Below are 57,671 nucleotides of genomic sequence, written 5' to 3' on the forward strand. Positions count from 1 at the left end.
GGGGCGCGGTGGGGCCGGGGCCGGCCCCTCCGGCCCCCCCCCCCCTCGCGGGGCCCGGGGGGCGGGGGGCGCGCCCCCACGGAACTTCCAGTGGAACGGCCTCGTCCGCTTCGCCGGAGGGTGGTTCCAGAGCACCGACCTCCCGCGCACCTACGCGCCGACCTGGTTCCTCGCCACGCTGCCGGAGAGCTGGTTCGCCATCGCCATCGCCGGCGCGATCGCCGCCGTCGTCGCCTGGCAGCGTGACCGCATCCGACCCACGCTCGAGGCGGGCTGGCTCGATCCGGCGCTCGTCGCCGCGGCCGGGCTCGCGCCGATCGCCGCCGCCGCGATCCTGCGGCCGGTGCTCTACGACGGCGTTCGACATCTGCTGTTCGTGCTGCCCGCGCTCGCGGCGACGGCCGGTTGGGCGCTCTCGGCGGCGCTCGATCGGCTGCCGCGGCTCGTCGGACGCGCTGCGCTGGGCCTGACCGCCGCGCTCGCGGCTCTCGCCGTCGCGGACGCCGTCCGCCTTCACCCGTACCAGTACCTCTACTTCAACCGGAGCGTCGCCGGCGGCCTCGCCGGCGCCAGCCGGGATTACGAGCTCGACTACTGGGGCGCGACCGGGCGCGAGGCGATGGCCTGGGTCACCCGGAACGTCCCCCCGCGCGCCGGCGGACCGCTGTCCGTCGCGACGACGGCCGACCCCTGGGTCGCGTCGCACTGGATCGAGGGCGATCCCGCCCTGCGCTCGCGGTTCGTCTTCGAGCTCGGCGGGCCGCCGGACCTGCGGCTCGCCACGACCCGCTGGTTCGAGCACCGCTCGACCGGCAAGGTGCTCCACGTCGTGGAGCGGATGGGGGTCCCGCTCCTCTACGTCATCGAGACCGCGCCGGAGGGCGCCCCGCTCGTCCTCGAGGGCGGCGACCTCGCGGTGGCGCTGCCGCCGGCGCCCGGCTGGGGGGGAATGGCTCGCGTCGAGCCGGGGCTCGATCGCGCGGGGTATGCGCTCCGTCGACTCCGCGGAGCTCCGGCGCAGGCCGAGGCGTGGATCCTGACGCCGCGGAGCGGCGGCGTCCCGAGCCTCGAGGAGCTCAGAGGCGAGGTCGCCGGCGTCGCCGCGACGCTCCTCGGCGGCTCGCCCGGCGACTTCGACGCGCAGCCCGTGGTGGGGCCCGGTGCCAGCGGGTGGGTGGTGACGAGCGCCTTCGCGGCATCGCCGGGGGCCCCGTTCGTCGCGATCGCCGCGGCGCGGGTCGGTGGGGCGGCGCTGCTGCTCGTCGCTCGATACGAGGACGACCCCGAGGCCTCCTCGCGCGAGGTACTGGGTTGGCTGCGCGGGGCCCGGCTGGCCGACGCCGCGGAGCGGCGGCGCCCGTGACCGCCGCAGGGCTGCGGCGGTCCTTCTGATAGGATGGGCTCCGGCTTACCCCGATGACACCTCGCCTCCGCGGAAATCGTCTCGCCGGCCTCGTCTGGCTGTGCCTCGCCGCCTGCTCGACGAGAGACTCCGGGGCGCCGCGCGCTCCGGCCTCGGTGGCCGCCGCGGCCTCGGGCACGTCCCTCGTGCTCGCCACGATGCCGGAGAAGGCCACCGCCTCGGCGCCGGCGCCTTCGTCGCCCCCGGGGCTCGGGCTGCACTCGGCTCTTCCGCCCGGTCCTCCCGAGATCGTCTTCGCCGAGCGGAGCGGCGGCGTCGCCTACGTCGTGGACAAAGGGGACCGGTTCCAGGTCGTCCACGACGGCCGCGCGGGCAAGCCCTACCCGGTGGTCGGGGAGATCGCGCTCAGCGCGGACGGCCGGCGCTGCGCCCACGGGGCGATCGTCGACGGCAAGTGGCGGATGGTGGTGGACGGCGTGGAAGGGCGCCCGTTCGACACCGTCAGGTCGCCGGTGTTCAGCCCGGACGGCTCGCACGTCGCGTACCAGGCGATGTCCGGCGAGCGCTGGCACCTCGTCGTGGACTCGACCGTGAACCGCGGGACCCGCACCCGGTACCTGAACCATGAGTTCGGCGCCGACTCTGCCCGGCTCGCCTTCGTGGACGACGTCGACGATCGGGACCAGGGGCGGCTCGTGATCGGCGACCTGGGATCCAGGAAGCAGACGGTGGTGGCGTCCGGCGTCTCCGCCATGCTCCTCGACGCCGGGAGGTCACGGGTCGCGGCGGTCGTCACGACGGAGGGACGGCAGCGGGTCCTGACGCTCGCGCTCGACAGGCCCGATCGCGTCCTGAAGGGCCCGACCTACGACGCGGTTTCCGAGCTCGCGTTCGGGCCGGACGGCGAGTCGATCGCGTACGTGGCGGAGCGATCCGGTGAGCGGCGCGTGGTGCTCGACGACCGCGAGGCGTCCCTCGGCGCCGGCCACCTCGTCGGCCCGCCCGTGGTCATCCCGGGCAGGAAGGCGGTCGGGGTCCTCCTCGCGTCGCCGGACGGCTCGGTCGCCCTGCAGGAGCTCTTCGCGGAGCGCGGGCGCGGGGAGGCGCCGTACGACGAGGCCGAAGGGTTGGTCTACGCCGCGGACGGCCGGCTCCACGCTTACGCCGCGCGCCGTGGCGCGAGCTGGTTCGCCGTGCTGGACGGGAAGGAGGGGCCGCCGTTCGATCGCGTGGTGACCCCGGTGTTCAGCCCGGACGGACGTCTCCTGGCCTACCGCGCGCGGAAGGACGGCGCGCGGTTCGTGGTCGTCGCGGAGACCGGCGGAGGGGCGGTCAGACTTCATCCGGCGTATGAGCAGGTGTTTCCGGTCCGGTTCACGGCGGACGGGAGCTCCATCGCGTACGGCGTCAAGGACGGGCGGCAGCTCGTCTGGAAGGTGGAGCCGCCGTGATCCCGCTCCTCGTCCTCGTGGTGCTCGCGGCCGGGCCGAGCGGGCACGAGCTCGACGCCGGGAGGCTTCCGGTGTGCAGCAACCGGCTGGTCGGCTCCGTCGTCAGGCGCACCGGCTGCATGGTCGGCGACGGGAGGTGCTGGATCCGGAGCGGCGGCTTCTGCACCCATCACGTCGAGCGGCGGCTGGGCGCGAGCGGCCCCCTCGATGGGATGCGGCTCGAGCGCGTCGGCCCGGAGGACGTCAGGGCGGGAGACATCGCCGTGTTCAGCTCGCGAGCGCACTACGCCTACGTCGAGGCGGTCGTGAAGGACGGGAGGGGCAGGCCGATCGCGGTGGACGTCTCCGAGTACAACTTCGGCACCTGCTGGGTCGACAAGGAGTTCATGGTCACCGATCGGTACAAGCTCCTGCACCGGCGCAGGGGCATCGCCATGCGCGACGTGGACGGTGGGTTCCTGAGGGCTCGCCGCGGCGCCCGGTGATCCTCCGTGACGGGCGTCGAGGCTCCCACGCGAAGCCGCCGGCTGCGCGCGCTGGTCACCCGGGCCGGCGCGCCGGCGATCGTCGCGTGCGCCGTGCTGGCCCCGCTGGCCGTCCACTGGCTGGCGGGCAGGACCCTCGCCTGGTTCGACACCCAGCGGCTGTACGCCCCCCAGCGCTGGCTCGTGGACGAGGCCCTCCGCGCCTTCCGCCTGCCGCTCTGGAACCCGTTCATGGGCGGCGGGATGCCGTTCCTCGCGGACGCCATCCACGGCGTGCTGCACCCGGTGTCCGTCCTGACGGCATGGGTCGCGACCGCTCGGAGCGCCGACGTCCTGATCGGCGGGCACGTGGCCTGCGCCGGGCTCGGCGCCGCGCTGCTCGCGCGGGCGCTGGGGGCGTCCCGCGCCGGCGCGGCGGTCGCCGCCTTCGCGTTCGGCCTGTCGGGGTTCGTGCTCTCGATGGCCGGGAACCTCGTCTTCCTGGCCGGCGCCGGCAGCTTGCCGTTCTGCGTGGCCGGGCTGCGCCGCTTCGCGGTCGATCCCCGACCGTCGACGCTCGCCTTCGGCGCGGGGGGCGCGGCGGTGCTCGCCCTCTCCGGGGAAGCCCAGTCGCTGATGGTCGGCGGCGTCCTGGCCCTCGTCCTCGCGTGGGAGGGCGGGGGCTGGCGTGGCGCGGCGCGCGCGGTCGCCGCCGGGAGCGTCGGCCTCCTCCTCGCCGGCGTGCAGCTCGTCCCGTCGGCGGTCCACCTCCCGCGTAGCTTGAGGGCGGCCGAGACGTGGACGCCGGCGCCGGCGGTGTGGGCCTTCGAGCCGTGGCGCGCCCCGGAGCTCGTGCTGCCCGGGCTGCTCCACGGCCCCGACCCGTACGCGGATCCCGTCTACGAGGCTCTCGCCGGCCCCGGCCGTTCGCCGGCGACAGCCTTCCCCATGCCGTTCGCCGCCAGCGTGTTCGTGGGGCTCCTCCCGCTGGTGCTCGCGGCCATCGGCGTCCGCGAGGGACGGCGAGGGTGGGTTTTGGGGATCGTCGCGCTGGTGCTCCTCTGGATCGCGCTCGGCCCTGCGCTCGGAGCGAGCGCGATCCTCGGGCACGTGCCGCTCTGGAGGGCGTTCCAGTCCTCCGAGAAGCTGGTCGGTCCCCTGACGCTCGTGCTCGCGGCGCTCGCGGCGCTCGGCTTCGACCGCGTGCTCGAGCGGCGGGCGGGGACCTGGCAGGTGCTCGCCACCGCCGCCGTCCTCGGGATGGCGTCCATCGGCGCCTGCCACCTGGACGCGGCGGGGCTCGCGTCGCGCGTCGCGTCGGTCGCGGACGAGCGCATCGCCCGCGGGACGTGGCATGTGCTCGGCGCGGCGGGGGCGCTCGGGGGGTGGCTCCTCCTCCGCGACCGGCTCGGCGTCGCGGGCGCGAGGGCGGCGCTCGCCGCGCTCGCCTGGCTCGGGATGGCCGCGGCCTCCCCCACGGCCCTCCGCCCAGGGGATCCGGACACGCGGCTCCGTGCGCCGGCGGCGGCGCTCGCGGCGGAGCCCCCCGGTCCCCGGATCGCGACCCCGTACTTCCACACCGTGTACTCCGCGGATCCGGGGGCGGACCTCGCGGACGCCGCCGCGCGCGAGCACGCGTGGCTCGGGTACCCCGCGTACAACGTGCGCGCGAGGATCGAGTCGCTGAACGAGTACTCCGCGATGCCACCGCGGCGGCTCGCGGTGCTGGCCGCCGGCGACTGGAGGCACTGGCCGGCGGCGCCGAGGCGGTACGCGATCACCCACGTCGTCGTCGATCCGCCCCTCACGATGGCGGAGCGGGAGCTGTACGAGGCCGTGACGAGCGGGGGCAGGCGCGTCGAGTCCGTCCCCGGGCGGTACGAGGTCTGGGCCGTGCCGCATCGCGGGTGGGCCACGTTCCCGCGCGCGCTCCGCGCCGTCCCCGACGAGCGCGCCGCGCTCTCGCAGGCCGCCGCGGCCCTCGTCGGCGAGGACGCGCCCGTCGTGGTGGAGGCCTGGGGCCGGTTCGCGGCGGCGCCGGGGCGCGTGCTCTCGATCGCGCGCGGGCTCGAGTCCCTGCGCGTCGAGGCGGAGGCGGACGCCGACGCCACCCTCGTCGTCGCCGACGCGTGGTGGCCGGGGTGGGAGGCGACCGTGGACGGCGTCGCCGTGCCCATCTTCCGCGCGGACGCGCTCGTCCGCGCGGTCCGGTGGCCGGCGGGCCGGCACGTCCTCGAGATGCGTTACCGCCCGCCCGAGGTGCGGTGGGGGCTCGGTGTGACCGCGCTCGGCGTCGCGCTGACGGCGGCCTGGATGACGTTCCTCCGCCGGCGAGGCGCTGCGAATGCACCTCTGGAGCACGGATGAAGCTCGAGCGCGCCGACGGGGCGGGATGGCGGCTCTGGCCGGGCGCACGGGCCTGCTGCGCGCGCGCGGCTGCGCCCGCGATCGTGGCGTGCGCCGTGCTGGCGCCGCTGGCGGTACACTGGCTCGCGGGCCGGACGCTCGTCTGGTTCGACACCCAGCGGCTCTACGCGCCGGAGCGCTGGCTGGTGGACGAGGCGCTCCGCGGGTTCCGGCTGCCGCTCTGGAACCCGTTCATGAGCGGAGGGACGCCGCTCTTCGCCGACGGGATCCACGGAGTGCTGCACCCCGTCTCGGTCCTGACGGCGTGGCTCGGGACAGGGTGGAGCGCGGACCTCCTCGTCGGCGGGTACGTGATCTGCGCCGGGCTCGGCGCCGCGCTCCTCGCGCGCGACCTGGGGGCCTCTCGCGCCGGCGCGGCGGTCGCCGCGTTCGCGTTCGCGATGTCGGGGTTCGTCCAGTCGATGGCCGGGAACCTCGTCTTCCTGGCCGGCGCCGGCAGCCTGCCGTTCTGCGTGGCCGGGCTGCGCCGCTTCGCGGTCGAGCCGCGGCCGGCCCAGCTCGCCGCCGGGGCGGGGGGCGCGCTGCTGCTCGCGCTCTCCGGCGACTTCGAGTCGCTGATCGTCGGGGGCGGGCTGGCGCTCGTGCTGGCGTGGGAGGTCGGCGGCTGGCGTGGCGCCGCCCGCGCGGTCGCCGCCGGGAGCGTCGGCCTCCTCCTGGCGGCCGTGCAGCTCGTCCCGACCGCGGTGCACCTCTCGCGGTCCGAGCGCGCGGTGGAGACGTGGAACCGGATGCCGGCGGTCTGGGCGCTCGAGCCCTGGCGCGTCGCGGAGCTGGTCCTGCCCGGGCTCCTCTGGGGCCCGGATCCCCTGATGGACGTCGTGTACGCGGAGCTGGCGGGCCCCGGTCGCTGGATGGACGGGGGGCTCCCGCTCCCGTTCGTGGCGAGCGTGTTCGTCGGGGTAGTGCCGGTGGCGCTCGCCGTCGCCGGCGTTCGCGGAGGCCGCCGCGGAAGGCTCCTCGGCCTCGTCGCGCTGGTCCTTCTCTGGATTGCGCTCGGCCCGGCCCTCGGCGCCGACGCGCTCCTCTCGCACGTGCCCATCTGGCGATCGTTCCGATACGCGGAGAAGCTCGTCGGGCCGCTGACCCTCGTCGTCGCCGCGCTCGCGGGGCTCGGCGCGGACGAGGTCGTCGCGCGCCGCGTGACGGGGAGGTGGCTCTTCGCCGTCGCCGTCGCGATCGGGCTCGTGTCCGTCGGCGCCAGCTTCGTGGCGGGCTCGAGGCTGACGCCCGACGTCGCGGCGATGGCGAGGGACCGCGTCCTGCGGGGCGCGTGGCACGTGCTCTGCGCGGCGGGCGCGCTGGGGGGCTGGATCCTCGCCGGACGCCGGCTCGGCACGACCGGACGCGAGGTGGCGCTGGCCGCCGTCGTGTGGGGCGCGATGGCGGCGGCCTCCCCGGCGGCGCTCCGCCCCGGCGATCCCGCCGCTCGCCTCCGGTCACCGGGGCCGGCGCTGGCGGCGACGCCCCCGGGGCCGCGGATCGTGACGCCGTACACGTACGAGCCCCTCTCCGCCGGGCCAGCAGGGGACTGGATCGATCAGGCCGCGCGCGAGCACGCCTCGCTCGGGATGGTCGCCCACAACGTGCGCTCCAGGATCGACGCGTTCGACGACTACGGGGCCATGCTCCCGAGGCGGCCGGCGCTCCTCCAGGCGGCCTTCGGGCCGCGGTGGCCCGCGGCGGCGCGGCGCTACGGGGTGACGCACGTGGTGGTGTACCCGCCGCGATCGGAGCCGCACCGGGCGCTGCACGCGCTCGCGACGAGCGGCGGTACGCGGGTGCACTCCGGAGCGGGCCCCGGGGAGGTCTGGTCCGTCCCCCACCGGGAGTGGGCCAGCTTCCCGCCCGAGGTCCGCGTCGTCGAGGGTGAGCGGGCGGCCGTGCGGGGGACCGCGGCGTCGTTCATCGAGGGCAGCCCGGCGGTCGTCATCGAGGCCCCGAGCCGGTTCAGCGCCGCGGCCGGGCGCGTGCTCTCGATCGCGCGCGGGCTCGAGTCCGTACGGATCGAGGCAGGCTCCGAGGCCGACGCCACGCTCGTGGTCGCCGACGCGTGGTGGCCGGGCTGGGAGGCGACCCTCGACGGCCTCCCCGTGCCGATCTTCCGCGCAGACGTGCTCGTCCGGGCGGTGCGGTGGCCCGCCGGCCGGCACGTCCTCGAGATGCGTTACCGCCCGCCGGAGGTGCGGACGGGGATCATGGTGTCGGTGTTGGGGATCGCCGTGCTGGCGGGCTGGATCACGATCTCGCGCCGCGCGCCTTCACGCTGACACCCAGCCCTGCGCCAACTTGGCGCGGTCCGAGCTCGAGAGGGCTCGGGTATAGGTCCCGGGTCGCCGTAGGCGAGGCGCTCGCGTCTTGGCGAGCGGTTCTCCACGGACTGGAGCCCGGCATGAAGGTCACGTTGATCTCCCCCGAGTTCCCCTTCTCCGGGCGCGTGCCGATGGTGCCGCCCATCCTTGAGTACCTCGGGGCCCTCACCCTCCGCGAGGATCCGGAGGTCGAGCTCCAGCTCGTGGACGCGAACCAGACGCGCTTCACGCCCGAAGACGTCCGCGGCGAGCTCGTGGGGCTGAGCGTCTGGACGGCGACCGCGCCGTGGGTCTACCGGTTCGCCGACGCCTGCCGGGCGCGCGGGCTCCGGGTGGTGCTCGGCGGCATCCACGCGTCGGCGCTCCCGGACGAGGCGGCGCTGCACGCCGACGCGGTGGTCGTGGGCGAGGCGGAGTCGGCCTGGGGGGAGGTGCTGCGCGACGCGGCGTCGGGGCGGCTCCGCGCGCGGTACGACGGCGTGCGGCTGCCGCTCGCCGGGCTGCCGACGCCCATCGACGCGAAGCTCCGCGGGCAATACCACTTCCGCGCCTTCTTCACGATGCGCGGCTGCCCGTACCGGTGCTCGTTCTGCACCGTGCGCCGGTTCTTCGGCGACGACGTCCGTTACCGGCCGGTGGACGAGGTCGCCGCGGAGGTCGAGGCGCGGGCGGGATCGGTCTGGTTCAACGGGGACGACAACATCTGGGGCGCCGACCCGGACCGCGCGGTCGCGCTCTTCGACGCCATCGCGGCGGGCAGGCGACGCTCCTGGTACGGCTTCGGCGATCTGCGCAGCGTGCAGGGGCCGGAGGGGGAGCGCGTCCTGAAGGCGGCGCGGCGGAGCGGGCTGTACTCGGTCTGGGCGGGCTGGGAGACCGACTCCGCCGCGACCCTCGCTGGCTTCCGCGCGGAGGGGAAGCAGGGGAAGGACCGCGTCGAGGCGGTGAAGCGCATCCAGGGCGAGGGGATCGAGGTCGTCCTCTTCACGATGCTCGGCGCGCGGGAGGACGGGCTCGACGCGTTCCAGCGCACGCTGGAGCTGGCGGACCGGCTCCGCGTGGGGATCCACCCCGTGCTGGCGACGCCGCTCCCGGGGACGGAGCTGTACGAGGCGTACCGCCCGTACCTCGTCCCCGGCCTCGGCTGGGAGGCCTTCACCGGGGTCCGCGCCGTGTTCGAGCACCCGGATCCCGCCGCGAACCCGGAGCGGCGCGAGCGCGAGTACCACGAGCTGGTCCGCGAGCTCTTCCGGGCCTCGCGCATCGTCGATCGCCTGCGCGCCATCCCGCGGGCCGGGTTCCCACGGACGCACCTGCTCTCGCTCATGGCGGCGATCCCGATGAAGGTCGCCCTCGGGAAGGCACGGGCGGAGTGGCAGGCGACGCACGCGGCGGCCGCCGCGGAGCCTCCGCCGCCGCGTGCGTGAAGGCGCCCGGGGGCCCCGGCTCAGCGGGAGCCGGAGGAGGCCTTCGTCGCGGCCTTCGCGTCCTGCTCCGACTGCAGCCCCGCCGGGTGGTCCGCCAGCTTCTGCGTCCGGGCCTGCTCCTCGAACCACTCGAGGGGGCGCTCCGTCTGGTCCCGGAACGCCGCCAGCGACGCGTCCCGGAGGCTCGCCGCGTCGGCGTCGGCCTGGGAGACCAGGATCTCGTCCACCACCTGCGGGCAGGAGGCGACCGAGCCCGGGCGCGCCTCGATCTCCTCGCGGACGCTCGGCGCGGCCTTCGGATCCTTGGCCGCGAGCATCTTCAGCTCGATCGAGAAGTTCACGTACCGCTCGAGCATCCGGAACACGGCCGTGTCGCCCATCGCGCCCATCGGCTTCTCGTCCGGGAGCTTCGAGACCTTGCCGTTCTCCAGCTTGGCCCGGCCCACCATCTCGCAGGCGCGCCCGCCGTCGGTCGTGTAGCCGAGGTTGTCGGTGAGGACCGCGAGCACGGTCGGGACGTTGGCGAGGTCCCAGTGCGCGAGCAGCCCCACCTCGCCGTCGGGGAGCGGCCGGAGCGTGGCGACATCCATCGCGAGCACGCGCGACCACGGCGGCACCGGGCGCGTGCGCTGGCGGGGTGGCAGCCCCTTCACCTGCCGGCGGAGCGCGTCGTCGAAGAGGTTGGTCGCCGTCTCGGCCTCGCCGAGCACGTTCACGCAGTGGGTCGCCGGGACGCCGAGGATCTCCTCGACCATGGCGTAGTAGTCGTCGCGGGTCACGACGCCGAAGCGGCCGCGGTACCCGCCGCCGTCGCAGACGCGGCTGCCCGGCGGCAGCCTGAAGCGGAGCTTCTTCCTGCGGCAGGCCTGGAAGAAGTAGACGTAGGCCGACGTCGCGCCGATGAGCGCCACCGGGACGCCGCTCGCCTCTGATTCCCGGAGCGCCTTCAGCAGCCCGCTCACGTCGACGCCGGTCCGCCCGAGGAGGAACTGGCTGTCCGGCGTCCCGAAGGCGCGCCGCGTCTGGTCCATCCCGATGGCCATCCCCATCGACGGGGCCAGCTCCGGGCTCGGCGCCAGGATGAGGATCCGGCACCGCTTTTCGGCCTCGAGGTCCGGGAAGAGGTAGGTCCCCGTCATCGCCCGGTTCGCCGCGAAGACGAGGCGCTTGCCGTCCTCGTCGCGGAAGATCCGCCCGCGCTGCGTGAGGCTCGTCGTCCCGCCCGTCAGGCAGCCCATGACCGCCTGCTCCAACGGGAAGGACGCGACGAGGTGGGTCTTGAAGACGTCGTTGTAGACCGTCGGGACGTCCTGCCACCGCTCGACGTCGCCCACGCGGACCTTCTTCGCGTCGCAGAACTCGCGGAAGATCGCGTTGGTCTCGTACTGGAGCGCGAACAGGCGCAGGGCGTACGCGTCGAAGTCGAACCGCTCGACCTCGACGCCCGCCTGGATGAAGCCGAGGACGTCCTCCGTGATCCGGCGGCGCTCCTCGACGGCGCGAGCTGAAGCGGCAGGGGGAAGCGTCATCTGGATGTCCTCCTTCATCACCGCGACCGGGGGCGGGGGCGAGGTGCGGATCTCCGTATCACCCTGCGTCCGCGGCGGTCAAATTGGCCTGGAATTGCGCGAGCCTGCGAGGCGAGCACCTGCACGGTCCGCGGGCAGGCGAAGACGGCGCGAGCCGCTCGACGCGAACGAGCGTTCACGGTGAAGCCGCCGACTCGATCGGCGCGATCGCGGAGGCGAGAGAGAGGGCGACGGGATCACCCGTAGACCAGCGCCACCTGCCACGCCGTCCCCGCCGCGAAGACGACCCCAAGCAGCGCGTGCTTGATCTTGAGGAGCCGGATCCGGTCGCGCTCGACGTCGCCGGTCCAGCCGAACGCCTTCCAGGAGAGCATCCGGAAGACGCCGGTCAGGGCGATGGTGGCGAGGCTCGCCCACGTGAGGAGGAGGAACTTCCGCTCCAGCCCCGGGACGAGCGCACCGGCGAGGAGCCACTCGGGCTTTCGCGCCTCGGCGTGCAGCACGGTGAGCAGGACCAGCGTCCCGATCCAGGTGCCGGTGGCCACGTCATGAAGGAAGGCATTGAAGATGGTGAGCTTGTCCCTCATCGGGGTGCACGGTAGCACGCCCCTCGACGTTGACGGACGCGCAGCTATTCACGCGGCGTGCCGAGGGGTGCGCGATTTGACGCAGGCTGCGGCAAAACGCCCAAGGCGCCAAGCCTCAACGCGAGAACCTCGATCGAGGTACATCAGCGAAAACGAGTAATTCCGTGAGGATGTACCCGGTGCCGCAACTGAAATGTCACAGTTCACGGGTGCGGCATGGTGTCGCAGTTGCAGGCGGCCACGGATATGAAGACCAGGGCCGCTCTGGCGACACCTCTGGCGTTGGCGTCGGCGTTCGCGCTCCTCCCTGCCCGGACCGCGGCGATGGGGCTGAGCTGGGGGGGGACCCCGCCGACCGTCAGCCCGCCGTCGGTGACCTCGCCCGTCGCGGCGAACGGCGCCGCGACGATCAGCTGCGCGGCGCAGGACTCGAGCCTCGTCACCGGCCTCTCGGTCACGGTGAGCGGCGGGGCGCTCGACGGCGGCGGCACGACCGAGGCGCTGTCGATCGCCCCGGCCGGCGCGGTCACCGGGACGGCGACCTGGGTCGCCCCCGCGGCGGGACCGGCGACGATCACGTGCTCAGCGACGAACTCGAGCAACCTGTCTGCCTCGTCGTCGCTCGCGGTGACCGTCGCGGCGCCCACGCCCTCGGTCGTGATCGACGCGCTGACCGGTCCCACCGCGCCGGTGCTGGTCGGCGCCGCGGTGCCCCTCCAGGCCTCCGCCCACGATCCGTCCGGCGGGACCCTGAGCTACGCGTGGTCCGCCTCGGCGGGGACGATCCAGTCCTCCGGGGCGTCGGCCACCCTGACCGCACCGCAGGCGGCGGGGACCGTCACCGTGACCCTCACGGTGAGCAGCACGAGCGGGAGCGCCGCCGCGACGGGCACCTCGAGCTTCTCCGTCATCCTGGCCGCGAGCCAGGGGACGCTCGGCGACGCGCTCCTCGGGCCTCACCGGCTGGCGCGCGGGCCGGAGGGCTACCTCTATGTCGTGGACGGGCAGGGCGGGCTCCACGTCCTGACGGCGAAGGGCGAGCCCATGGGGACGGTGCCGCTCCCGGACCGCGCCCTCGCGGTCGCCGCGACGGCGGGCACGGCGTTCGTGTCCACGGTCGGCGGGAAGATCCTGCGCGTCGATCCCGTGGCGGCGCGGGTCGTCGGGGCGCTGGACGTCGGCTATGCGCTCGGGCCCATGGGGCTCGCCTTCGACCCGACGACCCAGCTGCTCTGGCTCGCCGAGCGGGACGCGGGGCAGCTCCGGGCGATCCGGCTCGACGGGACGACCGTGATGGTGGCGAACCGCGCGGGCGGGACCCCGCTCGCCGGCGTGAGCGACGTCGCGATCGACGCGGCTTCCGGCCTGGTCTGGGTCGCGCTCGACTACAACCCCGGCGGCGCGATGGCGCACGCGTTCAAGCTGAGCGACGCCAGCTACGCGAGATCCATCCTCGGCGGCGGGACGGCGGCGAACCAGGTCACGCGGGCGGGCGGCATCGCGGTGGACGCGACGGGCCGGGTCCTCGTCTCCGACGTGTACGCGGGGAACGTGCAGGTGACGAGCGGCGCGGGCGTCTATCTCGGCGCCCTCGGCAGCTTCGGCGCCGGCCCGGGGGAGCTGCGCCAGCCGGCCGGAGTGCTCGCGCTCCCGACCGGCGACGTCCTCGTCGCCAACTCCGACGACGGCAGGCTGGAGCGGTACGGGACGGGCGCGTCGCTCCCGGCCTGCCTGGCCGACGGATGGGTCGACTCAGACTGCGACGGGATGCCGGACGCGTGGGAGCTGGCGTACGGCCTGAACCCGTACTGGGCGGGGGACGCGCTCCTCGACCACGACGGCGACGGGCTCACGAACCTCCAGGAGTTCCAGGCGCACACGAACCCGCGGCTCGCGGACACGGACGGCGACGGGTACCCGGACGGTTGGGAGCTCGCGAACGGGTTCGACCCGACCAATTCCAACGACCATCGCCCGGTGGTGAGCGTGTCGGGTCCGAGCGAGGTGAACCCGGGCTTCGTCCGCCTGTCGGCGGTGGCGTCCGGGACCGGGACCTGCGGGGTCGCCTGGAAGCAGGTGAGCGGCCCGAAGCTCGCGCTCGGGATCTCGAACGGCTCGGCCACGTTCGTCGCGCGCCAGGCCGCGACGTACGCGTTCCAGGCGGTGGCGACGTGCTCCGGGATCGCGAGCGCGCCGGCGCGCCTCGCGGTGGTGGTGCGGGACGTGCCGCCGGTCGCCGAGCCGGGGCGGATCCAGGTGCTGCGGCCGGGCGGTCGGATCGGGCTCGACGCGCGCTGGTCGAGCGACGCGAACGGCGGCGCGCTGACCTTCCTGTGGGACCAGACGCTCGGGACCCCGGTGCTCGCCTCGCAGCCGGGCGGCTTCGTGACGGCGCCGGAGCGCGGGGTGGGACTGTACGGCTTCCAGGTGACGGTCACCGATCCCGCGGGCAACGCGTCCGCGGCGGAGGTCCCGGTGCTGGTGACCGGCGGCCCGGCGCCGACGGCGATCGCGGTGGCGATCCCGGCGGAGGGAGAGGTGGGGAGCACGGTCGCGCTCGACGCGAGTGCGAGCTTCTTCGGGACGGTCGTCCGGTGGAGCCAGGTGTCCGGGCCGGTGGCGGAGCTCGGCGGCGCCGACACGCCGGTGGCGTGGTTCGTCCCCTCGGCCGCGGGCCGGTACGTCTTCGAGGTCCAGGTGGCGAACGACGAGCTCCGGTCGCCCCCGGCGCGGGTCGAGGTGTTCGTGGCGGAGGCGGGGCAGGGGCTGCCGACGGTCACGGCAGCCGCGTCGTCGGTGGTCGGGGTGGGGACGCCGGTCTCGCTGGAGGCGACGGCGAGCGGCGGGGCCGTCGAGTACGCCTGGAAGCAGGTCGCGGGCCAGGCGGCGGGGCTGAACGACGCGGACCGGGCGACGGCAACGGCGGTGGCGTTCGCGCCGGGGTTCTACGTGTTCGAGGTCTCGGTGAAGGAGGGGGCGGCGGAGAGCCGACCGGCGCGGGTGGCCTTCGAGGCGCGCACGGCGGGCCACGCGATCCCGCGGGCGCGGGCGACGAGCCCGACGCCGGCGCCGGCGATGGTGGGGCAGCTCGTGCTGCTCGACGGGCGCGGGAGCGTGGGGGCGAGCCGCTACCGGTGGACCCAGGTCGCGGGGCCGTGGGTGGTGCTGCAGGCGCCGGCGGAAGCGGTGACGGCGTTCCGGCCGCACGCCCCGGGCCGGTACGCGTTCGAGCTCGAGGTGGACGACGGGACGGCGCGCAGCGCGCCGGCGCGCGTCGAGGTCGTCGTCACGAAGGGTGAGGTGAAGTGATGCGCGCGCTCCGACTTTTCGCGGCCCTCGTCGCGCTAGCGGGCCCGCTCGTCGCACGGGCGACGGACGCGCCGCACGCGGCGTCCGTGATCCAGAACTCGACCGGCTGCGAGGACTGCCACATGCTGCACTTCGCGGTCGGGCCCACCTTGACGAAGCAGGCGGACAACTTCACCGTCTGCACGAGCTGCCACAACAACCTGGCCGCGAGCTTCACCTTCGGCGGCAAGTGGTACTCGTCCGACCAGGGGACGCCCGGGGCCGGCGGCCACTCGCACCACTGGAACACGAGCACGACGAACGCCACGTACGGCGCCACGCCGCCGACGAGCAGCGCGCTCTCGAGCTACACGCCGGGCAACGTCCTCCAGTGCTCCACCTGCCACGATCCGCACCCGGCGAGCGCCGCCAACGCGCCGGCGAACGTGCACGTCTCGGTGGCGACGGGCACCGCGCTCGCGCAGAGCGGCGGCGCCACCTCCGGCGCGACGATGACGCTCGCGGTGGGGGCGACGCCCGTCCCGAACGGCTACCGGATCCAGATCGGCCCGGCGGCGAACCAGTTCCAGGTGTCGCACAACGCCCGGTACCAGAGCACGACCTCGGTGACCTGGACCTCGACCTACACCATCACCGCGGCCAACACGGCAATCCCGCTCTCGGCGGCGGGGGACGACCCGGCGCTCAGCGTGACCTTCAGCACGATGCCGACCGCGACCGGCGGCTACTGGGACTTCTACGTGTCCTATCCCTTCCTGCGGATGGCGGCCGGCGAGGGCGAACTCTGCGTGAGCTGCCATGCGGCCCGGAACCAGACGCACACGGACGTCGAGTCCTCCACGACGTACGGCTGGGGATCCGGCAAGCCCTTCAGCCACCCGGTGGGCGAGGCGCCCAACGCGAACGGGGGAGGGTACGACCTCTCGACGCCGCTCGACGTGAACGGCGCGGTCCAGGGGGCGGCGGGGAAGGACGCGAACGCGACGAACGATCTCCTCCTGTCGCCGACCGGCAAGGTCACGTGCGTGAGCTGCCACGCGGCCCACAACGCGGACTCGAACTCGCAGACGGTGGATGCGCGCTGACGCGGGCCCACGGACCAGGACGAGCGGAACCATGAGCGATCGGGCGGTGGACATGCGTGGCAATCGGGCGGGCTTCGGCAGGGCGGCGGCGGTGGCGCTCGTCGCAATGGCCGGCGCGTGGGCGGGGCGGGCGGACGCGGCGGTGGCGTACGTCTCGGGGTTCGGGAACACGCCGCTCGCCAACGCCAACCCTAATGCCGTCAATTGGAGCTCCGGGAACATCAGCGTCACCCCGGGCGCCGGGACGAATCGGGTCCTCGTCGTGGTCGTGTCGGCGACCGAGGGGAGCAACATCACCTCCTTCTCGGCCAGCGCCACCTACAACGGGGCGACCGCGACGCAGGCGGTCGTGTCCTCGGCGAACAGCCGCAATCAGCTCTGGATCGGCTACTTCAAGGAGGCCAACCTTCCCGCGGGCGCGGCCAACCTGGCGGTGACCGTCACCTCGGACCAGAGCTTCAGCGGCGTGTCCGTGTTCGCCGGCACGTACCAGGGGGTCGATCAGACGACCCCCATCACCGGAAGCGGAAGCGTCACGACGACGGGATCCCAGACCATCACGCTCGCGTCCGCGGTGACCTCCAACGCCGGCGGCGCCTACGTCGCCGCCGTGTCGCACTCCAGCTCACAGACCCTCTCGTCCATCACCCCCGCGACGTACACCGCGCGCGTCACGAACGACACCGGGCCCAACGTCGGCAGCAACGTCGAGGACAAGCTGACCGCGAGCGCCTCGAGCGAAACGACGTCTTCCACGCTCACCGCGTCGAGCCGTCAGACCCTCGCGGTGGTCTCGCTGAACCCGGCCTCGAGCACCATCACCATCGGCAACGGCAGCGCCGAGCCGGCGAACAGCTCGAAGACGTCGGGGCAGGTGGGGGCGATCGACGCCTTCTCGGTGCAGACGAGCAGCGGCACGGCGACGATCACGGGGGTCACCGTGAACCTCACGGCCGGCAACACGGCGCTCTCCAACCTCTTCATCAACAGCAGCTCGGCGTGCACGGGCACGACCTACGGGACGCTGGCGAGCCCGGCGTCGGGCAACAACACGATCAGCCTGACGACGAACATCAGCGCGACCACCAGCTCGGGCTCGACCAACCTCTACGTCTGCGGCACCGCGGCGACGGTCGCTTCGAGCACCTCCGTCACCGGGAACGTGTCGGGCGTGACGGCGACCGGCTACGGGTACACCGACAGCGACACCAACAACGCGACGCTCACGGTGCTGCCGGTGATCACCATCGGGAACGGCAGCGCGGAGCCGGCCAGCAGCACGATCGCCTCGGGGCAGGTGGGGGCGATCGGCGCTTTCTCGCTGCAGACGAGCGGCGGCACGGCGACGGTCACGGCGGTGTCGGTGAGCCTGACGTTCTCCTCGGGGAGCCCGCTCACCAACGTCTTCGTGAACAGCAGCTCGGCGTGCACCGGCACGACCTACGGGACGCTGACGAGCCCGGTCTCGGGCAACAACACGATCAACCTGACGACGAGCCTCGGCGCGACCACGACGTCGGGGACGACCGATCTCTTCGTCTGCGGCACGGCCGCGACCGTGACCGCCTCCGCTACGGTGACCGGCACGGTGGCCTCGGTGACGGCGAGCGGGTACGGCGCGACCGACACCGACACGACGAGCGCCACGCTCACGGTGTCGCCCGCGCTCACCATCGGGAACGGCAGCTCCGAGCCGGCGAACAGCTCGAAGACCTCGGGGCAGGTGGGGGCGATCGACGCGTTCTCGGTGCAGACGAGCAGCGGCACGGCGACGATCACGGCGGTGACGGCGACCCTGACCTTCTCCACGGGCAGCCCGCTCACCAACGTCTTCGTGAACAGCAACTCGGCGTGCACCGGGACGACCTACGGGACGCTGGCGAGCCCGGTCTCGGGCAGCAACGCCATCGCCCTGACGACGAACATCAGCGCGACCACGACGTCGAGCTCGACCAGCCTCTACCTGTGCGGCACGGCCGCGACGGTGACCACGTCGGCGACCGTCACCGGCACGGTGGCCTCGGTGACGGCGAGCGGGTACGGGTCAACCGACAACGACACCACGAGCGCGACGCTCACGGTGACGGTGCCACCGTCGATCACCATCGGCAACGGCAGCGCGGAGCCGGCGAGCAGCTCGAAGTCTTCGGGGCAGGTGGGGGCGATCGACGCGTTCTCGGTGCAGACGAGCAGCGGCACGGCGACCATCACGTCGGTGGCGGTGACCCTGACGTTCTCCACGGGCAGCCCGCTCACCAACGTGTTCGTGAACAGCAGCTCGGCGTGCACCGGGACGACCTACGGGACGCTGGCGAGCCCGGTCTCCGGCAGCAACACGATCAGCCTGACGACAAACATCAGCGCGACCACGACGTCGAGCTCGACCAACCTCTACCTGTGCGGTACGGCGGCCACCGTCTCGGCGAACGCCACCGTCACCGGCACGGTGGCCTCGGTGACGGCGAGCGGCTACGGCTTCGTCGACAACGACACCACCAGCGCGACCCTCACCGTGACACCGCCGCCGGTCCCCGGGACGACGACGGGAGCCATCAACGCGACCGTCAACTCGTGCACCCAGGTGACCGCGACCGCGAGCTACACCGGTGACACCGACGGCGACAACACCGTCACCTTCAGCCGCTCCACCGACGGGACGACCTTCACCGCGCTCGCCGCCTGCACGAACCTCGGCGGCGGGACGAACCCGCGCGCCTGCACGGACGGCACGGCCGCGGCGAGCACGAGTTATTGGTACCGGGCGCAGTTCACCGACACGACCGGCGGCGTGGCCGGGACGAACCCGATCACCACCTCCTCCAGCATCAACACCGGGGTCTGCGCGGCGAACCTGGTCGTCGGGGATCCCGGGATCGCCAGCCAGCCCGCGGCGGGGACGCTCACCGTCGGCGCCACGGCCTGGACGTACGTCGGCCAGTTCACCCTGGCGGCAACCTCCGGAACCGTGTCGCTCGGCGCGCTCGCGGTCTCGAACGCCGCCGCGGCGCCGCTCGCCACCGCTGGCGACCTCCAGCTCAACCTCGTGAACGCGACCGGGACCGGCGTGTACGCGACCGGGAGCTGGGACGGGGCGAAGTGGGTCTTCGGCACGATCAACGACCCGTCCACCGGCCTGCCGGTGTCGATCGGCACGACCGCGGTCACCTTCCGGATCTACGCGACGGCCAACTACGGCGCCGCCCCGGCCGAGAACTTCAAGATGCAGCTCGCGCCCGCCAACGTGGCCGGGCTCTCGCCGGCGACCGCGACCACCGGCGCGACCGTCACCGCAAACAACTATTCGACCGCGGCGCCCGCGGCCGTGAACGAGGGGTCGGTCTCCTCCACCACCGGCCCGATGGTGTCGATCGTGAACCCCGACAAGGGGAAGGCGGTGAGCGGCAACTTCCTGGTGCAGATCTACGTCAACAGCGCGAACGGCAGCGCCGTCAGCGCGATGGGGCTCACCACCGACGGCTCGACGCCCTCCTGCGCCACGAACGACGCCACCATCACCAAGGACTCGCACACCTACTCGAGCGCGAGCGCGGCGATGTACTCCAAGGTGGTGAGCGGCCTCGCGGCGGGGACGCACACGCTCAAGGCCTGCGCGACCAACACCGCGGCGACCGTGGTGTCGGCGCCGGTGACCGTCACGGTCCGCGCCGCGGGGTCGGGCGACGGCAACATGCTGGTCCGCGACAACGCGAGCCAGCTCTGCAGCGATTGCCACAGCCAGGGCAAGCTCCAGCCGCACGACAGCCAGTCCACCCGGAGCAAGTACGGCTCCTGGTCCACGACCTGCCGCGACTGTCACACGCCGCACAGCACGCGGAACCTGTACCTCGTGAAGGAGCAGATCGTCCCGCCGGCGGTGAACGGGTATCAGCCCGCGCGCAACGTCTACCTCGCCAAGACGACGGGCGACTCGAACGTCAGCGGCGCCACGACGCCGGCCAGCTCCTCCTTCGCCAACTCGGACTCGAGCGGCGTGTGCCAGGCGTGCCACACCCGCACCATGAACGCGTCGCGGACCTACTCGAACGGGAGCTTCACCAACGGCAGCACCACCGTGACGAGCGGCTCGGCCGTCTTCGTGAGCGGGACGACGCCGACCGGCGACGTCGGAAACTACGTCCTCGCGCCCGACGGGAGGTCGTACCAGATCTCCGCCGTCGTCTCGGCGACGCAGGCGACGCTCGCCACGGCTTACCAGGGCCCCACCGTCTCCGGGACGGCGAGCCTCTACGTGGGGCCGCCGCGCTGGCGGAACACCGGCAACGGGGACACCCACTACACGGCGGCGGTCGGGACGCAGGCGTGCACGGGGTGCCACTCGCACCAGAGCGGGTTCGCGGCGGGTGAGAGCAGCGGCGGCGCCAGCTGCTCCGGCTGCCACAAGAGCATCTGGAACGCGATGAACGGCACCACCACCGGGCTGGCCGCCAAGCACACCCTCGGCGCCGCGGTGGGGACGAACGACAGCTTCAAGGACGACGCGACGGTCGACTGGGGCACGCAGACGTCGCTCGCGAACGTCCTGGCGACGCAGCGCTCCTGCGTGAACATGTGCCACGACGATCACGTCCACGACCTGAGCCCGGCGACGACGCACGAGCAGAACGGCTACGCCGACGCCCGCAGCGCGACGTCGCGCGCCATGACCCGGGACGGGAGCAACAACGTCACCGTCGGCTCCCCGGCCAAGGTGGACTTCTCCTACAACGCGACGACGCAGGCCTGGGGCGGCATGTGCACGTCCTGTCACCAGACCCAGGTGGACTCGAGCCGGCCCGCCGTCGCGGCGGCGAGCTTCAGCGGCGGCGGCCACGACGGCGTCACCACCTCCGACGGGACCACGACGTACAACTGGAACTACACCCTCCACGACGGGAGCAGCTTCAACCGGAACTGCACCAAGTGCCACGCCTCGCGGGCGGAGGGCACGACGCCGACCTCCTCGGCGACGGGCTCGGGCGCGACGGCCGTGCACGGGACGACGGACCCGTCGCTGCTCGCGGGCTCGAAGACGCCCGCCGGCACGGCGGCCGGGTACGTCTGCTACAACTGCCACGGGTCCACCGCGACGCCCGCCAGCGGCGTGCAGGGCAACCGCTCCAAGAAGAACATCCAGTCCGAGATCGCGAAGGCCGGCAGCGGGCACCGGACCGACTCGGACACCGTCCACGCGACCGTGACGGAGGCGAGCAACGCGGCGTTCGGCAACACGCTGGGGGTGACCGAGCGTCACGTGAACTGCCTCGATTGCCACGACTCGCACCAGGCCAAGGCGGGCCTGCGGACCATCGGCGGCGCCAGCGGGAACACCATCGGCGGCGCGCTCGCCGGGACGTGGGGGGCGAAGCTCTCGACCAACCCGGCGTTCTGGACGGCCGGGGCGTCCACGAACTTCACGAAGGCCACCCTGACGACGGGGACCCCGGGCGCCGCCCAGGACAACCTCGAGGCGACGCTCTGCTTCAAGTGCCACTCGAGCTTCTACGGCACGCTGCCGACCGCGCCGTCGTCGGTCGGCCTGCCGTCGCCCATCGCGGCCGGCGGGTTCACCGAGACCGACACGGCGATGGAGTTCAACCCGGCCAACGCCGGGAACTGGAAGACCTCGGGCACGGCGAACACCTATGACGGCGGCGAGACCGCCGGCTCCTTCCACCCGGTGCTCGCCGACAGCTCGAACAACCTCGGGCAGATCACGCTCACCAACCTCGTCACGACCAACTTCGCGTGGAGCACGACCACGCGGAACCGGATGCGCTGCTCGGACTGCCACGCCTCCGACACGAACACCGACCCAGCCGGCCCGCACGGCTCGGCGGCCAAGTTCGTGCTCCGAGGCCCGAACACGGCCTGGAACGCATCTCTCAACAGTGTGGCGACGACCGGGATCTTCTGCTGGAACTGCCACTCCATCAACTCGACCAACTCGCGCTACAGCGCTCACGGCACCCACAACGGGAAGGCGGCCTGCTTCACCTGTCACTCGGCGATCCCGCACGGCTCGATGCGGCCAGGGCTCCTCAGCGCGGGCAACGGCGGCTGCGGCGTGAACGGCGGGACCACCTGCGGGCAGACCTCGATGAACATCAACGTCGGCGGTCCGGTGGTGGCCTGCCAGAACGGCAACGGCGCGGGGACGAACTGCCTCGCCACCGACAACCCGCCCTACAATCAGGCTCCCTCGACCTACAACAAGCTCCGGCTCGCGTACTATCCGTCGAACGCGACCACGAACTGGGGCACGACCACCGCGTACTGCGGCTGCGGCAACGTCATCGGCGGGCAGGGACACTGATGGCCGGTCGCTGGCCAGGGCGGGCCTCCGGGCCCGCCCCGGAGGTGTCCGACTGCGGGGCGCGCTCGCCATGAAGCTCGTGCGGATCGTCAGATCGCCGTCGTTCGCCCTCGCGGTCATCGGCTTCGTCGCGGTCTACTCGGCGGTGGGCGCCTGGCTTCCCTGGTCCTCGCCAGGCGGGCGCCCGGCGCCGGCGTGGGCCGCGGCGCTCCGGCTTGACCATCCGTTCTCGGCGCCGCCGTTCCTCGTCGCGGTCGCGGCGCTCCTCGCGAGCGTCCTCGCCTGCACCTGGGGCAAGCGCGGCCGGATCCTCCGGCTCGGGCGCGGTGAGCTCCCTCCAACGGCGATGTGCCTGCCGCCGCGCCCCGGCGCGGATCCCGGCGCGTTCCTCCGGGACCAGGGCTTCCGGCGACGCGGCGAGATCTGGACCCGGTGTCGCGCCGGGCTCTGGGGCGGCTGGGTCCTGCACGTCGGCCTCCTCGCGCTCATCGCGGGCGTCCTCGTCCAGCAGAGCCTCTTCGACACCGGCCTCTTCGAGCTCACCGAGGGGGAGACCGCGAAGCTCGACGCGCCCGGCGCGCTCCTCTGGCGGAGCCGGGGCGTCCTCGCGCGCGCCACCCCCCCGGACGTCGAGGTCACGCTCCACTGGTTCGATCCCTACGCGAGCCAGGAGGGCTACGCGCGGGATCGGCTGAGCCAGCTCGGCGTCGTGCGGCGAGGGCACGACCCGGTGACGGCGTTCCTCGATCGCTCCGCGGGGATCCGCGCCGGCGGCTTGCAGTTCTTCCAGGCCATCCCGACCGGCTACGCCGTAAACCTCGACGTCCCCGGCCTCGGGCGCCGGAGCGTCCACCTCCGACCCGAGATGGCGCACCTCGCGTCGATCCGGCTCGACGATCCTTCCGGCCGGCCGGCCCGGTTCCTGCTGACCGCGGCGGGCTCGCTCGACGATCCGATGGGGACGGGACCGATCCGGGTGGAGCTCGAGCAGGACGGGGTGCGGCGGGCCCTCCAGCGCGGCGCCGCCTTCCGCTTCGGCGATCGCGACGCGACGCTCCTCTCGGTGGGGCGGTGGGGCCAGTACACCTACGCGCGCGCGCCGGGGATGTCGGCCGTCTTCGCGGGCTTCGCCCTCGTCCTCGCCGGCTGCGCGCTCCTGCTCCTCCCCGCCGGCGTGGCGCGGGTGGAGGACGGGGCGATCCGCGCCTACCTGGTGCGCGGCGGCGCGGCGCTCGCGGCGGACTGGACGCACGATCCTCCGCCGGGCGCCGAGGACCGGCGTCTTCGTACCGAGGGCCCATGACCGAGAGCATCCTCTTCTGGACCGCGACGACGTGCTACGCGGCGGGGACGGTCGCCGCCGTCCTCTGGCTCGCCTTTCGCAGCGATCGCGCCGGATGGGCGGCGAGGGCCCTCGCCGGCCTCGGCCTCGCGGCGCACGCGGGGGCCCTCGGCCTCCGCTGGGCGGCGGTCGGGCACGGGCCGTACGCGACGCGCTACGAGGTCGTGTCGGCGGACACCTTCGTTCTCGTGGCGGTCTGGCTCGCGGCGACGCTGCGCGTCCGCGCCCTGCGGAGCCTCGCGCCCATCGTGCTGCCGCTCGCCTTCCTCGGGATGGGGTGGGCGCTGACGAGCTTCGACGTCCGGTACACGCTCCCCATCATCTTCCGCTCCTACTGGCTCTACCTCCACATCGGGTTCGCGAAGCTCTTCGCCGCGACCATCCTCCTCTCGGCCGCGTGCGCTGCGGCGTACCTCGTGAAGCTCCGCGACCCGACGCGCTTCCCTGCGCTGCCGCCCCCCGAGCGACTCGACCTGTACGCGCACCAGCTCATGCTCGCGTCGTTCCTCTTCCTCGGCGTCATGATCGTCGCCGGCTCGCTGTGGGCGGCGCAGGGCTGGGGCCGGTACTGGGGCTGGGATCCCATCGAGACGAGCGCGCTCGTCACGTGGATCGTCCTCGGGATCATCCTGCACCTTCGCGTGCTGCACGGGTGGAGCGGGAGGCGGATGGCGTACCTCACCTTCGTGGGGCTCGCCTGCGCGCTCGCGACACTGTTCGTCGTGGCGCTGCTCGTGCCCACCATCCACAACTCCTACCTGGTGGGGCGCGGATGAGGCGGTTGCTCCTCGTCGTCGCGGCGCTCGTCGCGCTCTCCGGCTGCAAGCGCACCGCGACCGACGCTGCGCGGGCCGTGCGCGCTTACGACGACGAGCTGGTCCGCGCGTTCCGGATGAGCGACTCCTCGCGCGTCCCGGAGGTCGCGACGCGCCAGGAGGCCGACCGGGTCCTCGTCCTCGTGGATCTCAAGGCCTCGAACCGGCTGGTCCTGGACTCGACGCTGGAGCGCTTCGAGGTCCTCTCGGCGCGCGCCGCGCCCGACGGGAAGACCGCGGAGGTCGACACGGCGGAGCGCTGGCGGTACTTCGATCGCCCCCTCGATCCGGGGCGAACGGCCGGCGCGGTCATCCTCAGCGAGATGCGGATGCGCTACGCGCTGGTCCGGGAGGGCGGGCGCTGGAAGGTCGCCGACGTGACGACGCTCGGCAACGAGATCCTCTCGGGCCGGCCACGGCAGGCAGCGGACTCCTCGCGCGAGGCCGGTTCGCCCCGGTGACGTCCCGGACGCTCGAGTGACCGCCGGAGCCGTGGATGGCTGCCCGACGTCACCCGGTGGCATGATGCACGACCGATGGTCCTCCGGATCCTCCGCGGCGCGGTCCGCCTTCACCCGATGCGGCTCGCCCTCGTGGTCCTCTCCACCGCGATGGGCGCGGGCATCGCCTCGGCGCTCGGCTTCGTCGCCCTCCAGGCGGAGGACCGGATCGCGCGCGAGCTGCGGAGCTTCGGCGCGAACATCGTGGTCGAGCCGGTCGGCGCGACCGCCCCGGGCGGCGCCGCGGCCGGCGGGGCGTCGCTCCAGGAGGCGGATCTCGCCCGCGTCCTCACCATCTTCTGGCGGCACAACGTGGTCGGCCTCGCCCCCTCGCTCACCGCCCCGGCCACCGTGGCGGGCCCGGGCGGCGCCGAGCGCGCCCTGGTCGCGGGGGTCTGGTTCGAGAGGCGTCTCCCGCGCGCGGAGGGCGGGGAGGATCTCGTCGCGGGGGTCGTCCCGCTCTTCCCGCACTGGACGGTGGACGGCCGCTGGCCGGCGCCGGGCGAGCGGGGCGCGGCGGTGGTGGGGAGGGCGGTCGCGACCCGCCTCGGCGTCCGGCCGGGCGCCCGCCTCGCGGTGGACGTCGGCAAGGGACCGGCGACCTACACCGTCGCCGGGCTCCTCGCGACCGGCGGCCTCGAGGAGGACGAGGTCCTGATCGACCTCTCCGACGCGCAGGCGCTCCTCGGGCGCCCCGGCGAGATCTCTCGCGCGCTCGTCTCGGCGGTGACCGTCCCGCTCGACGCGTTCGGCCGGCGCCCGCCGTCCGGCATGACGCGGCTCGAGTACGAGAAGTGGTTCTGCACGCCGTACGTGACGAGCGTCGCCCGGCAGGTGGAGGAGGCGATCCGCGGGAGCCGGGCCCGGCCGGTCTGGAGCATCGCCGAGGCGGAGGCGCGGGTCCTCTCGCGGCTCGGCGTGCTCATGGCGATCCTCGCCGCGCTGTCGCTCGCGGCCGCCGCCCTCGCGGTCGCCTCCACCTTCGCCGCGCGGGTGATGGGCCGGCGCGCGGAGATCGCCCTCATGCGCGCGTGCGGCGCGTCGGCGTGGCAGGTCGTGCTGCTCCTCGGCGCGGAGATCCTCGCCCTCGGAGCGCTCGGCGGCGTCCTCGGCGCCGCGCTGGCGGCGGTCCTCGTCCGCGTGCTCGGGGCGGTGGTCTTCGGCGCGCCCCTCCAGCCCGGCGCCGCGCTCGCGCCGCTCGCCGTCCTCGCCGCGCTGCTCGTGGCGGCGGCGGGCGCGGTGTGGCCCCTCCGGCGCGCGCTCGCCCTCGAGCCCGCCCCCGAGCTGAAGGAGGCGGCGTGACCCCGGGGCCGGCGCGGCCCGGCGGGACCGGGTTCTTCGGCCGGTGGCTGCGGCGCTCGCTCCGGCGAAGCCTCGCCGCGAGCGCCGTCGCGACCGCCTCGCTCGCGCTCTCGTCCGCGCTCGTCTTCTGCCTCGTGGCGGTGTCGGGCGGGGTGGAGCGGCAGCTCGGGAAGGAGCTGTCGGTGTACGGCGCGAACCTCCTCGTCCTGCCCCGCTCCGCGCCGCTGCGGTTCGGCCTCGGCGCCCTCGAGCTCGGGCCCGTCGAGGAGGAGCGGCACCTCCCGGAGGCCGCGCTCCTCCGCCTCCCGGTGGCGGTGCCCGGCGTCGAGGCCGTCGCGCCCGCGCTCCTCGCCCGCGTGAGCGTGAACGGCGCGGCCGCCGGCGCGGTCGGCTACCGGTGGGAGGCGCTGCGCGCCCTGAACCCGCTCTGGCGCGTCACGCCGCGCTGGCCGGGCGAAGGGGAGGCGATGGCGGGCGCCTCGGTCGCCGCGCGGCTCGGGCTCGCCGCCGGCCGCGAGCTCGAGGTCGCCGCCGGCGACCGCCGCGCGCGGCTCCGGCTCGCCGCGATCGTCGAGACCGGCGGCCGCGAGGACGACGATCTGTTCCTGCCGCTCCCGCTCGCCCAGGCGCTGGCCGCGCGGCCGGGCGAGGCCTCGCTCGCGCTGGTGCGGGCGGACCTGGCGTCGCGGACGCCGGAGGCGACCGCGCGGGCCATCGAGGGCGCGGTGCCGGGCGCGGAGGCGCGCACCATCGCCCAGGTCGCGGGGGCCGAGACCGCGCTCCTCGACAAGGTCCGGCGGCTCCTCGGGGCGGTGACCCTCGCGCTCGGCGCGGCCACGGCGTTCACCGTCTCCGGGACGCTCGGCGTGCTCCTCCTCGCGCGCCGCCGCGAGCTCGGGCTCTACCTCGCCCTCGGGGCCGAGGCGCGGACGGTGCGGCGGCTCCTCCTCACCGAGGCCGCGGCGAGCGGGCTCGTGGGCGGGCTCGCCGGGTGCGTCCTCGGCGCGGTCGCGGCCGAGGCGGTCGCCGCGAGCGTCTTCGGCGCGCTCGTGCCGCCGGGCTGGGCCGCCGCGCCCCTCGCGATCGTCACCTCGTTCGCGCTCGCGCTCGGCGCCGCCACCTGGCCGGTGGCGCGTGCGCTCGCGGTCTCTCCGTGCGATAGTCTCCGGGCGCCTTGATCCGGCGCCCCAGCGTCCCCCTCGCATGCCCGGATACCCGATCCGCATCGACAAGGTGGCGCGCCGCTACGGCGACGTGGAGGCGCTCCGGGAGCTCGCGTGCGACCTCGACGCGGGTCGGTGGGTGTCGCTCGTCGGACCGTCCGGCTCCGGCAAGTCCACGCTCCTCCACCTCCTCGGCGCGATGGACGCGCCGAGCGCCGGCCGGATCCTCGTCGGCGACATCGACCTCTCCACGCTCGACCAGGCCTCGGCGGCGCGCTTCCGCCGGGAGCGGGTGGGCTTCGTCTTCCAGCAGCACCACATGGTGCCGTACCTCTCGGCGGTGGAGAACGTCATGCTCGCGCAGTGGTTCCACAGCCTCGCGGACGAGGCGGAGGCCGAGGCGGCCCTCGCGCGCGTGGGGCTCGCGCACCGCGCGCGGCACCTGCCCTCGCAGCTCTCTGGCGGCGAGCGGCAGCGCGCCTGCATCGCGCGGGCGCTGGTGAACGAGCCGGGGCTCCTCCTCCTCGACGAGCCGACCGGGAGCCTGGACTGGGCGAACGCCCTTCAAGTCCTGGACCTCCTCGCGCGGCTGCACGCCGAGGCGGGGTTCACGATCGTCTGCGCCACCCACAACCCCGCGGTGGCCCGCTGGGGCGATCGGGTCCTCACGATGCGCGACGGGGCGTTGGTCTCGGACGAGCGGATCGTCCCCGAGCGGCCGCGCGCCGACGTCGCGCTCGTCGCGGAGGGCGCATGACGCGCCGCCGCGCCGTCGCGCTGGGCGCCGCCGCCGCGGCGGTCCTCGGGATCTTCGCCGCCGTCCAGGCGCTGCGCACGCCCTCGGTGCAGGTCGCCTCGGCGGCGCAGGGGAGGGCGGCGCCCGGCCCCGACGGCATCCAGACCGTGGAGCTGGTGGGCGCGGCGGGCGAGTACCGGCCGAACGTGATCCACGCCCGGGCCGGCCAGCCCCTCCGGCTCCGGGTGACGCTGCACGACGCGCACGCCTGCGAGACGCGCCTCCTCGCGCCGGATCTCGGGGTGGACCTCCCGCTGCGGCCGGGCGGCAGCACCGAGGTGGTGCTCCCGCCGGCGCCGGCCGGCTCGTACCTCTTCACCTGCGAGATGAAGATGGTGAAGGGCGTGCTCGTGTACGAGTGAGCGGATGGCCGACGCGTTCCTCGCCGCGTTGCGCGTCGGCGCCGACGGGGCCCTCGCCGCCGCGCTCGGCTTCGTGCTCCTCCGCGCGTCCGCCCTCCGACGCATCGCCGCGCCGGCGGCCGTCGCGGTCGCCGCCGGGCTCGCGGTCGGCGTCGCCGCCGCGCTCCGCGCCCAGGCACGCGGCCTCGCCCCCGCCGATTTCCTGCCGGCGCTCCAGCGCGGCGACGCCCTCTTCGCGCTCGCGCTCGCCGCCCTCGCGCTCCTCGCGCGCGGCCGGAGCGCGGACGCGCTCGCCATCGGGTGGCGCCGCCCCGTCGCCGAGGTCGCGGGGCTCGCGATCGGGCTCCTCGTGCTCGCGCCGGAGGGGGTGCTCCTCGCCGAGCACCTCTCCGACCTCGCGCTGCTGGGGGGCGCGGCCGCGCCGGTCTGGGGGGCCGCCTTCGCCGGCCTCGCGGTCGCCGGCGCGCTCGGCGCCGGGGCCGCGGCGCTCTGGCTCCGGGCCGGCGCCGCGAGGCACCTCACGCCCGCGGCCGTGCTGTCGCTGCTCCTCGCCCTCGAGCTGGCCGGGATCGGCACCTCCGCCGTGGGCGCGCACGTGCTCCCGCGGCTCGTCACCGCCGCGATCTCCCGCGCGATCCACGACTCCGTCCACCTCCTGTTCGTCGTCCTCCAGGTGCCGGATCACGCCTACCTCGAGGACTGGGCCTATCAGCTCATCCTCCGCTTCCTCGAGCCGGCGGTGCACGCCGCGGTCGGAGCCGCCGTGGTCGCGGCGCCCATCCTCGCCGCCTGGCGCGCGTTCGTCCGGCGGCCCGCGCCGGCCATCGCCGAGGGCACGCACGCGCCGGCGCGACGGCTCGAGCGGGCCCGGTTCCTCCGCGAGACGCGGCTCGGCTCCATCGCCTTCGCCGTCGCCGCTGCCCTCTCGATCGCGGCGATCTGGTCGGCGCGGGCGGGCAGCGAGGACCTGTACGATCCGCTCCCCGAGCCGGTGGTGGACGACGGGGCAGGGAAGGTGGTCGTGCCGCTGGGCGGGCCGCTCGCCGGACAGGATGACCGGATGCGCAAGTTCGTCTACTCCGTCCCCGGCGGACGCGCGGTGACCTTCTTCACCGTCCGCCGGCCCGACGGCTCGCGCGCCGTCGCCCTCGACCTCTGCGAGATCTGCCAGCCCAAGGGATACGCGCAGCTCGGGGCCGGCTACGTCTTCTGCAAGTACTGCAAGACGCCCATCCCGGTGACCACGGTGGGGCAGCCGGGCGGCTGCAACCCCATCCCCGTGCCCGGCGCGGAGGTGAGCGGCTCGACGCTCCTCGTGCCGCGCGACGCGCTCGTGTCCGCCTGGACGCGGGCGATGGAGCGGAAGTGATGGCGCCACCCGCTTGCGTTGAGCGTCGCGAGGCACACGATGCCGTCGCCGAGCGTGGGCACACGACGACCGAGCAGCGCAGGCGTGCCTGTTGGCACGTCGAGCAGCACAGGGAGGAGTCTGCCCCGCGCAGGCAGGCAGCGTGCGCCGCAGCAGCTCAATGCGGGTGGGTGTCGCCATGAGGCCTCCGCTCGCCACCTGGTCCTCGCGGCTCGCGGGGCTCGCCGCGCGGCTCCTGATCGCGTTCGCGTTCTACGCCGCCGCCCTCGAGCTCGGCGGCTCGATCGGGCTCGTCGGGGCGGTGGGCTCACCCATCGGGCTCGCGCTGCTGGGCGCGAGCGGGCTCCTGTTCCTCGGCGCCGCGGTGTGCGCCGGGCTCGCCGCCGGGCCGCGGGGGCTGCGCGCCGCGCGCGCGCTAGTCCTCTCCGGCCTCGGGCTCTCGGTCGCGGCCCTCCCGGCGAGCCTCGCGTTCCGGACCGGCGGCACGGTCGCGGTGGGGGAGGGCCAGACGCTCGAGCCGGACGCGCTCCAGGGGCTGCCCGCCCTCCGGTTCGGATCGGTCGCGCTCGCGCCGCGCGGCCCCCACGTGCTCTCGAAGACGGTGGAGATCGAGGCGGAGCCGGAGGGCGGCGAGCCTGTCCGGATCGGCCTCTTCCCGCCGACGGCGGTCGCCGGCTGGCGGCTCTCGGTGTTCCGCTTCGGGTACGCGGTGGCCGTCGGGTGGGCGCAGCGCTCGCCGGCGCCGCTCGTGGACGGCTACGTGATGCTCGGGACGTTCCCGCACACCGCGGAGGAGGCCGCGCTCGTCACCTGGACCCCCGAGCCGAACGTGATGATGGGGGCGGGGACGTTCCCGCCGAAGCTCGAGGATCTCCTAACGCCTCCACGCAGCGGGGCGCACCTGTTCCTCCGGCTCGAGGAGGCCACCATCGGCGGGAAGCGGCGCGACCTGCGCGACCCCGACGCGTACCGCTGGCTGGTGGACGGGCGGCTCGAGGGCGCGGTGTTCCACGTCGAGGCGCTGCAGGGCAAGGAGAAGCTGTTCGAGGGGCGGCTCCGGGCCGGAGAGTCCGCGACCTATCCCGGGGGCGCGATCACCCTCGGCCCCGACGTGCTCCTGTGGGTGGACCTGCTCGGCACGCGGGACCCGTGGCTCGCCGTGCTCGGCGCCGGGCTGGCGCTGCTCGCCGGCGGGGTCGCGTTGCGTTCCGTGCTCGCCGTGGTCGGCCTCGTTCGGCGCCAGGCCGCTCGCCGGACCTGATGACGATCCCTGCTTGCGTCGAGACTGCGCGTGCCTCCACGGCGCGGACGACTCGGCTCTGCTCGCCCTTCGACTCCGGCGCGGAAGGCGCGCCTACGCTTGTATGACTCAGGGCGAGCGGTTCCGCACGGTTGCTGCGACGAGGGCCCGCTTGCCCTGAGCAACCACCCGTTCGCCCTGAACGACCGCCAGAGGGTCGCTTGCCCTGAGCGTAGCGCCAACGACCCGTTTACGACCCGTTCGCCCTGAGCGTAGCGCTGCCGAAGGCAGCGCGGAGTCGAAGGGCGCGGGTTCGAAGGCGATGGCCGCTGCGTACCGACCAGCGCTTTCCGCGCGGGCCTCCGACGGGATATGGTCGGCTAACGACGGGCCCGATCGGTTCGCGGCTGGTGAGCGATCGCGACGGGTGCCGCAGGAGCGCGAAGAGCGATGACCATGCGACTTCCCCATACCGTCCTCCTCGCCGGCGCGCTCGCGCTCGCCTGCGCGCGCGCCCCCGTCACGGACACCTCCGCGCCGAAGCAGGCGCTCTTCGTGCCGGATCCCTCCCCGGAGGCGGCCGCCGCGCGCGACCCCCACGACTTCAAGGGCAAAGCCCTCTGCCAGCGGTGCCACTTCCCCGACGGGAAGCTCACCGCCGGCCCGAACGCCGTCTGCACCGCGTGCCACCGCTTCGGCCACGGCAACCACCCCGTGGACGTGGTCCAGAAGGCCGACGCCCACGGGCTGCCCCTCCTCGCCGACCGCAAGGTGGCCTGCCACACCTGCCACGACCCGCACTCGAAGAAGAGCGTGCTCCGCAAGCCCTTCAACGAGCTGTGCACGTCGTGCCACGGGAAGCACTGAACGTTCTCTCGTCCTCCGATCAGTTCGAGCGCAGCGGCCGCTGATTCCCGGTGCGGCCTGAACGTAGCGGCCGCTGATTCTCGGTCAGCCTGAGCGTAGTGGCCGCAATAGCGGCCGCGGAGTCGAAGGCCGACCGCCCGCCATCGAGGGCAGACAGGAGGACTCGAGCGACGCACGGTCACTCTCTGTGCGGTCTCGTGTCGCGCCCCCGAACGCGCTATTCACCTTTGATCCTCGCCGTGGCATGGGCATGTCAACCCGGACAGGGAGTACGACAGCCATGCGCCTCGCCACCGCCGCCACCTCGCGCCGCACTGCCTCCCGTTCCGCCGCCGATCGCCCCTCGCTGGGCAACCTCGCCGCCTGCATCGCGGACGCGCGCGCCGCCGCGCTCGAGCGCGACGACGGGCCGGCGGATCCCGCCGACTACCGGTCGCTCCTCGCCCGCCTCGAGAAGGCCCGCGCGAAGCTGCCGCCGTTGTACCGCCAAGCCACGGGCGATCCGTTCGTCGCGACGCTCGAGAAGCTCGGCGCGCGCGGGTTCAAGGACGTGCTCGGGCAGGACCCGGACCGGCAGGGCATCGCGCGGCTGATGCTCGACCTCGCCCAGGCGGTCCTGCAGAACGGGGAGGGGTACCAGGAGCTCGCCACCGACGCGTTCCAGGAGGTCGTGAGCGACCTCTACGACGGTTTCGTCTCCGCCGAGGACCGGCGGGGCGTGAAGCCGCCGGACCGCGGCGTGGTCCCGCCGCTCGTGAAGTGGGGGAGCGCCGCCGACGGCCCCTACACCTGGCCCGTGGCCGCGACGGCGAGCTTCCAGGTCCAGGCGCCGATCGTCTCGCTCCCCGCGCCGAACGCCCGCGCCGGCCTCCTCGCCTGGTCCACCGTCGCGCACGAGACCGCCGGGCACGATCTGCTCGCCGCGGACGACGGGCTCCACGACGAGCTCGCGAAGGCCGTCCGCGAGGAGGTCGCCGCCGCCAAGCTCGGCCGCGCCATCGCCGACTACTGGGCCGACCGGCTCGACGAGACCGCCTCCGACGTGATGGGCGTCCTGAACATGGGCCCCGCCGCGGCGGCCGGGCTCATCGGCTACTTCCGCGCGCTGAACGGCGCGTACGCGGGGCGTGAGGTGCTGCGGAACGTCGGGCCCGAGGACGACCCGCACCCCGCAGACATCGCGCGCGGCTGGCTCGGCGCCGAGACCGTGCGCCTGCTGTCGTTCTCCGCCGCGAAGCCGTGGGCCGACGCCCTCGCCGCCGAGACCGACCGGGACCTCGGCCAGGTGCGCCTCGGCCGTACCCCGGTCACCGCCGCCGTGGCGAAGGAATCCGCCGCGGTCGTGGCGAGGACCGTCGTCCGGCGGAAGCTCGAGTCCCTCGAGCGCCACGCCCTCGGCGACATCCAGGACTGGCGCGACGCCGACGAGGCCATCGTGCGCGACCTGCGTCAGGCGCTGCGCGCCGCGAAGCCCGTCCCCGCCCGCTTCGCTCCCGGCACCTACGCCGCCCACGCCGTGGCCGCCGCGGTGACCGAGGCGCTCTCCCCGAAGGCGGACGTGCCCGGGCTGACCAAGCAAATGATCCGCGCGCTGAAAGTGATGCACGACGCCAACCCGTCGTGGGGGCCGCTGTACGTCGCGCACCCCGGGGATCTGGTGGCGTCGAGGGTGAGGGGAAGGACGAACCGGGAGGCCGCCGCTTAACGCGAGCGAGCCCCGACGGTCCAATTTCCGAGAGAGTCGCGTCGGCCAGCGCCTGCAGGTCCGGGGGGCTTGCCCACCTCGACGTGGCGTGCGAGCCTCGTTCGAGGATGGAGAGACTGGTCGACGAGCATGCGCGAGTAGGGCGGACGACGAGGGCCAACCCAGGCGAACGCCGGAGGGGTTGCTCGTGACTCCGGGTGTTCCAATTGCGGAGGCGGTGGGATCGGGCGCGATGATCGGTACGGCGCTCGCGAATCGGACGACGATTCGCCGCGCAGCATCATGGATGATGTGCGGTCAGGCGGCCCTCTCGGCATGCAACTGGCTCCAGTTCGTCCTGGTCGCGCGCCTCTCGTCGATGACTGCAACCGGGCGGTTCGCCCTTGCGGCAGCCGTCGCGACACCGCTCGTACTGATTGCTGGGATGAATCTCCGCGCCGTCCAGGTGTCGGACGTCAGGGGTGAGTACGCCTTCCGGGACTACTTCCGTTTTCGCGCTCTGACGGTCGCTGCCGCGGTCGTGGCCGCCCCCATTCTGGTGGTTCTCGCCTTCGATGCGCGACTGCTGTTGCCCGTGCTCCTGCTGACCGCGGTTCGAGCGCTGGAAGCGGTGTCGGACATCATCTACGGTCAGTGGCAAGTCGAAGAGCGCTGGAACCTCATCGGAGTATCGATGATCGCCCGCGGAGCGCTCGGGTCCAGTGGGCTCGCAGGTGTGCTCCTGTTTACGCATGATCTGAATGCAGCGCTGGTGGGTCTGTTAGCAGGAACCGCTGTCGTCGTGGTGGGATTCGATGTTCCGCTCTCGACAGGTGCTCTGAGGAGCCATCACGGTCGACTCGATGACCAGCGCTCATCGGCATCGAGGCGGCTGATAGGGCTCGCAGCGACCGCGTTTCCGCTCGCGTCTGCGTATGTGCTTGCCGCACTCGTCGATGGGCTCCCCAGGTACGTGCTCGAGCACGCTCGCGGTCCGGAGGATGTCGCGTCGTTCTCGGCGGCGCTCCAGTTGGTGCTGGTGGCGGGGGTCCTCGTCAACACCGTCGTGCAAAGTGCGGGCCGTCATCTCGCTCAGTCGTTCGCACGCGAGGACTGGCGGCGTTTCTCCCGTGTGATCATCGCGCTCGGCATTGGGGCTGCGGGTGCGGGACTTTGCCTGATCATCACGTGCGCCGTTGCCGGGAACGGCCTTCTCGGGATGCTGTTCGGCTCAGCGTATGCGCGGAACGCGCCTCTGGTTGTCGTCGTTTCCATCGGAGGCGCTCTCTCGTACCTGAGTGCCGTCGCGGGTGCGGCCGTGACGGCGACGCGTCGCTTTCGGCAGGTACTGTATGCGTACGTCCTCGTATTCTGGATAGCCGTCGCGTCCGCCGCCGTGCTCGTCCCGACATACGGGCTGTTGGGCGCGGCTTGGACGTTCGTCGTGTCGGCCGCCGCTTCCCTGTTGCTCCCTCCGTTGGCTGTCTGGTGGGGCGCCCGTTCGACGTGATAGCGTGCCGGCGCCACGATCGCCCGATCATGTTTCAACGAGGCTGAGACGCGTGAGCTTGAACCTGTTTGCCGCCATCCGTAACCGAATCCTGTACCATCCTACGTGGCGAGACGCCGACGACTTCGACGAGATCTGGAAGCAAAGAATCGAGCTGCTGGCAAGCTTCATCTCCCAGCGTGGTGTCGTAGCTGACTTTGGATGCGGGATGATGTGGCTAGAGCGCTATCTCCCTCCAGCTTGCACCTATCTTCCGCTCGACCTTCACAGGCGCGACGACCGGACGGTCATCTTCGACGCAAATCGGGACGCGATTCCGGATAGGCCGTTTGCCATCGCGTTCTTGTCCGGCATGCTGGAGTACGTGGCGAGCCCTGAGGGCTTCTTCGGACAGCTCATCGAACGGCGGCCTTCTCAAATCGTGATGTCGTACGTGTCCACGGACTTGCTGCCGGGGCGTGCTCATCGACGGTCACTTCACTGGCAATCTCATCTTTCCACGAGAGAGATCCTGTCGCGCCTCGTCGGTCCGTACCGACTGAGCCGCTACCAGGAACTCCGAGGAAATCAATTGTTCAGCTTCGAAGTGGCGCAGGAGCGGCACGTATGAGCGTCATTGGGCTTCTCAGCCCCGCACTGGACCCCGCAGGGCCGAGGGGACGAAGCGAGAACGTTGGCGATCTCATCATCGACGTCGCTGTGAGACAGCAGCTGGACGAGTGCTGTCCCGGTTCGGAGATCGTCGCGGTGTCGACTCACGCAGCACCGAGCTTCCGTGAGTGCCGTCTGCTGCGAAAAGCAGACTACGTGTTCGTCGGGGGCAGCAACCTTCTCGGTTTCCACCCGGTACTCCCGCGTGCTTGGCGGATCGGGCTGCCTGGAATTGCTCTTCTTCGTGGGCTGGTCCTGCTCGGTGCAGGCTGGAGCAGCTACGCCTTGGAACTCAACCTGTACGGACGAAGAGTTCTTCGCCATTTGCTGCATCCCGGCCTTCTGCACTCGGTCAGGGATCGGTTTACGGAACAAATTCTCCGAAGTGCGGGCTTCTCGCGTATCATTTACACTGGTTGTCCGACCATGTGGGATCTCGGGTGGCCTGCGACGCGCGACGTGCCAGTCGAAAAGGCAGAGAGCGCCCTGTTGATGTTGACGGATTATTCTCGGAACCCTCCGTCGGATCGTGCACTCATCGATCTGTTGCGACGGCGCTATGCGTCGGTGTCCTTCTGGCCGCAAGGCGATCACGACCTGCAATACCTGCGGCAGCTTGGTTGTGAGTGCAACGTCGTCGCCCCGGGCCTGGACGCACTTGGCGAGTTCCTCGCGAGTCGGAGAGGAAAGATCGATTACATCGGCACGCGCCTGCATGGCGGGATCTTCTGTATCCATAAGGGCATTCGGTCGTTGGTCCTGAGCATTGACAACCGCGCGGCGGAGATTTCGAAGGACACCGGACTTCCGTGTGCCTCGCGGGACGACCTGGCCGGTGTGGAGCGCTGGATCGACGCTCGAGCTCCCACGAGGCTCTCGATGCCGACGGAGAATATCGCAGCGTGGCGCAGCCAGTTCGTCGCGAGGTGTGCGCCTTGAAGTCGGCAGCTCCAGCGCGGGTCATCCGCGTCGCCGAGATCGTCGGGGGCCTCGATCGCGGAGGGGCAGAGACGTGGCTGGTCAACGTGCTCCGGGCCCTCGATCGATCGCGCTTTTCCGTAGATTTCGTTGTCCACGAGGAACGCTCGTATCCGTACGAGCCCGAAATCGTGGCTCACGGGGGACGAGTCCTTCGTTGCCTTCGCCCGGATCGGCCGATTTCGTACTTCCGTCGACTCCGCGCCCTGCTTCTGGAGCATGGACCGTACGATATCGTTCACTCGCATATTCATCATTATAGCGGTTGGGTGTTGGCTGCTGCTGCGGCTGCTGGAGTGAAGCGCCGGGTCGTTCACGGGCATCTTGGGGCGCGGAAATCGGACCTTTCGCTCGGCCGTCGGCTCTTCACGGGCGCGATGACTACGCTGATCAGCCGTTACGCGACCGGAGGGCTCGCGGTCGCTCGTGAGGCTGCACCGGTCCTTTTCGGCGCTCGATGGGAAAGTGATCCGAGGTGGCGCCTGCTGTACTGCGGGATCGATCTCGCGCCGTTCTCGTCTCGGACGCCCGAGCGCGTGCGTGCTGCACTCCACCTTTCACGAGAGTGCTTCGTGATGGGACACGTCGGGCGGTTCGATCCGCAGAAGAATCACGAGGGACTGCTCGCGGTTGCACAGGAAGTATTCCGAAGGCGCCCCGAAAGCCATCTCCTGCTCGTCGGGACGGGGCCGCTCCGTGGCGCAATCGAGGGGCGGGTCGCAGAGATGGGCCTCTCGGATCGAGTGAGCTTCCTAGGGGCCCGGTCGGATGTTCCAGAACTGCTCGGCGCGATGGATGTGTTCGTGTTTCCCTCGCTGTACGAGGGGCTTCCGCTCGCCGTTCTCGAAGCGCAGGCTGCGGGGGTTTCGTCGGTGCTCTCGACGGCGGTGACCGAGGAGGTATTGGTCGCGCCGGAACTGGTACAGCGAGTGTCGCTCTCGGCGGGCCCATCGGGGTGGGCTGACGCCATCCTTGGCGCGCCGCGACCGACCGCCGAGTCACGAGCTCGCGCGCTTGCTGCCTTCGAGGGGAGCCGCTTCGACGTGAGGATGTCGGCGCGTGCGCTCGCCGACTATTACGCCGCGGGTTAACGAAAGAATGCCAGTCTCGATTGGTATCCCGTTCCTCAACCCCGGCTCTGTCTTCGAGAAGGCGATCCGTTCGGTCTTCGCGCAGACGTACTCCGACTGGGAGCTGATCCTCGTCAACGACGGCTCGACCGACGGGAGCCTTGAGCGCGCCCGCGCCATCGCCGACCCGCGCGTCACGGTCGTGTCCGACGGCGAGAACCGGGGCCTCTGCGCGCGCCTCAACCAGATCGCGGCGCTCGCACGACACGAGCTGCTCTGCCGGATGGACGCGGACGACGTCATGCACCCGGAGCGGCTGCGGCGTCAGGTCGATTGGATGCTCGCCCACCCGGAGGTGGACGTACTCGGCTCGCGCGCGGTGGGGGTCGATGAGGATGACGCTCCCACCTGCATGCTCGGACGTCCGTTCGACGAGGGCGGCGAGGAGCGGGCCGCCCTTGTCCGCACGCTGTTCGTGCACACCTCGGTCATCGGGCGGCGCGCGTGGTTCCGCGCGAACCCGTACGATGCCGCGTTCGTGCGAGCGGAAGATCACGAGCTCTGGCTTCGAGCCGCCCCCACGAGCCGGTACGCGCTCCTCGACGAGCCGCTCGTGTTCTATCGGCAGCCCGATCGGCTGAACCTCCGGGCCTACGTGGCCACCTGCAGGACCGATCGCGAGGTCTACCGCCGGTATGGAGCCCGCGCCGGCGGCGCCGCGGTGACGGCGGCCCTGCTCGCGCGCTCGTACGCGTTCGAGGCCATCCACCGCACCGCGGCCGCGCTCCACCTCACGGCGCCGCTCATGCGTCTTCGAGGCGCCGGGCTCCCGGCGGACTCCGTCGCTCGTCACCAGGCCGCGATCGCGCGGGCGTTGCGCGCCAAGGTCCCCGGATGGCCCCAGGCGACCACCAGCGTGGCGCGTGTGGAGCCTACGGCCGTGTGCGGCTGAACGGCGACCCGGGCCGGGTGAGGCTCGGCGGTCAGCGCTCGCGGTCGTGCTCGCCGGGGGCAGGCAGATCGCGCCGGCTCGCCTGGAGGATCGCCAGCTCCTGCGTCAGTCGCCGGACCTGCACCGTCAGGCGCGACAGGACCGTGGTGAAGTGCACGCTGATGAGCAAGAGGAAGAGGAGGGCGAACAGGAACAGCGTCGTGGTGACCGTCACGGCGCCGATGAGCCGGGTGATGCCCTCGATGAGGCCGTACCAGGACGAGAGGACGATCATCACGGCCCCGGTGACGACCCACAGGAACGCGTACTCCTCGCGCAGCTTGCGCCGCCGGATGAGCTCGATGATCACCGCGAAGGTGACGAGGCTCGCCGCGACGGCGAAGATGCGCTGGGTCGGGGTCACGGCCTCTCCCTCCTGAGCGGCACGAGTGCGAGGGCGAGCGACATCCGGAAGATGTAGTAGAGCGGCTTCAGGACGCCGGAGTGCATGCTCTTGCCGTCCGGGGACTCGAGCATCCGAACCGGGACCTCGACGAGCCGCAGGCCGTGGCGGGCGACCATCGAGAGCACGTCGGCGTCGGGGTAGTCCGGCGGGTAGCGGTCGTGATCGTAGAACGCGAGCGCGCGAGCCGAGAGCGCCTGGTAGCCGCTCGTCGGATCGGTGAGCTTCATGCCGGCGTAGTAGCTGGCGATCCGGCCGAAGATCGCCATCCCGATGCGCCGCAGGAGCGGAGGACGGTAGGAGCCGCCGTGCAGGAAGCGTGACCCGACCACCACGTCCGCGCCGGCGTCGAGCGCGTCCAGCAGCGCGCAGATCGAGGCGGGATCGTGCTGGCCGTCCGCGTCCATCTGGAGGACGCTGGCGAACCCGTGGCGCAGCGCGAAGCGGTACCCGGTCTGCAGCGCGGCGCCGTAGCCCAGGTTCACCGGGTGCGTCGCCACCGTCGCGCCGGCGGCGCGGGCCTCCTCCGAGGTGCAGTCGCTCGAGCCGTCGTCCACGACGAGGACGCCTGCCGCCCGCGCCGCGAGCTGGGAGCGGACCTTCCGTACGACGCTCCCGATCCGGTTGGCCTCGTTGTACGCGGGGATCACGACGAGGAGGCGCGAGGGCGCCACAGGAGCTACGGGAGCGGCGGACTCCTGCGCCTTCGCGAGAGCGCCTTGGGTCATGAGTCCGCCTCGTGGCATGCGTCGCTCATCAGGGCCAGCTCCGCTGCGGCCGTCCGATCCCAGTCGAACCCCTCCACCCAGCGCCGGGCCCGCTCCGCCCGCGCCTCCGTCGCTACCGGATCCCGGATGGCCTCCGAGAGCGCCTGGGCGAGATCGTCGGGATCATCAGGATCGTACAGCCGAGCGACCGAGCGGTCCAGCAGGGTGGTCGCCCAGGGGCGCGCCGCCACGACGAGGCCGAGCTGGGAGGCCGCCGCCTCGAGGAGCGCCAGCGGCAGCCCCTCGGAGCTCGAGGCCAGGACGAACAGGTCGTACTCCGGAAGCGCCCGGAGGAGCTCCGACCGCGGGAGCGCCGGGAGGATGCGCGCGTGGTCGCCGAGCTTCGCGGCGGAGATCGCCGAGCGGAGCGCGGTCTCCTGTGGCCCCGCGCCGATGAACGTGAGCTCGAACGCGACGCCCCGGTCGCGCAGCTCGGCGCAGGCGCTCACGACGTCCTGGAGCCGCTTGTGCACCGAGAACCGGCCGAAGCTCACGATGCGCTCGATCTTGCCGCGCGGCGGCCTGCGCGAGAAAGACGGGAGATCGATGCCGTTCGGGATCGCCTCGACGCGTGCGGCACGCGCGCCGCGCTCGCGCAGGTACTCCGCAACCCAAGGCGCCGCGGTCGCGATCGCCCGGTAGCGCAGCAGCCCGCGGACGAGGAGCCACTCGCCGAGCGCGCCCGCCAGCGCGAAGGGAGCCGGATAGAAGCGCCGCCACCCGCCGAGTCCGCCGAACAGGTTGTGCACCACGACGATCGCGCGCCGACCCAGGACGGGCGCCAGGACCGAGAGCCCCGGGAACGGTGACATGTCGTCACGGACCACGTCGATGCGCCAGCGGCGCACGCACTGGAGCACCACCGGTGGAGCGAAGACGAAGAAGAGCGCCTGGGGTAGGTAGCTCGGGACCGGGAACCGGCGCAGCAGCCAGTCCGGCATCACCGAGACGCGCCGGAGGAGCACGCCGTCGATCCGCTCCTCGCGGGCTTCACCGGGCGAGGTCTTCGCGCACACCATGAAGACCTCGTGCCCCATGCGCGCGAGGCGCGGCGCGACGGCGCGGATCCGCGTCTCGGCGCCGCCGGGGTAGGCGAGGGAGGCCTTGTTGACGAAGAGGATGCGCAGCATGCCGACGGCCAGGGGAGCGAAATTCGTGATGCGTCCGGTAGATCAGTGAGCGGAAAGAACGCCGCCAGCGCCTGCGGTGCGCAGCGCGTCGGCCGCGCGCGTCGCCACGGATTCGAGCACGTCGCGCTCCGGGCCGAAGGCGCGCGAGATGGCCGGAGCGACCACGCGCGCCGCCTCTTCGGGGGTTCCGGTCGCGAGCGCGAGCTCGCCGAGAAAATATCGGCACCGGAAGCAATCGGGCGCCTCGCGTACGCTCCGGCGATAGTCGGCGAGCTCTCCGGCTGGGTCGAGCGGCGGTAACGCGAGCAGCGGTGAAGCGGGAGTGATGCTGCGGAACTCGTCTCGCGCCGCGGCCTCGGCGTATTTGCCGTCGCGCCGGAGGTAGAGGAGGCCGGCGTCGTCGAACGCGACGAGTGACCACGTCGATCGGTCCGGCTCGAACACGCCGAACCTCGCGCCGGACGCGGGATCGCCCGCGGGGTACGACACGAGGAGCGCGTCGAAATGGTATCGCGAGTCGAGCATCATGAAGGAGGGCCACACCGTGGGCCCAGACAATGCGGCCGCTGCGTCTTCGGGCTTGATGGCCCCGCGGCCGTCCTGGAACGGCGGCCCGACTTCGCGCCACTCGAGGTAACCGCCGAAATGCAACGTGTTGAAGAGCGCCCCGTCGAACCGAAGCGCCTGGAGATAGTCGACGCCGCGCACGGGGAAGACACCTCGAGAAACGCCCGCGCCGAAGCGGATGTGCGGCGCCTGCGCGCCGAGGGGGGTGCTCGCGACCGCAGCGAGGGCGAGCCCGACCGCGGCGCAGGTCCTCGCTGGTACGCTCCCGAGCCGGTCGGGGAGGGCGGCCGTGGCCTCACCCAGGTTCCGGGCGGCTATGGGCGCAGCGACGATGGCGAAGAAGATCGCGAACCGGACCGCGACGAATGGGAGCACGGCGAAGGCGACCACGGTGATCAGCTCGCGGAAGCGAATGGAGCGCGGTCGGAGGAGGAACGAGAGCGCGCTGAGCGCGATGAGCGCACCGACGGGAGTCCCCCACAGCGCATAGCCTCCGCCGCGCATTTCCTGGATGTTCGCGAGGAAAGCAATGGACTCGCTCGAGGTCGCTCCGGCGCTTCCACCGATCCGAATCGCGGCGGACACGAACCGCATCGCCTCGACGATCGGGTTCGCTCGAGCGGGGGTCAGCGCGCTCGCGATCGCCACAGCGGTGAGCACGGCGGCCGCGACGCCGATCTCGCGCCATCGCGGCGCTCCGGGGGCAGCGCGGCCGGTGACGCGCCGGATAAGCGCGAGCGTGACACCGCAGCAGACCAGAATGGCCAGCGGGGCGAGCGAGACGGCGACCCCAGGGTGGAGATTCGTCCACAGGACGGCGACGATAGGCAGGGCAAGCAGCGGCCGGACTAGCCCGTCCTCGAAGCGGCGGATCGCCCACATGGTCACGGCGAGCAGCAGGGCCGAGAAGATCTCGGTGCGCGCGACGGCGCGATACCGGTAGGTCTCGATGGCGAGCGCAACAGGGATGACGGCGGCGCAGACGGTCAAGACGGTGTGCCGGCCCGCGCGCGGGGTCGAGTCGAGGAGCAGGACCACCGCGAGCAGGGCGCCGATAGTGGCCGGGAGGAGCGAGAGGCCGGCGTCGCCGAAGAGCGCGTGCCACCCGAAGATCGTGACGCTGCCGAGCCAGTAGGTCGGCGGTCCGGTGACGACGCCGCGGAGAGGGTAGACGAAAGGCTCCAGCGCTTGGAGTCCCGAGCGCACGATCTCGCGGCCGAACGCGAGGTGATGAAACATGTCCGGATCGTCGGATCGGACGAGAGTCCCGAGGAACGCGATCACCGCCGCAGCGAGGAGCACGAGGCGGAACGGCCCTGGACGGATCAGAGCGGGCTCGGCGGACTTCATGACGATCCGACGCGGCTCGCCTCGGAGGCGAAGGCGTGGTCGCGCCAATCCATCCTGCGCGTCGGCGGGGCTGGAGCCGGGCTGCGTGCTCATTCCGCGTGCTCCGCGAGCCATCGGCGTGCCTCTGCCTGTTGCACGGTGAGCCCGGGATCCGTCGCCACGAGGAATCGCCGGAACGTGGAGCGCGCCTGCGCGGCATCGCCAAGTGTCGCGTATGCGAGCGCGAGATTGTACAGGACGCTCGCGTTCGCGGGACCAGCCGCCGCAAGCTTGGCCCAGTCCTCGGCAGCGCCCCGGACGTCGCCGTGCGTGTAGCGGCAGGTCGCGGCGTTCTCGCGGGCCTGGCGGTTCCCGGGATCCACGGCAATTTCGGCAACGAAATGTTCGCAGGCCTCCTCGATCCGGCCTGACTCGAGCAGGAGCATCGCGAGCGCGTTGTGCCCGCCGCCGACGGCGCCGCCGCCGCGCGCGAGTCCTTCCCTGAGCGCCCGCTCTGCGCGAGCGGGGTCGCCGAGCTTGGCGTACGCGACGCCGAGGTTCAGGTACACGTGCGGGGCCACCGAGGCAAGGTGCGTCGCTCGCTCGAGTAGGTCGGCGGCGGCACGGTACTCGCCGCGGTCGAGCAGATCCTGCGCGACGTGCACGTAGGGCCTGGACTTGCCGGGGCTCTTCGCGAGCGCGTCGGTCCAGAGGGCCCGGGGGCTCGCCCAGACGCCGTTACGGAGCCAGGTGGCGGCTCCCAGCGCGAGGAGCCACGCGGCGAGACCAGCGGCGAGAGCCGGCCGGTACCTCGGCGCGAGGCGCGATACCCCCCACGCTACCCCGGCGCCGGTGGCGATGCACAGGCCGACCGACGGCAGGTAGACCCGGTGCTCGAACATCACGTCGGCGATCGGGATGACACTCGACTCGACGGAGAGGGTGATCGCGAACCACGCGATTCCAAAGAGGGCGATGCGGGCGATCGCGGAGATCCGCCGTGCGCGCCAGGCGAGCGCCGCCGGGAGCCCCAGCGCGAGCACGAGACCGAGCGCGGGGAGGAGCACCTGCGGCGCGAACGGCGACGTCTGCAGTGAAAGGTCGTGATCGATGTTCTGGCCGACGGGGAGCACCAACAGCCGCAAGTACTCGAGCACCGCCGACGGCTGGGTGAGGAGATAGCTCAGCCACTGCGGGACGGCTGGATCGATTCGCGTCTCTCGGTACGCCGCAGCATATGAGGAGATCGACTCCGCCGGTCGCAGGAACATGCCGATGGCCAGCGCAACGACCAATCCAAAAGGCAGCAGCCTCTTGGCGCGTTCGCGTGGCGTACCGTCGAGGAAAGCGAAATCCAGGGCTATGAGGACCGCCGGCAGTGTCACGGCGTTCTCCTTCGTGAACAGCGCCAGCGTTGCGCACGCAAGCGCGACGCCGTAGAGGACCGCGCTCCGTCGCGGCCGGTCGTCTACCACGGATCGCGCATAGGCGAGCGCGGCTCCCGCATAGAGGAGAGCCGCGAGCGACGCGAAGCGCTGGACGATATACGTGACCGCCTGCGTCTGGATGGGGTGCACGACGAAAAGCAGCCCGGCGACGAGCCCTGCGGCGCGAGCGCCGGCGCGGAGCGCGGACGACTCGGGCCGCGCGCTTCGGCAGGCGAAGACGGTCAGGAAGTAGACGACGATCGCCGTGGCGAGGTGGATCGCCAGGTTGACGACATGGAACCCCGCGACCGAGTGCCCGTGGATGGATCCGTTCAGCGCGAAGGACAGGAAGCCGACGAACCGTCCGGGAGGAACCGGGTTGGAGAAGAACGCGCTTAGGTCTCTCGCAGCCGGGTTGCGAACCAGGTTGTCGAAATCGTCGAACTGGAAAGGAACGCGGAAGGTGTTCGAGTACGCGAGGAGGCCGGCGAAGCCGATTGCGGCAAGATGAGTCCACGTTCTTCCGAAGGAGGGCCGTTCTGAGCGGGCACCGGCGGCGTCAAATCCGCGCTGCGCCGGTTGCAGGGACTTCGCCATGATCCGGGATTGTAACATCGGGGCATCGCCGTACGGGGACGGCGAAAATCAAAAAGGCGGAGACCGTTTCCGGTCTCCGCCCCGAGAATCAAGCCCGAGTCTCCCCGAGCTCAGCTCTTCACGACCTTACTTCTGGTGGCACTGGTCGCAGAAGTTGCCGCCCGCGACGCGGAGGAACTTGTCGCCCGCGACGCCGTTGTGCGGCTCGTGGCAGCTGGAGCACTCGACCGTGTTGGTCGTCGAGAGCTTCACGGCGTCGACCCCCACCACCGGCGTCTTGTAATCGGCGGTAGCCGGGATGACGACGCCCACCGGGTGGTCGTTCGTGAGGGTCGTCCCGACCGAGTGCGCCTTGATCGCGCCGAGGGTCTCGGCCACGCCGTTGTTCACGGCGCCGAGGTCCGTCACGCCGTCGTGGCAGGAGAGGCAGGTGCGGGACTGCGCGCCGGGCTGGCCGACGACGGTGCCGGCGACCGTGGTGCCGTACGGGGTGATCACCGAGCTCTGGTTACGGTTCCAGAGAGGGGCGCCCGTGCCCGCCCCGATGTTCGAGACGGACCAGAGGTGGGCGGCGTGGCAGTAGAGGCAAACGCCCTGCGTACCAGCAGGCGTCTGCTGACGCATGTCGTGCGGCCCGCCGTTCACAAGCGCGGAAGCGGAGACGGCGAACGCCGCGACCGCAAACGCAACGAGAATCTTCTTCATGGAGTGATTCCCTTTCGGTGTGTGAAGTCCCCGCCAAGTTTGGCGGGGCCCGCGTTCGCTTTGCAGCCGCCATGCCCAGCGACAGTCTTGCAAGTGCCCGAAATCAGAATGCTGGCGAACACTCGGCTGGGGGAAAGCGCGCAACATTGGGGGGGAACGCCCAACCACCGACGGTTCATCGTTACTGCACGGGAGCCGCGAGTGTGCTCGCGGCGCTCTGATCTACGGGAATGGTCGGCGACGCCGACGGCTTGTCGGCGGGCGTAGCAGGCGAAAGCGTCGCCGGGTTCGGGTCGGTTTGACCAGGAGCAACGCCAGGCGCGGAGGCCTTGGCCGGCTTGTCCGACTGAGGCAGCGTGGAATCCGCGGCGGTGGTGTTGATGAGCTGGAACTCGTGGACTCGGTTGAGCCCGAAGTCGGTCACGAAGATGTGGTTCTTCGAGTCGAGGAGGATCGCCCCGGGGACGTTCATGAACGGAGGCGCGCCGAACGCGAGGAGCGGCTGGTGCTCTGCGTTGAAGATCTGCACTCCCTGCATGCTGTCCGCGACGTACACGTTTCCGAACGTGTCGAAGCCGATCCCCTTCGCCTTGTCGAAGGCGCCCATCTTCCCGTTCCCGTTCTCGCCGAACATCGACACGAGCACGCCTTCGCGATCGAACTTCTGAATGCGGAAATTGAGCATGTCCGCAACGTAGAGCGAGCCGTCCGGCGCGACCGAGACGGCGCTCGGGAAGTTGAACTCGCCAGCGGCGGCTCCGCGCTTGCCGATCGTCCGGAGGTGCTTCCCGCTCAGGGCGAAGACCTCGACCCGGTGCTGTGACTGCTGCCGCGTGGCCCCGTTGATCACGTAGAGGAGCTGGGCCCTCCGATCGATCGCGATGGCGGTGGGACGTTCGAGCGTGCCTTCCCCGATCTTGCGCAGGAAGACGCGCTTCGGCGAGTAGACTAGGATCGCGTTTCCGATGCGATCGCTCGTGTAGATGTTTCCCTCCCCATCCACGGCCACGCCGACGGGCGAGACGGGCGCAGGCTTCTGATCGATCCCGACGAGGTCGATGACTCGCCTGTCGAGATCGACGGCGGCGACGCGTCCCGAGGCTCCGCACGCGACGTACAGCGTCCGCTCGTCGGGAGAGAGGGCGAGCCCGAGGGGGGAGATGATCTGCGCGCGAGCATCGTGCGGGAAGATCGCGTTCAGCAGCTTCCGGCCGAAGCTCGGCTTCAGGTCGTCGGTCGAGGCGAACGACCGGAGGTACCGGACGCGCGGCGTCTCCGGCGGGACCGGCCAGACGTAGTTCGTCTTGGGCTGGGCTGTTGCGCACCCGGTGGCGACCGCGAACATCGCGACGAGGAGGGTTGCGGTGCGCGCGTTACGTGCGCCCGGGATGGTGGTGAAGGGGCTTCGCATGTGGACCTCGACGCTCGGCCCGATCCGGTCGAGCACGCTGGATGCATCGATACTTACTCTCGCATCACCGGGACGGGCAAGCGGCGGCGTCAGTAGCGATCGCTGACGCCGTCGTGAACGCGCCCGTGGCACGTGAGGTTGCAGCTCCCGTGACCGGGACCGTCGCTGGAGTAGCTCGGGGGCACGCCGGAGGACTTCACGATCGAGAGGTCGAAGGAGACCAGGTGCGCGTTCTCGCGGTCGTTCCCCGCCACGTTCGAGACGCCGTGCGCGTCGTGACAGGCTGAACAGGGAGTCGCCGAGCCGATGACGTGCTTCGCGTGCGAGGGGAAGCCGGACGCGTTCGAGAGGAGCACGGTTCGCTCGTGGCACTTGTAGCAGAGGGCGTACGAGGACGGCCCCTCGATGGTGCGATCGGACGTGAGGTACTGGCGCTCTAGCAGATGCGCGTAGCTCGAGCCGTGCGGCCCTCGCGGCCCCGCGCCGCCGACGCCGGCGCCGTCATCGGAAGCGTGGCAATCCGTGCAGTAGATCATCGACGCCGTGGAGTAGGGGGCCTTGAGGCTCGGGACGAGCGGATTCTTCCCGGGCGCCGCGACCGGGTGGTAGGAGGCGGCCGACGGCTCGAAGACACGGCGCAGATTGAAGTCCTGGGCCGCCCTCTGAACGCGGTCGAATCCAGTGGTCGCACCGGTCTGCGGCTTGTTCGCGCTGTCGCCGTGGCACTTCAGGCAGACCTCGTACTCGAACCTCGCGGGATCGACCCGCTGCCCGTCGATCCCGACGCCCCACACGCCAGCGAGAGCGCCGCCTGTCGCGGGCGCGATCGCCGGCGCAGGGTTGGAGGCGTGCGGATTGTGACAGTCCACGCACGCGACGTGGCGTGGAGCACCGGCAGAGACCTCCGGGAGCCGGCCGCGACCCGCGCCGTCGGTCTTCTCGGCGGGATCATGGATGCCGCGGCTGCGCGACACGTGCGCCGAGGCCTTCCCGAGCTCGCGGCCGATGTCGTGTCTCGTCGTCGTCGCGGCGTGGCAGGCGAGGCAGAGGTCGTCGTCCGTCGTGCCCTGGCGGAGCAGACGGCCACGGACATCTCCGCCGTGAGACGTGTGGCAGGGCGTGCAGCCGGCCTGGGCGACCGTCGTCGCGCTCGGTGCATCGGGCGAGGTCCATGCCGAGCTCGAGGTCGCGTGACTCGAAAGTCCCTGGCCCCAGACCGACGTGTGACAGGTCGTACAGAGCGCGGCTCCGGCGCTCGGCTTCACGAGGAATTTCCCCACCTGTGGGTCGCCCCACTCCGCGTGAGGATCGTGGCACGACGTGCACTGGACCTCTCCGCTTCGGTCGAGCTTGACCGCGTCGCCAGAAGGAGGAAGTGCCGAGCGCCGCCCGGGCGCAGGCCGGAAGGATATCGGATGGCTGCCGCGGAGGTCCGTGCCGAGGTTCGACTTGCGGCCCACAGCGATGGGGCTGCTACCGCCCATCATGGCGATCTCGCCGTTGCGGGTGCGCCCGACCGCGATCGTACCGTCGTGGCAGGAGAGGCAGAGCCGGCTCGCCCCGGTCGGTGCGCCCGGCCTGGTCGACATGGTGCTGCTGTCGTATGGCCTATGACCGCCCCCGATGTCAGGGCGGTTCGTCAGTCCGGTCCCGCTCCGGTGTGAGATGTGGCAGAAGACACATGGGTTTCTCTCCGAGGCGGCCCGATAGACGCCGGGGCCGGTGACGGAGAGATCGTGCTTCGAGCCCGCGACTCGGCCGCCGGGTGACGCATGCGCCGCGCTCGCGAGGAACGCCGCGACCAGGATCCACTGCTTCATTTGCGTCCTCCGACGATCTCGAAAACCTGGATGCGACCGTTCTGGCTGTCGGCCACCGCGAGGTGGCCGTCCAGGACGGCCACTCCGGCGGGGTGGGTGAACCGCCCTGGCTCGCTGCCGGTCGCGCCGGCAGCGTACTGAAAGACCCCCTCGGCCGTGAACACGAGCACCTCGTCACGCTGCGCGTCGCTCACGTAGATGGTCCCGGTCGCGTCCACCGCGATTCCCTTGGGGCGAGCGAACGAGCCGCCCTCGTCACCGGCGACGCCGAACTCGCCGAGCCAGCTTCCATCGGGCGCGAGCCGCACGATCCGGAAGTTGAGCGGATCGACGACGAGCACGGATCCGCCGGGACCAGCCGCGACCGCGCTCGGGAAGTGGAACTTGCCGGTGCCCTCGCCCTGCTCGCCGATGCGGGTGATGAGCGAACCCGAACGCGACAGCACCGTCACCTGATGGCGGGGCGGATCGGCGATCCAGATTCGATCCGGCGTAACGGCAACGCCCGTGGGGCGTGTCATGAGACCCTCGCCGAGGATTCGACACCCGGTCCGCGACAGCTCGATCACCGCGCCTGCACCCGCATCCGCGACGAAGAGCGTCCCGTCGTCGTCCAGGGCCACGGCCATCGGCGCTGTCCATGTGCGCCCCTTGCACGTGAGGTCTTCGAGCGTGCCTGCGGCATCGATCCGGACGACCCGTTCTCTGTCGGGGTCGGCGATGAAGACGACCTTGCCCGCTGCGAGGGCGACGCCGAACGGTCGTGTCAACGCGATGCGGTCTTCCTCCGACTGCTCGGTGCCGGTGATCCACTCGAGCGCAACACGCCACCACGGCCTCTTCGGCGCGGGCGCGTTCGGGGAGGGATGGATCTCGACGAGTCGAAGGCGCGGCTCCTGCGGCGGTGCGGGCCATGTGATCCCCGCGCGGTCACGATCAGGGCCGGTCTTCACTGGCGCGCCGGCGCACGCTGCGGCTGCGAGCATCGCGACGGAGGCGAACCGGTAAAGCAAACGCATGATCTCAGTAACGAGAGCCGATGGTGCGAGCGACGCGGACGAGCACGATGTTGTTCGTCGCGGACGCGGCGTTCGAGCGCGACAGGCGGTCCTCGATCGAAAGCTCGAATGCACCGTACCGGTACGCGACGGCGGCGAGCGTCTCCAGGAGATCCTGGTCGGGCTGTCCCGGCACGGTAGAGAGCGTATAGCGCAGCTGTCCGGTCGCAGACAGGCTGGTCAGGAGCCGGATGTCCATGCCCGCGATCGCCGTGGTGGAGTGGGTGGAGAAGCCGACCGGGACGAGGAGGCCATCGCCGATGAAGGACTGCGGAGTCCCCGGCAAGATGCCGCTCTGGAAGTCGAGCTGGCCGCGCGCAGTGTAACGGTGCCAGGAGTACTCGCCGCGTGCCGAGAGGCTTCGCGTCGCCTCGTCGCCGAGGCCGTCCGTCCATCCTCGCCGAGCGAGCGCGCTCAGCTGGACGGCGAATCGACCGGGGCCGGCGGCGCCGCGAACGCTGCCCGACCCTTGCTGTGAGAGGGCCCATCCGTGTCGGCCGAACAGGTTCGTGTCGTACGTGAGCTCGTACATCGCACCCACGGTATAGTCGTTCCAGGGAGCCTCGACGCGTGCCCTGGTCATCGCGCCGTATCCGAAGCGCGTCGATCCCTCCGACTGAAGCGCGCCGAGGAGGGGCCCGGCGGAGAGCTCGTACGTACGGCGCCGGTCGGAGCGCCGCCACCACGCTTCGGGCCGCAGCGTCGCGCCACGAGACTGCGCGTTTCCGAGCGGTCCACGCGTATCGCGGGTGGTCAGCTCGGCGCCGCCGCGGATGAAGACCTCGCGATTTGAGGTGGCGAAGTCCTGCGAGTAGGAGAGGCTGTTCGAGAGCACCTCGGTCGAGACCGCACCGAAATCGGAGAATGCCCGCGAGTTCAAGTACCGGATGAGAGTCAGCTCGCCAGGTTGGATTCCCGCTCGGTATCCCGCCTGGAAGGTGTTGAGGTCGAGGCTGAACGCGCTTGCAGAGATCGCCGTCGCGGTCCGTCGATAGTACTGATCGTAAACGGTGACATCCGAGGCCTTGCCGAGGTGCGCCTGGGCGTTCAGGTAGAGAGTGTCCTCGTCGAACTGATCGCTGATCCACGTACCGTCGCTGTTCTCCCGGCGGTAGTTCGCGCTCATCGCGAACGCTCCGACGTCCTGATGGAGCAGGGCAGAGAACACGTCGCTCGTACGCGTGTGGTCGGGCTGCGCCGGGAACTCGTCCTTGAACGAGTTCCGCTGGTATCCGAGATCCACTTCAGGCGTCGTCTCGCTCGCGAGGTGAAGCACCCCGCCATAGCGATCGGTCGTTCGATTGCCTGGCGCGTCCATGCCGCCGACGGCGCCGAATCGGGTGTCGGTCCGGCTTGCGAAGCCAGTCAAGGTGAGGGGGCTGTCGGCGTGCTGGAAGAGCGCTCCGTGCACGTTGTAGATGAAGGTGTCCGAGAGCTGGGACTTCGCCCCGTTCAGCTCCACGCTCGATCGTCGGTAGCCGCCGGCCGCTCTCCAGTCGAACACGCCGGGTGAGTCGATGTAACCCTTCGTGTCGAGCCGGAGGTCGAGATCGTAGTGCGGACGGACGTCGTGGGCGAGCCTGTCCTGCCAGGAGTCGGTCCGGTCATAGACGAATCCGAGCTGGCCCGTCCACTCGAAGGCGCTCCCTGCGAGCGGCAGGAGCAAGACCAGGCTGGCTGCGATCCGCCTCATGTTCGGGGTCCTCACTTCGCAGCCCCCTGGAGCACGGTGATGGGCACGTCCACGGCGTACTCCGTCTCCGCTGTCGGGAACTGCCACCCAGCCGCGGCGCGACCGAGGCAGCCCTCGAGCCCCTCGCCGGCGAGATCCGTGCCGGTGGGCGTCACCTTGGCGATGCGGCCCCTGGGAGAGATCGTGAGCTTCAGGGCGCCCTCGGCGCGCTTCATCTGCCGCGCTTGCAGGTGCTCGCCCACGCACGCCTCGATCGACGGCTGTGCGGCCTGGACCGCCTCGCGGATCTGACGCTTTCCGCTCTCGCCCGAGAGCAGACTGGCGGTGCCCGGTACCGCTCCAGGATCGGCAGAGGACGACGAGGCCGGGTTCACGGCACCGTTGGTTTTCGTCTGGCGGAGCGCCGAGATGACCACGTCCACACCTTGCGAGCCGGGCCGCGTGGTGATCCGCGTCACGACCCGGTTCGTGTCGAGCCCGCTGACCGAGATGACGCGAGAGCGGATCTCGCCGGCGCGCCGCTGCGCCTCGCCCATGAGGCTCGGGTCCTTGGCACGCGCCCAGATGAGCAGCTCGCAGCCGTCCTTCGCGGCGAGCTTCGCGATCCCGTCGATGGTGTCGCGGTCCAGCTCCGAGAGCTGGCTCGCGGGCGTCGGGAAGGTGACGATCGTCGCGGCGGCGACCGCCTTCTCGACGGCGGAGCTCGAGGAGGTCGTGGACGGCGCCTGCGCGGCGATCTTGCTGTCCTTCACGATGGCCGTCGGCGACTTCACGACCATCACGAAGACTGCCTTCTCCTTCGGTGTGGCCGCGGCCGGCGTGGTCTCATTGGTCCGGAGCGGGGGCGCCGCGGCGACGCGCGTCTCGGCCGCGCTCCGGGCGATCTTCTCGAGCAGATCGAGCCGCTCGCTGCGAGCGTCGAGCCGACGGTTCCTGGCGTCGAGCCGGTCGTTCATGGAGCGGAGCTGTCGCTCGGTGGCGTCGGCCTTCTCACCGCGCGCGACGAAGCGTGCCTCGTACGCGGCGAGCTGCCGGTTCTTCGCTGCGAGCGCCTGCTTCCGGAGCTCGAGCTGCTGTGCACGGGACGGAGCGGAAGTGACCGACGCGGTGAGGCGGTCTGCCTCACGCCGCTCGACGTCCTCCCTGCTCGCTGCGTCGCGCACGCGACCATCGGCGGCCTCAAGGGTCGGGCCGAAGCTGCGCTCGACCGCGAGCGCCTGGCGCTCGTGCGCCGCGAGCTGCTGCTCGAGCGACTCGAGCTGCCGGGCCTGCGGGGTCGGCTTCGCGCGGTGGGCGATACGCTGTTCGCGGGCGTCGAGCTGCTGTTCGCGCGCGGCGATCTCGCGCTCGCGGCTCTCGAGCTGCTTGCGCTGGGCGAAGAGGGCCTGCTCGCGGGCGTCGAGCTGATCGCTGGTGGCGAGGGCGCTCCGGGCACGAGCGTCGGTGACCGACTCCTGCTCGCGGAGCTGGCCCTCGGCGATCTCCTCGACGGTCGGCGCATCCGCGCGAGCGGGGATGGTGGCGGGGACGGCGGCCACGGCGGACCTCGGCGTGTACGGACCGTACTGGAGACTGCGCGGCTCGGTGGCACCGGCGCTCCGGAGGCGGAGGCGGAAGTGCGGGCGGTCTTCGGCGAGCCGCGCGTCTGGCGCCGCTTCCGTGGGCTCCTCTTCCTGCTCCGCGAGCTTGGGCGAAACCTCGGCGGGCTTCTTCGCCTTCAGGCTCGGGGAGATCGCGATCCCGAACACCGTCCGAAGGGCGTCGTCGCCGGGGAAGTAATCCGTGCCGAGCGAGAGCCCGACGGTCGGGGTGACGCCGAGACGGATGGCGCCCCCCAGCTTGCCTCCGCGCGGACCGGTGAGGGCCTGCGCGACGAGATCGATCTTGCGGACAATCGGCATGGAAACGGCCAGGCCTGCCGTGGCACCGAAGTCACGGCTGCTGGTCGTCTCCAACTCGGCGCCGACGAAGGCCGCGACTCGAAACGGGATCGTGTCGTTGACACGCGTCGAGAGGGTGAGCCTCGCCCCGAAGACCCCATCGTCGTTGAACCGATCCCAAACCGTGCTCACCGCGACGCCGGGGATCCCTCCGTCCGGCGCGAGGAGCTGGAACTTCGCGGCGGTGCCGAAGACGGTCCGCCCTGGCCGCGGGTCGGATGGCTGCCCCCACTGGCGCATCGTGAGGCCGGCTTCGAGCTTCGAGCCGAGTCCAGCGACGGTGTACAGCGGCAGAGCCCCGACGCTACTGCTCGACCCCTGGACGCGATCGAAGCCGACCTCGGCTGCGAACTTCCCGTTCGCGACGCCGACGACCTCGGCGTCGGGGACGTCGAGGATGCCCGACTCGCCCCCGCGAGAGGGGAACACCTGCGCGCTCGCGCGCGAGGCGAGCGCCAGAACGAGGACTGCGGCGAACCAGGTCGCTCTCACGGTCATCCCTGCCCGTCCGTCCGCTCGACCGGAGCGACGCTGCGGAACGCGTGCCGCGTGAGGCCGAACTGGGTGAGGGTTCGTTCCACGCTACGCGTGCTGACTGTGTGTCCGAGTCGCCCGAGGTCCTCGGCGATGCCGGCGGCGCTCCGCTCCGGGTTCCGGAGCCGCGTGGTGACGATGAAGCGGATCACCTCGAGCGGACGCCGCCAGGGGCTTCGTGGCCCCGGCGGGCGCGAGAGGAGGCCCTCGAGCCCTGCGTCACGGAATCGGCGAAGCTTCTCGTAGTAGGTGCTCCGGGAACGGTCGTACTGGCGCAGAACGTCCTCGAGCGGACGACCGCTCGTCTCGCCCTCGATGAGCATGACGAGATCGACGGCGGCCTCATCCTGCGGACGGAGCGGAAGAACGCCCCCCGGACCCTTGATCTCGCGTACGAGACTGCGCTTCGCCGTCGCCATCGTCCGTCCGGGCTCCACGTTCACGCTCGAGGATGAGGGTCGATCACGCGCGGTGGCTCGACGCTCGCGCGACAGCACCCTTGTCGATGGAGATCGACGCCTTCTTGCGCAGCGCGGCCAGGCGCGCATCGATCGCCGAGGCCTGCTTCTCCGCGGCCGCCCCTGCTGCGGCGTCCGCCAGGACCTCGCGGAACGGCCGCCCATACTGCGCGGCGTTTCGCTTGTAGAACCCCTCGATGTCGCGCTCGCTCGGGGAAGGCGCTGAGGCCCGGATCTTCTCCAGCGCAGCCGTCGCCAGCGCGGCTCGCTCGAACTCGCCGGCCTGCGCGTTCACCTCGGGCGCCTTGTCGAGCCCCCGCTGAACGGCGAGGTCCTCGACGAGCAACGCGTCCACCTGCTGCCACGCGAGCTGAATCTTGACCGCCGCTCCGGCCCCATGGCCGCTGGCGGCGGCGATCGCGCGGGCCTGGCCTTCGATCGCCCGGTAGGCCACGGCTCGTCCGTGGACGCTGGCAATCGGATGATCGAGCTGCTGCGCGGTCGGAGCGCCCTTGCCGAGGCTCTGAAGGAAGGACTCGTCGAGCTTGATCTTTGCGAGCTCGCGCTCTCGCTTCGCGAGCCGCTGTCGGACCGCGGTACGGATCTGCTTGTTCGCGTACTCAAGGAGGGAAGGGCGCCGCGCGGCGTAATCCGCCTTCGTGCCGATTTCCTTCCTGATGGGCCGAGCGATCGCCACGCCGACGGAGAGCCGGACCGGCCCGACGAGCGCGCCGGGCGCGGCTGCGAACAGCGCATCACCGAACGCGGGCTCCAACTGCGCGCGCATGAAGGGCGGAGCGCTCTCCGGCTTCTCGTAGAGCTGCGACGTGACGGCGTTCTTGGCCTCGGACGCGAATGTCGCGCCGGCCTTCACCCGCTTGAGCGCTGCGGCCGCAGCTTCGGGGGTCTCGAACGTGAGCGACTCGAAGCTCACGAAATCCGAGGTCCCATGGAACAGCTCGCGCAGCTTGTCGTCCCCGGGTTGATGGCGGACGACCTCGCCCTCGACGAGGACCTCGGCCGCTGCCCGGCGCTTCTGGTCCTGGACGAGCTGCTTCACGAGCTGCGAGTTCTCCAAGCCGAGTCGCCGCGCCTCGGAAGCGAGGAGCGTCTCGTCGATCAGCGCGTCGAGCACCTGCTCCGCTGCCGGGGGACGGGGCTGACCGCGAGTGGCATCGAGTCTCTTGATCAGCGCGGCGCGCGTGATCGCGAAGTCATCGACTCTCGCGACGACCTCCGCGGGCCCAGCACCGTTCGCCAGGGTCGCGAGGAACAGGGGGAGGAAGATCACTGGCGTGCTCCTTGAAACGTGCTTGTGGTGTCGCCGCCGCCCGAACCAGCGCCGCTCCCGGTACGGACGCCGGGCCCGCCTGCGCCTGCCGCGCCCGGACCGCCGGCACCTCCGGCGCCGAAACCGGCCTCGCCCGAAGGCCCGCCGACGTTTCGCCGCGCCTTCGAGACCACGTTCTTGAGCTCGGGATGCTCGCCGCTCTTGTCGCCGTGGCACGCGGCGCACATCTCCATCGAGTCCTTCCCGACGTAGAAGAGCTTCGGGCTGTTCGAGCCGTGCGGGTTATGGCAGCTCGCGCAGCTGAAGGTGCGACCCTCACGACGCGGATCGTTGAGCTTCCCGCCCACGACGTGGCCGGTGGGGACGAGCGGGCTCACGTGCCTTCCGTCCTTCTGATCCGGGTGGCAGAACCCGCACAGCTCGTTCACCTTCTTCGGGACGAGGCCGCCGTTGTTCGTGCCGTGCGGATCGTGACAGCCGGTGCAGCCGTAGCGTTCGAGGGCGGCGTGCTTCACCTTCCCCTCGTCCACGGGCTTGTGACACCCGTAGCAGACCTTCTTGCCCTCGGCTTTGAGCGCCTTCCGGTTGTCGGTTCCGTGGGCGTCGTGGCACTGGTTGCAGCCCTTCTCGAGCGGCGCGTGCACCACCTTGCGACCGGTGACGTCGTCCTGGTGACAGAGGAAGCAGGTCTCCTGGATCGTCGGCTTGGCGAGGAGCTTGGGCTGGGCGGAAGAGTGGGGATCGTGGCACACCGCGCAGTCGCCCACGATGACGGCGCTGTGCGGGTACTTCGTCTTGTCCTTGCGGTCGTGGCACCCGTAGCAGAGGTCCACGGCGTTCTTCCGGAGCAGCTTCAGGTTGTCGCCGGAGTGGCCACCTTCGTGGCAGGTCGTGCAGTCGCCGCGCTTGAGGGCGACGTGCACGTTCGGCTTGGAGAGATCGATCCGGTACGCCAGGCCGGGGGTGCCCTTGCCGGTGGGCGCCTTGGCATCGTGGCACTTGAGGCAGAACGCGGACCCGCTCGAAGCCTTGATGGCGTTGGGGAGATCGCCGCCGTGGGCGTCGTGGCAGTCGAGGCAGCGACCCTCGGCCACCGGCGCGTGCTTGACCGCCTTCGTGAGGAGCGGCTCGACCTCGTGGCAGTCCAGGCAGATCTTCTCGCGCGGCGAGCTCAGCAGCTTGGGCTCGTTCGAGGAGTGCGCGGTGTGGCAGGAGAGGCAGCTCCCCTGGCGCACCGCGGTGTGGACCGACTTCGACTGGTCCTTCCGATCGTGGCAGCCGTAGCACAGGTCCGGCTCGGTGCGGATGAGCGTCCAGTGCTGCGCCGTCTTGCCCTTGCACTTGCCGGCGGCGCCGGGCTCGGGCCGGTGGCAGTTCCGGCAATCGCCCAGGGTGATCGCGCCATGGACGACCCGCTTGTTGATGAGCTGCGCGTGGCATCCGGAGCACGACTCGCCTTGCGGCGCCGCGCGAGCCGCCGCGGCGGTCGCGGCGGCGCGGCTGGGACCGGCGGGGCGTGCCGGTGCAGTCACACTGGCCGGCGCGGCAGCGGCGGCAGGCGCCGAAGCCGCGGCGGGAACGGGCGCAGCGGGTGCGGTCGCAGAGGCCGCTGTCGCGGCGGTCGCGGGCGCTGCGGC

At 71.9% G+C, this 57,671-nt stretch carries 41 protein-coding genes; 25 read left to right on the forward strand and 16 right to left on the reverse strand.

All coding sequences use genetic code 11. The features are described 5' to 3' along the window. The 6 genes from MNZ27_RS04060 to MNZ27_RS23390 all read left to right on the forward strand — a co-directional run. The coding region (locus MNZ27_RS04060; protein ID WP_277957550.1) for a hypothetical protein at positions 1–1,363 on the forward strand (1,363 nt) is incomplete at its 5' end. Between the two features lie 53 nt (positions 1,364–1,416). Then, complete coding sequence (locus MNZ27_RS04065; RefSeq protein ID WP_242392757.1) at positions 1,417–2,814, forward strand: WD40 repeat domain-containing protein; 1,398 nt, start codon at positions 1,417–1,419, stop codon at positions 2,812–2,814. Next, entirely contained in the window at positions 2,811–3,299 is a 489-nt protein-coding gene (locus tag MNZ27_RS04070) for a hypothetical protein (protein ID WP_242392758.1), read from the forward strand. Before MNZ27_RS04065 ends, MNZ27_RS04070 begins: the two co-directional genes overlap by 4 nt. A 6-nt stretch (positions 3,300–3,305) precedes the next feature. Continuing rightward, positions 3,306–5,645 carry a YfhO family protein gene (locus MNZ27_RS04075; RefSeq protein ID WP_242392759.1) on the forward strand — a complete coding sequence of 780 codons (2,340 nt, stop codon included), beginning with the start codon at positions 3,306–3,308 and terminating at the stop codon, positions 5,643–5,645. After that, entirely contained in the window at positions 5,642–7,972 is a 2,331-nt protein-coding gene (locus MNZ27_RS04080; protein WP_242392760.1) for a YfhO family protein, read from the forward strand. Before MNZ27_RS04075 ends, MNZ27_RS04080 begins: the two co-directional genes overlap by 4 nt. Before the next feature lie 122 nt (positions 7,973–8,094). After that, entirely contained in the window at positions 8,095–9,441 is a 1,347-nt protein-coding gene (locus MNZ27_RS23390) for a B12-binding domain-containing radical SAM protein (RefSeq protein ID WP_277957551.1), read from the forward strand. Between the two features lie 20 nt (positions 9,442–9,461). Here the strand turns inward: MNZ27_RS23390 and MNZ27_RS04090 are convergent, their stop codons facing one another. Both MNZ27_RS04090 and MNZ27_RS04095 read right to left on the reverse strand, forming a co-directional pair. Next, positions 9,462–10,970, reverse strand: coding sequence for a LuxE/PaaK family acyltransferase (locus MNZ27_RS04090; protein WP_277957552.1), 1,509 nt, complete (start codon positions 10,968–10,970; stop codon positions 9,462–9,464). Positions 10,971–11,206: 236 nt separating this feature from the next. Next, positions 11,207–11,557 (reverse strand): hypothetical protein, encoded by a 351-nt coding sequence (locus MNZ27_RS04095; protein WP_242392761.1) that lies wholly within the window; start codon positions 11,555–11,557, stop codon positions 11,207–11,209. Positions 11,558–11,839: 282 nt separating this feature from the next. On the opposite strand from MNZ27_RS04095, the gene MNZ27_RS04100 reads away from it, so the two are divergent. From MNZ27_RS04100 to MNZ27_RS04190, 19 genes are all read left to right on the forward strand, one after another. Further along, positions 11,840–14,866: a PKD domain-containing protein gene (locus tag MNZ27_RS04100; protein ID WP_242392762.1), complete on the forward strand. Its 3,027-nt coding sequence runs from the start codon at positions 11,840–11,842 to the stop codon at positions 14,864–14,866. After that, entirely contained in the window at positions 14,866–15,951 is a 1,086-nt protein-coding gene (locus MNZ27_RS04105) for a cytochrome c3 family protein (RefSeq protein ID WP_242392763.1), read from the forward strand. The genes MNZ27_RS04100 and MNZ27_RS04105 overlap by 1 nt, the downstream gene beginning before the upstream one ends. Positions 15,952–15,982: 31 nt before the next feature. Then, entirely contained in the window at positions 15,983–22,264 is a 6,282-nt protein-coding gene (locus MNZ27_RS04110) for a beta strand repeat-containing protein (protein ID WP_242392764.1), read from the forward strand. Positions 22,265–22,334: 70 nt separating this feature from the next. Then, entirely contained in the window at positions 22,335–23,567 is a 1,233-nt protein-coding gene (locus MNZ27_RS04115) for a hypothetical protein (protein ID WP_242392765.1), read from the forward strand. Next, positions 23,564–24,382, forward strand: a complete 819-nt coding sequence (gene ccsA, locus MNZ27_RS04120) for a cytochrome c biogenesis protein CcsA (RefSeq protein ID WP_242392766.1) — start codon at positions 23,564–23,566, stop codon at positions 24,380–24,382. The genes MNZ27_RS04115 and ccsA overlap by 4 nt, the downstream gene beginning before the upstream one ends. 5 nt (positions 24,383–24,387) lie before the next feature. Further along, the gene (locus MNZ27_RS04125) at positions 24,388–24,882 is read left to right on the forward strand and encodes a hypothetical protein (protein WP_242392767.1); all 495 of its coding nucleotides are present in this window, start codon (positions 24,388–24,390) and stop codon (positions 24,880–24,882) included. A gap of 75 nt (positions 24,883–24,957) precedes the next feature. Next, the gene (locus tag MNZ27_RS04130; protein WP_242392768.1) at positions 24,958–26,223 is read left to right on the forward strand and encodes an ABC transporter permease; all 1,266 of its coding nucleotides are present in this window, start codon (positions 24,958–24,960) and stop codon (positions 26,221–26,223) included. Further along, on the forward strand, positions 26,220–27,401 hold the full coding sequence (locus MNZ27_RS04135) for an ABC transporter permease (protein WP_242392769.1): 1,182 nt from the start codon (positions 26,220–26,222) through the stop codon (positions 27,399–27,401). Before MNZ27_RS04130 ends, MNZ27_RS04135 begins: the two co-directional genes overlap by 4 nt. A gap of 25 nt (positions 27,402–27,426) precedes the next feature. Then, entirely contained in the window at positions 27,427–28,143 is a 717-nt protein-coding gene (locus MNZ27_RS04140; RefSeq protein ID WP_242392770.1) for an ABC transporter ATP-binding protein, read from the forward strand. Then, positions 28,140–28,544, forward strand: coding sequence for a cupredoxin domain-containing protein (locus MNZ27_RS04145; RefSeq protein WP_242392771.1), 405 nt, complete (start codon positions 28,140–28,142; stop codon positions 28,542–28,544). Before MNZ27_RS04140 ends, MNZ27_RS04145 begins: the two co-directional genes overlap by 4 nt. A 4-nt stretch (positions 28,545–28,548) precedes the next feature. Next, entirely contained in the window at positions 28,549–29,913 is a 1,365-nt protein-coding gene (locus MNZ27_RS04150) for a Fe-S-containing protein (protein ID WP_242392772.1), read from the forward strand. Positions 29,914–30,091: 178 nt separating this feature from the next. Further along, positions 30,092–31,174: a hypothetical protein gene (locus tag MNZ27_RS04155; protein WP_242392773.1), complete on the forward strand. Its 1,083-nt coding sequence runs from the start codon at positions 30,092–30,094 to the stop codon at positions 31,172–31,174. Positions 31,175–31,609: 435 nt separating this feature from the next. After that, the gene (locus MNZ27_RS04160; RefSeq protein ID WP_242392774.1) at positions 31,610–32,020 is read left to right on the forward strand and encodes a cytochrome c3 family protein; all 411 of its coding nucleotides are present in this window, start codon (positions 31,610–31,612) and stop codon (positions 32,018–32,020) included. Positions 32,021–32,300: 280 nt separating this feature from the next. Next, entirely contained in the window at positions 32,301–33,725 is a 1,425-nt protein-coding gene (locus MNZ27_RS04165) for a hypothetical protein (protein ID WP_242392775.1), read from the forward strand. A gap of 232 nt (positions 33,726–33,957) precedes the next feature. After that, positions 33,958–35,214, forward strand: coding sequence for a lipopolysaccharide biosynthesis protein (locus MNZ27_RS04170; RefSeq protein WP_242392776.1), 1,257 nt, complete (start codon positions 33,958–33,960; stop codon positions 35,212–35,214). Between the two features lie 52 nt (positions 35,215–35,266). Next, positions 35,267–35,824 (forward strand): methyltransferase domain-containing protein, encoded by a 558-nt coding sequence (locus tag MNZ27_RS04175; RefSeq protein WP_242392777.1) that lies wholly within the window; start codon positions 35,267–35,269, stop codon positions 35,822–35,824. After that, the gene (locus MNZ27_RS04180) at positions 35,821–36,804 is read left to right on the forward strand and encodes a polysaccharide pyruvyl transferase family protein (protein ID WP_242392778.1); all 984 of its coding nucleotides are present in this window, start codon (positions 35,821–35,823) and stop codon (positions 36,802–36,804) included. The genes MNZ27_RS04175 and MNZ27_RS04180 overlap by 4 nt, the downstream gene beginning before the upstream one ends. Continuing rightward, complete coding sequence (locus MNZ27_RS04185; protein WP_242392779.1) at positions 36,768–37,934, forward strand: glycosyltransferase; 1,167 nt, start codon at positions 36,768–36,770, stop codon at positions 37,932–37,934. The genes MNZ27_RS04180 and MNZ27_RS04185 overlap by 37 nt, the downstream gene beginning before the upstream one ends. A 7-nt stretch (positions 37,935–37,941) precedes the next feature. Further along, a complete protein-coding gene (locus tag MNZ27_RS04190) occupies positions 37,942–38,865 on the forward strand; it encodes a glycosyltransferase family 2 protein (protein WP_242392780.1) in 924 nt (307 codons plus the stop codon). 31 nt (positions 38,866–38,896) lie between these two features. Here the strand turns inward: MNZ27_RS04190 and MNZ27_RS04195 are convergent, their stop codons facing one another. The 14 genes from MNZ27_RS04195 to MNZ27_RS04260 all read right to left on the reverse strand — a co-directional run bounded on the left by MNZ27_RS04195 (position 38,897) and on the right by MNZ27_RS04260 (position 57,566). Next, positions 38,897–39,268, reverse strand: a complete 372-nt coding sequence (locus tag MNZ27_RS04195) for a DUF2304 domain-containing protein (RefSeq protein WP_242392781.1) — start codon at positions 39,266–39,268, stop codon at positions 38,897–38,899. Then, positions 39,265–40,035, reverse strand: a complete 771-nt coding sequence (locus tag MNZ27_RS04200) for a glycosyltransferase family 2 protein (protein WP_242392782.1) — start codon at positions 40,033–40,035, stop codon at positions 39,265–39,267. Before MNZ27_RS04200 ends, MNZ27_RS04195 begins: the two co-directional genes overlap by 4 nt. Beyond that, a complete protein-coding gene (locus MNZ27_RS04205) occupies positions 40,032–41,204 on the reverse strand; it encodes a glycosyltransferase family 4 protein (protein WP_242392783.1) in 1,173 nt (390 codons plus the stop codon). The genes MNZ27_RS04200 and MNZ27_RS04205 overlap by 4 nt, the downstream gene beginning before the upstream one ends. A gap of 42 nt (positions 41,205–41,246) precedes the next feature. After that, positions 41,247–42,809, reverse strand: a complete 1,563-nt coding sequence (locus tag MNZ27_RS04210; RefSeq protein ID WP_242392784.1) for a hypothetical protein — start codon at positions 42,807–42,809, stop codon at positions 41,247–41,249. Positions 42,810–43,210: 401 nt separating this feature from the next. Then, positions 43,211–45,124 (reverse strand): tetratricopeptide repeat protein, encoded by a 1,914-nt coding sequence (locus tag MNZ27_RS04215; protein WP_242392785.1) that lies wholly within the window; start codon positions 45,122–45,124, stop codon positions 43,211–43,213. Positions 45,125–45,250: 126 nt separating this feature from the next. Continuing rightward, entirely contained in the window at positions 45,251–45,829 is a 579-nt protein-coding gene (locus MNZ27_RS04220; RefSeq protein WP_242392786.1) for a cytochrome c3 family protein, read from the reverse strand. A 181-nt stretch (positions 45,830–46,010) separates the two neighbouring features. Continuing rightward, positions 46,011–47,276 (reverse strand): SMP-30/gluconolactonase/LRE family protein, encoded by a 1,266-nt coding sequence (locus tag MNZ27_RS04225; protein ID WP_242392787.1) that lies wholly within the window; start codon positions 47,274–47,276, stop codon positions 46,011–46,013. 53 nt (positions 47,277–47,329) lie between these two features. Continuing rightward, positions 47,330–48,829 carry a cytochrome c3 family protein gene (locus MNZ27_RS04230; RefSeq protein WP_242392788.1) on the reverse strand — a complete coding sequence of 500 codons (1,500 nt, stop codon included), beginning with the start codon at positions 48,827–48,829 and terminating at the stop codon, positions 47,330–47,332. A 227-nt stretch (positions 48,830–49,056) separates the two neighbouring features. Then, on the reverse strand, positions 49,057–50,079 hold the full coding sequence (locus tag MNZ27_RS04235; protein ID WP_242392789.1) for an NHL repeat-containing protein: 1,023 nt from the start codon (positions 50,077–50,079) through the stop codon (positions 49,057–49,059). Between the two features lie 4 nt (positions 50,080–50,083). After that, positions 50,084–51,811, reverse strand: a complete 1,728-nt coding sequence (locus MNZ27_RS04240) for a hypothetical protein (RefSeq protein ID WP_242392790.1) — start codon at positions 51,809–51,811, stop codon at positions 50,084–50,086. A gap of 11 nt (positions 51,812–51,822) precedes the next feature. Next, entirely contained in the window at positions 51,823–54,249 is a 2,427-nt protein-coding gene (locus MNZ27_RS04245) for an AgmX/PglI C-terminal domain-containing protein (RefSeq protein WP_242392791.1), read from the reverse strand. After that, entirely contained in the window at positions 54,246–54,704 is a 459-nt protein-coding gene (locus MNZ27_RS04250) for a helix-turn-helix domain-containing protein (protein WP_242392792.1), read from the reverse strand. The genes MNZ27_RS04245 and MNZ27_RS04250 overlap by 4 nt, the downstream gene beginning before the upstream one ends. Positions 54,705–54,747: 43 nt before the next feature. After that, positions 54,748–56,034 carry a peptidylprolyl isomerase gene (locus tag MNZ27_RS04255; RefSeq protein WP_242392793.1) on the reverse strand — a complete coding sequence of 429 codons (1,287 nt, stop codon included), beginning with the start codon at positions 56,032–56,034 and terminating at the stop codon, positions 54,748–54,750. Next, positions 56,031–57,566: a cytochrome c3 family protein gene (locus MNZ27_RS04260; RefSeq protein ID WP_242392794.1), complete on the reverse strand. Its 1,536-nt coding sequence runs from the start codon at positions 57,564–57,566 to the stop codon at positions 56,031–56,033. Before MNZ27_RS04260 ends, MNZ27_RS04255 begins: the two co-directional genes overlap by 4 nt. Positions 57,567–57,671 lie beyond the last annotated feature (105 nt).

The sequence above is a fragment of the Anaeromyxobacter oryzisoli genome, assembly GCF_022690765.1.
GTDB lineage: Bacteria > Myxococcota > Myxococcia > Myxococcales > Anaeromyxobacteraceae > Anaeromyxobacter > Anaeromyxobacter oryzisoli.

What these genes read in the sequence shown, in the direction of transcription:
- MNZ27_RS04065 (WP_242392757.1), top strand. Translation starts at nt 1,417, where the DNA reads ATGACACCTCGCCTCCGCGGAAATCGTCTCGCCGGCCTCGTCTGGCTG.
- MNZ27_RS04080 (WP_242392760.1), top strand. Translation starts at nt 5,642, where the DNA reads ATGAAGCTCGAGCGCGCCGACGGGGCGGGATGGCGGCTCTGGCCGGGC.
- MNZ27_RS23390 (WP_277957551.1), top strand. Translation starts at nt 8,095, where the DNA reads ATGAAGGTCACGTTGATCTCCCCCGAGTTCCCCTTCTCCGGGCGCGTG.
- MNZ27_RS04090 (WP_277957552.1), bottom strand. Translation starts at nt 10,970, where the DNA reads ATGACGCTTCCCCCTGCCGCTTCAGCTCGCGCCGTCGAGGAGCGCCGC.
- MNZ27_RS04095 (WP_242392761.1), bottom strand. Translation starts at nt 11,557, where the DNA reads ATGAGGGACAAGCTCACCATCTTCAATGCCTTCCTTCATGACGTGGCC.
- MNZ27_RS04105 (WP_242392763.1), top strand. Translation starts at nt 14,866, where the DNA reads ATGCGCGCGCTCCGACTTTTCGCGGCCCTCGTCGCGCTAGCGGGCCCG.
- MNZ27_RS04110 (WP_242392764.1), top strand. Translation starts at nt 15,983, where the DNA reads ATGAGCGATCGGGCGGTGGACATGCGTGGCAATCGGGCGGGCTTCGGC.
- MNZ27_RS04115 (WP_242392765.1), top strand. Translation starts at nt 22,335, where the DNA reads ATGAAGCTCGTGCGGATCGTCAGATCGCCGTCGTTCGCCCTCGCGGTC.
- ccsA (WP_242392766.1), top strand. Translation starts at nt 23,564, where the DNA reads ATGACCGAGAGCATCCTCTTCTGGACCGCGACGACGTGCTACGCGGCG.
- MNZ27_RS04130 (WP_242392768.1), top strand. Translation starts at nt 24,958, where the DNA reads ATGGTCCTCCGGATCCTCCGCGGCGCGGTCCGCCTTCACCCGATGCGG.
- MNZ27_RS04140 (WP_242392770.1), top strand. Translation starts at nt 27,427, where the DNA reads ATGCCCGGATACCCGATCCGCATCGACAAGGTGGCGCGCCGCTACGGC.
- MNZ27_RS04145 (WP_242392771.1), top strand. Translation starts at nt 28,140, where the DNA reads ATGACGCGCCGCCGCGCCGTCGCGCTGGGCGCCGCCGCCGCGGCGGTC.
- MNZ27_RS04150 (WP_242392772.1), top strand. Translation starts at nt 28,549, where the DNA reads ATGGCCGACGCGTTCCTCGCCGCGTTGCGCGTCGGCGCCGACGGGGCC.
- MNZ27_RS04155 (WP_242392773.1), top strand. Translation starts at nt 30,092, where the DNA reads ATGAGGCCTCCGCTCGCCACCTGGTCCTCGCGGCTCGCGGGGCTCGCC.
- MNZ27_RS04160 (WP_242392774.1), top strand. Translation starts at nt 31,610, where the DNA reads ATGCGACTTCCCCATACCGTCCTCCTCGCCGGCGCGCTCGCGCTCGCC.
- MNZ27_RS04165 (WP_242392775.1), top strand. Translation starts at nt 32,301, where the DNA reads ATGCGCCTCGCCACCGCCGCCACCTCGCGCCGCACTGCCTCCCGTTCC.
- MNZ27_RS04170 (WP_242392776.1), top strand. Translation starts at nt 33,958, where the DNA reads ATGATCGGTACGGCGCTCGCGAATCGGACGACGATTCGCCGCGCAGCA.
- MNZ27_RS04180 (WP_242392778.1), top strand. Translation starts at nt 35,821, where the DNA reads ATGAGCGTCATTGGGCTTCTCAGCCCCGCACTGGACCCCGCAGGGCCG.
- MNZ27_RS04190 (WP_242392780.1), top strand. Translation starts at nt 37,942, where the DNA reads ATGCCAGTCTCGATTGGTATCCCGTTCCTCAACCCCGGCTCTGTCTTC.
- MNZ27_RS04200 (WP_242392782.1), bottom strand. Translation starts at nt 40,035, where the DNA reads ATGACCCAAGGCGCTCTCGCGAAGGCGCAGGAGTCCGCCGCTCCCGTA.
- MNZ27_RS04205 (WP_242392783.1), bottom strand. Translation starts at nt 41,204, where the DNA reads ATGCTGCGCATCCTCTTCGTCAACAAGGCCTCCCTCGCCTACCCCGGC.
- MNZ27_RS04215 (WP_242392785.1), bottom strand. Translation starts at nt 45,124, where the DNA reads ATGGCGAAGTCCCTGCAACCGGCGCAGCGCGGATTTGACGCCGCCGGT.
- MNZ27_RS04220 (WP_242392786.1), bottom strand. Translation starts at nt 45,829, where the DNA reads ATGAAGAAGATTCTCGTTGCGTTTGCGGTCGCGGCGTTCGCCGTCTCC.
- MNZ27_RS04230 (WP_242392788.1), bottom strand. Translation starts at nt 48,829, where the DNA reads ATGTCGACCAGGCCGGGCGCACCGACCGGGGCGAGCCGGCTCTGCCTC.
- MNZ27_RS04235 (WP_242392789.1), bottom strand. Translation starts at nt 50,079, where the DNA reads ATGCGTTTGCTTTACCGGTTCGCCTCCGTCGCGATGCTCGCAGCCGCA.
- MNZ27_RS04240 (WP_242392790.1), bottom strand. Translation starts at nt 51,811, where the DNA reads ATGAGGCGGATCGCAGCCAGCCTGGTCTTGCTCCTGCCGCTCGCAGGG.
- MNZ27_RS04245 (WP_242392791.1), bottom strand. Translation starts at nt 54,249, where the DNA reads ATGACCGTGAGAGCGACCTGGTTCGCCGCAGTCCTCGTTCTGGCGCTC.
- MNZ27_RS04250 (WP_242392792.1), bottom strand. Translation starts at nt 54,704, where the DNA reads ATGGCGACGGCGAAGCGCAGTCTCGTACGCGAGATCAAGGGTCCGGGG.